45 protein-coding genes, 1 tRNA gene and 12 pseudogenes (1 of these 58 running past the window's edge) are annotated in these 57,671 nt (G+C 61.2%); 35 read left to right on the top strand and 23 right to left on the bottom strand.

The window, feature by feature from the left end; genetic code table 11:
- The 7 genes from IVA96_RS00460 to IVA96_RS00430 all read right to left on the bottom strand — a co-directional run.
- Positions 1-1,265, bottom strand: partial view of an ABC transporter substrate-binding protein gene (locus IVA96_RS00460; RefSeq protein ID WP_247278581.1) — the 5' portion only. It extends 46 nt beyond the left edge of the window; only the first 1,265 of its 1,311 coding nucleotides appear in the window; it begins with the start codon at positions 1,263-1,265; its stop codon lies off the left edge, out of view.
- 181 nt (positions 1,266-1,446) lie between these two features.
- On the bottom strand, positions 1,447-2,682 hold the full coding sequence (locus IVA96_RS00455; RefSeq protein WP_247278582.1) for an ABC transporter substrate-binding protein: 1,236 nt from the start codon (positions 2,680-2,682) through the stop codon (positions 1,447-1,449).
- 40 nt (positions 2,683-2,722) lie between these two features.
- Positions 2,723-4,204, bottom strand: a complete 1,482-nt coding sequence (locus IVA96_RS00450) for an ATP-binding cassette domain-containing protein (protein ID WP_247278583.1) — start codon at positions 4,202-4,204, stop codon at positions 2,723-2,725.
- Entirely contained in the window at positions 4,204-5,130 is a 927-nt protein-coding gene (locus IVA96_RS00445) for a branched-chain amino acid ABC transporter permease (protein ID WP_247278584.1), read from the bottom strand. The genes IVA96_RS00450 and IVA96_RS00445 overlap by 1 nt, the downstream gene beginning before the upstream one ends.
- A gap of 1 nt (position 5,131) precedes the next feature.
- A complete protein-coding gene (locus IVA96_RS00440) occupies positions 5,132-6,007 on the bottom strand; it encodes a branched-chain amino acid ABC transporter permease (RefSeq protein ID WP_247278585.1) in 876 nt (291 codons plus the stop codon).
- A gap of 432 nt (positions 6,008-6,439) precedes the next feature.
- Positions 6,440-7,540, bottom strand: coding sequence for an FAD-dependent oxidoreductase (locus tag IVA96_RS00435; RefSeq protein WP_247278586.1), 1,101 nt, complete (start codon positions 7,538-7,540; stop codon positions 6,440-6,442).
- 88 nt (positions 7,541-7,628) lie between these two features.
- Positions 7,629-8,879: an SMP-30/gluconolactonase/LRE family protein gene (locus tag IVA96_RS00430; RefSeq protein WP_247278587.1), complete on the bottom strand. Its 1,251-nt coding sequence runs from the start codon at positions 8,877-8,879 to the stop codon at positions 7,629-7,631.
- Positions 8,880-9,057: 178 nt separating this feature from the next.
- Between IVA96_RS00430 and IVA96_RS00425 the strand changes: the two genes are divergently transcribed.
- The 5 genes from IVA96_RS00425 to IVA96_RS00405 all read left to right on the top strand — a co-directional run bounded on the left by IVA96_RS00425 (position 9,058) and on the right by IVA96_RS00405 (position 13,641).
- On the top strand, positions 9,058-9,324 hold the full coding sequence (locus IVA96_RS00425) for a hypothetical protein (RefSeq protein WP_247278611.1): 267 nt from the start codon (positions 9,058-9,060) through the stop codon (positions 9,322-9,324).
- Between the two features lie 409 nt (positions 9,325-9,733).
- Positions 9,734-11,296: a 2-isopropylmalate synthase gene (locus IVA96_RS00420; protein WP_247278588.1), complete on the top strand. Its 1,563-nt coding sequence runs from the start codon at positions 9,734-9,736 to the stop codon at positions 11,294-11,296.
- Between the two features lie 311 nt (positions 11,297-11,607).
- The gene (locus tag IVA96_RS00415) at positions 11,608-12,609 is read left to right on the top strand and encodes a TRAP transporter substrate-binding protein (protein WP_247278589.1); all 1,002 of its coding nucleotides are present in this window, start codon (positions 11,608-11,610) and stop codon (positions 12,607-12,609) included.
- Between the two features lie 192 nt (positions 12,610-12,801).
- The gene (locus IVA96_RS00410) at positions 12,802-13,398 is read left to right on the top strand and encodes a Spy/CpxP family protein refolding chaperone (RefSeq protein ID WP_247278590.1); all 597 of its coding nucleotides are present in this window, start codon (positions 12,802-12,804) and stop codon (positions 13,396-13,398) included.
- 167 nt (positions 13,399-13,565) lie between these two features.
- A tRNA-Lys gene (locus tag IVA96_RS00405) sits at positions 13,566-13,641 on the top strand.
- Between the two features lie 62 nt (positions 13,642-13,703).
- On the opposite strand, the pseudogene IVA96_RS00400 reads toward IVA96_RS00405, so the two are convergent.
- A pseudogene (locus IVA96_RS00400) lies at positions 13,704-14,132 on the bottom strand (tyrosine-type recombinase/integrase); the annotation flags it as partial.
- Between the two features lie 128 nt (positions 14,133-14,260).
- On the opposite strand from IVA96_RS00400, the gene IVA96_RS00395 reads away from it, so the two are divergent.
- The 3 genes from IVA96_RS00395 (at position 14,261) to IVA96_RS00385 (ending at position 16,110) form a co-directional block, all read left to right on the top strand.
- Positions 14,261-15,061, top strand: coding sequence for a hypothetical protein (locus IVA96_RS00395; RefSeq protein WP_247414894.1), 801 nt, complete (start codon positions 14,261-14,263; stop codon positions 15,059-15,061).
- A 60-nt stretch (positions 15,062-15,121) separates the two neighbouring features.
- A complete protein-coding gene (locus IVA96_RS00390; RefSeq protein WP_247414892.1) occupies positions 15,122-15,544 on the top strand; it encodes a hypothetical protein in 423 nt (140 codons plus the stop codon).
- Positions 15,545-15,711: 167 nt separating this feature from the next.
- Positions 15,712-16,110 (top strand): GGDEF domain-containing protein, encoded by a 399-nt coding sequence (locus IVA96_RS00385; protein WP_247414890.1) that lies wholly within the window; start codon positions 15,712-15,714, stop codon positions 16,108-16,110.
- Positions 16,111-16,308: 198 nt separating this feature from the next.
- Here the strand turns inward: IVA96_RS00385 and IVA96_RS00380 are convergent.
- Positions 16,309-19,450: pseudogene (locus IVA96_RS00380) on the bottom strand (GAF domain-containing protein).
- Between the two features lie 119 nt (positions 19,451-19,569).
- On the opposite strand from IVA96_RS00380, the gene IVA96_RS00375 reads away from it, so the two are divergent.
- A complete protein-coding gene (locus tag IVA96_RS00375) occupies positions 19,570-20,646 on the top strand; it encodes an aminoglycoside phosphotransferase family protein (RefSeq protein ID WP_247414888.1) in 1,077 nt (358 codons plus the stop codon).
- Between the two features lie 82 nt (positions 20,647-20,728).
- On the opposite strand, the gene IVA96_RS00370 is transcribed toward IVA96_RS00375, so the two are convergent.
- Positions 20,729-22,474 (bottom strand): adenylate/guanylate cyclase domain-containing protein, encoded by a 1,746-nt coding sequence (locus IVA96_RS00370; protein WP_247414886.1) that lies wholly within the window; start codon positions 22,472-22,474, stop codon positions 20,729-20,731.
- A 204-nt stretch (positions 22,475-22,678) separates the two neighbouring features.
- Between IVA96_RS00370 and IVA96_RS00365 the strand changes: the two genes are divergently transcribed.
- Positions 22,679-23,731, top strand: coding sequence for an IS110 family transposase (locus tag IVA96_RS00365; RefSeq protein WP_247414884.1), 1,053 nt, complete (start codon positions 22,679-22,681; stop codon positions 23,729-23,731).
- Between the two features lie 424 nt (positions 23,732-24,155).
- Here IVA96_RS00365 and IVA96_RS00360 read toward each other — a convergent pair.
- A pseudogene (locus IVA96_RS00360) lies at positions 24,156-24,374 on the bottom strand (hypothetical protein); the annotation flags it as partial.
- A 738-nt stretch (positions 24,375-25,112) separates the two neighbouring features.
- Between IVA96_RS00360 and IVA96_RS00355 the strand changes: the two are divergent.
- The 3 genes from IVA96_RS00355 to IVA96_RS00345 all read left to right on the top strand — a co-directional run bounded on the left by IVA96_RS00355 (position 25,113) and on the right by IVA96_RS00345 (position 26,620).
- Positions 25,113-25,472 (top strand): PRC-barrel domain-containing protein, encoded by a 360-nt coding sequence (locus IVA96_RS00355; protein ID WP_247414882.1) that lies wholly within the window; start codon positions 25,113-25,115, stop codon positions 25,470-25,472.
- A 298-nt stretch (positions 25,473-25,770) separates the two neighbouring features.
- Complete coding sequence (locus tag IVA96_RS00350) at positions 25,771-26,118, top strand: DUF1236 domain-containing protein (protein WP_247414881.1); 348 nt, start codon at positions 25,771-25,773, stop codon at positions 26,116-26,118.
- 85 nt (positions 26,119-26,203) lie between these two features.
- Positions 26,204-26,620, top strand: a complete 417-nt coding sequence (locus tag IVA96_RS00345; protein WP_247414879.1) for a hypothetical protein — start codon at positions 26,204-26,206, stop codon at positions 26,618-26,620.
- Between the two features lie 77 nt (positions 26,621-26,697).
- Here the strand turns inward: IVA96_RS00345 and IVA96_RS00340 are convergent, their stop codons facing one another.
- Complete coding sequence (locus tag IVA96_RS00340; protein WP_247414902.1) at positions 26,698-27,093, bottom strand: hypothetical protein; 396 nt, start codon at positions 27,091-27,093, stop codon at positions 26,698-26,700.
- Between the two features lie 320 nt (positions 27,094-27,413).
- Between IVA96_RS00340 and IVA96_RS00335 the strand changes: the two genes are divergently transcribed.
- The 6 genes from IVA96_RS00335 to IVA96_RS00310 all read left to right on the top strand — a co-directional run bounded on the left by IVA96_RS00335 (position 27,414) and on the right by IVA96_RS00310 (position 30,464).
- Entirely contained in the window at positions 27,414-27,614 is a 201-nt protein-coding gene (locus IVA96_RS00335; protein ID WP_247414877.1) for a hypothetical protein, read from the top strand.
- A gap of 14 nt (positions 27,615-27,628) precedes the next feature.
- On the top strand, positions 27,629-28,033 hold the full coding sequence (locus IVA96_RS00330) for a hypothetical protein (protein ID WP_247414876.1): 405 nt from the start codon (positions 27,629-27,631) through the stop codon (positions 28,031-28,033).
- A 90-nt stretch (positions 28,034-28,123) separates the two neighbouring features.
- Positions 28,124-28,333: a hypothetical protein gene (locus IVA96_RS00325; RefSeq protein ID WP_247414874.1), complete on the top strand. Its 210-nt coding sequence runs from the start codon at positions 28,124-28,126 to the stop codon at positions 28,331-28,333.
- A 132-nt stretch (positions 28,334-28,465) separates the two neighbouring features.
- A complete protein-coding gene (locus tag IVA96_RS00320) occupies positions 28,466-29,506 on the top strand; it encodes a glycosyltransferase family 4 protein (RefSeq protein ID WP_247414872.1) in 1,041 nt (346 codons plus the stop codon).
- 108 nt (positions 29,507-29,614) lie between these two features.
- A complete protein-coding gene (locus tag IVA96_RS00315; RefSeq protein ID WP_247414870.1) occupies positions 29,615-29,833 on the top strand; it encodes a hypothetical protein in 219 nt (72 codons plus the stop codon).
- Between the two features lie 124 nt (positions 29,834-29,957).
- A complete protein-coding gene (locus IVA96_RS00310; RefSeq protein ID WP_247414868.1) occupies positions 29,958-30,464 on the top strand; it encodes a PRC-barrel domain-containing protein in 507 nt (168 codons plus the stop codon).
- Between the two features lie 293 nt (positions 30,465-30,757).
- Here IVA96_RS00310 and IVA96_RS00305 read toward each other — a convergent pair whose 3' ends face one another.
- Entirely contained in the window at positions 30,758-30,985 is a 228-nt protein-coding gene (locus IVA96_RS00305) for a hypothetical protein (protein WP_038383553.1), read from the bottom strand.
- A gap of 199 nt (positions 30,986-31,184) precedes the next feature.
- On the opposite strand from IVA96_RS00305, the gene IVA96_RS00300 reads away from it, so the two are divergent.
- Both IVA96_RS00300 and IVA96_RS00295 read left to right on the top strand, forming a co-directional pair.
- Positions 31,185-32,267, top strand: coding sequence for a DUF1236 domain-containing protein (locus IVA96_RS00300; protein WP_247414901.1), 1,083 nt, complete (start codon positions 31,185-31,187; stop codon positions 32,265-32,267).
- 24 nt (positions 32,268-32,291) lie between these two features.
- Positions 32,292-32,609 carry a hypothetical protein gene (locus IVA96_RS00295; protein WP_247414866.1) on the top strand — a complete coding sequence of 106 codons (318 nt, stop codon included), beginning with the start codon at positions 32,292-32,294 and terminating at the stop codon, positions 32,607-32,609.
- A gap of 879 nt (positions 32,610-33,488) precedes the next feature.
- On the opposite strand, the gene IVA96_RS35525 is transcribed toward IVA96_RS00295, so the two are convergent.
- From IVA96_RS35525 to IVA96_RS00275, 4 genes and pseudogenes are all read right to left on the bottom strand, one after another.
- Entirely contained in the window at positions 33,489-33,854 is a 366-nt protein-coding gene (locus IVA96_RS35525; protein WP_247414864.1) for a response regulator, read from the bottom strand.
- 604 nt (positions 33,855-34,458) lie between these two features.
- A pseudogene (locus IVA96_RS00285) lies at positions 34,459-34,719 on the bottom strand (NYN domain-containing protein); the annotation flags it as partial.
- A 97-nt stretch (positions 34,720-34,816) separates the two neighbouring features.
- Positions 34,817-35,905: a PAS domain-containing protein gene (locus tag IVA96_RS00280; RefSeq protein ID WP_247276753.1), complete on the bottom strand. Its 1,089-nt coding sequence runs from the start codon at positions 35,903-35,905 to the stop codon at positions 34,817-34,819.
- 1,053 nt (positions 35,906-36,958) lie between these two features.
- Entirely contained in the window at positions 36,959-37,591 is a 633-nt protein-coding gene (locus IVA96_RS00275; protein WP_247276771.1) for an NYN domain-containing protein, read from the bottom strand.
- A 645-nt stretch (positions 37,592-38,236) separates the two neighbouring features.
- On the opposite strand from IVA96_RS00275, the gene IVA96_RS00270 reads away from it, so the two are divergent.
- Positions 38,237-41,503, top strand: a complete 3,267-nt coding sequence (locus tag IVA96_RS00270) for an AMP-binding protein (RefSeq protein WP_256464564.1) — start codon at positions 38,237-38,239, stop codon at positions 41,501-41,503.
- A gap of 619 nt (positions 41,504-42,122) precedes the next feature.
- Positions 42,123-42,902 carry a class I SAM-dependent methyltransferase gene (locus IVA96_RS00265; protein WP_247414860.1) on the top strand — a complete coding sequence of 260 codons (780 nt, stop codon included), beginning with the start codon at positions 42,123-42,125 and terminating at the stop codon, positions 42,900-42,902.
- Between the two features lie 300 nt (positions 42,903-43,202).
- Here IVA96_RS00265 and IVA96_RS00260 read toward each other — a convergent pair whose 3' ends face one another.
- Positions 43,203-46,538 carry an adenylate/guanylate cyclase domain-containing protein gene (locus IVA96_RS00260; RefSeq protein ID WP_247414858.1) on the bottom strand — a complete coding sequence of 1,112 codons (3,336 nt, stop codon included), beginning with the start codon at positions 46,536-46,538 and terminating at the stop codon, positions 43,203-43,205.
- Between the two features lie 469 nt (positions 46,539-47,007).
- On the opposite strand from IVA96_RS00260, the gene IVA96_RS00255 reads away from it, so the two are divergent.
- The 6 genes and pseudogenes from IVA96_RS00255 (at position 47,008) to ligD (ending at position 50,323) form a co-directional block, all read left to right on the top strand.
- Positions 47,008-47,262 carry an alpha/beta hydrolase gene (locus IVA96_RS00255; protein ID WP_247276758.1) on the top strand — a complete coding sequence of 85 codons (255 nt, stop codon included), beginning with the start codon at positions 47,008-47,010 and terminating at the stop codon, positions 47,260-47,262.
- Between the two features lie 265 nt (positions 47,263-47,527).
- Positions 47,528-47,728 (top strand): hypothetical protein, encoded by a 201-nt coding sequence (locus IVA96_RS00250; RefSeq protein WP_247414855.1) that lies wholly within the window; start codon positions 47,528-47,530, stop codon positions 47,726-47,728.
- Positions 47,729-47,743: 15 nt separating this feature from the next.
- A pseudogene (locus tag IVA96_RS00245) lies at positions 47,744-48,148 on the top strand (hypothetical protein); the annotation flags it as partial.
- Positions 48,149-48,193: 45 nt separating this feature from the next.
- A complete protein-coding gene (locus tag IVA96_RS00240; protein WP_346015504.1) occupies positions 48,194-48,799 on the top strand; it encodes a hypothetical protein in 606 nt (201 codons plus the stop codon).
- Positions 48,799-49,362, top strand: a complete 564-nt coding sequence (locus tag IVA96_RS00235) for an MOSC domain-containing protein (RefSeq protein ID WP_247414853.1) — start codon at positions 48,799-48,801, stop codon at positions 49,360-49,362. Before IVA96_RS00240 ends, IVA96_RS00235 begins: the two co-directional genes overlap by 1 nt.
- A gap of 12 nt (positions 49,363-49,374) precedes the next feature.
- Positions 49,375-50,323, top strand: a pseudogene (gene ligD, locus IVA96_RS00230) (non-homologous end-joining DNA ligase).
- Between the two features lie 21 nt (positions 50,324-50,344).
- On the opposite strand, the pseudogene IVA96_RS00225 reads toward ligD, so the two are convergent.
- The 3 genes and pseudogenes from IVA96_RS00225 to IVA96_RS00215 all read right to left on the bottom strand — a co-directional run.
- Positions 50,345-50,536 (bottom strand): annotated as a pseudogene (locus IVA96_RS00225) (ribonuclease HII); the annotation flags it as partial.
- Positions 50,537-50,539: 3 nt separating this feature from the next.
- Positions 50,540-50,887 (bottom strand): annotated as a pseudogene (locus IVA96_RS00220) (DNA polymerase/3'-5' exonuclease PolX); the annotation flags it as partial.
- Between the two features lie 902 nt (positions 50,888-51,789).
- Positions 51,790-51,966 carry a hypothetical protein gene (locus tag IVA96_RS00215; protein WP_247276764.1) on the bottom strand — a complete coding sequence of 59 codons (177 nt, stop codon included), beginning with the start codon at positions 51,964-51,966 and terminating at the stop codon, positions 51,790-51,792.
- An 87-nt stretch (positions 51,967-52,053) separates the two neighbouring features.
- Here IVA96_RS00215 and IVA96_RS00210 point away from each other — a divergent pair, with 87 nt between their 5' ends.
- Both IVA96_RS00210 and IVA96_RS35720 read left to right on the top strand, forming a co-directional pair.
- Positions 52,054-52,224, top strand: a complete 171-nt coding sequence (locus IVA96_RS00210; protein ID WP_247276765.1) for a hypothetical protein — start codon at positions 52,054-52,056, stop codon at positions 52,222-52,224.
- Between the two features lie 286 nt (positions 52,225-52,510).
- Positions 52,511-52,696: pseudogene (locus IVA96_RS35720) on the top strand (ATP-dependent DNA ligase); the annotation flags it as partial.
- A 107-nt stretch (positions 52,697-52,803) separates the two neighbouring features.
- Here the strand turns inward: IVA96_RS35720 and IVA96_RS00200 are convergent.
- Together IVA96_RS00200 and IVA96_RS00195 are read right to left on the bottom strand one after the other, a co-directional pair.
- Positions 52,804-52,929, bottom strand: a pseudogene (locus IVA96_RS00200) (cold-shock protein); the annotation flags it as partial.
- Positions 52,930-53,071: 142 nt separating this feature from the next.
- Positions 53,072-53,503 carry a hypothetical protein gene (locus IVA96_RS00195; RefSeq protein WP_247276769.1) on the bottom strand — a complete coding sequence of 144 codons (432 nt, stop codon included), beginning with the start codon at positions 53,501-53,503 and terminating at the stop codon, positions 53,072-53,074.
- A gap of 796 nt (positions 53,504-54,299) precedes the next feature.
- On the opposite strand from IVA96_RS00195, the pseudogene IVA96_RS00190 reads away from it, so the two are divergent.
- From IVA96_RS00190 to IVA96_RS00175, 4 genes and pseudogenes are all read left to right on the top strand, one after another.
- Positions 54,300-54,721, top strand: a pseudogene (locus tag IVA96_RS00190) (hypothetical protein); the annotation flags it as partial.
- A 252-nt stretch (positions 54,722-54,973) separates the two neighbouring features.
- Positions 54,974-55,331, top strand: a pseudogene (locus IVA96_RS00185) (hypothetical protein).
- 1,111 nt (positions 55,332-56,442) lie between these two features.
- Positions 56,443-56,937 carry a DNA ligase gene (locus IVA96_RS00180; protein WP_247414851.1) on the top strand — a complete coding sequence of 165 codons (495 nt, stop codon included), beginning with the start codon at positions 56,443-56,445 and terminating at the stop codon, positions 56,935-56,937.
- Between the two features lie 515 nt (positions 56,938-57,452).
- Positions 57,453-57,644 (top strand): hypothetical protein, encoded by a 192-nt coding sequence (locus IVA96_RS00175; RefSeq protein ID WP_247414849.1) that lies wholly within the window; start codon positions 57,453-57,455, stop codon positions 57,642-57,644.
- The last annotated feature ends 27 nt before the right edge of the window (positions 57,645-57,671 follow it).

Here is a 57,671-nt window from a genome sequence, read left to right as displayed (position 1 = left end):
CGCGTGCGGATGTTCGTCGGCCACACCACCGAGATGTGCTCGCCGGCGTTCTGCATCACGACCGGGGTCGAGCGCTCGTTCTGGCCGGACAGCGGCGTGCCCGGCCGGAAGAATTTAACGCCATAGCCCTGGATGGTGCCGCCAGCGGGGATGTCGACGTCGAGCGCTGCCTTGCGGATGGCCTCCGGGTCGAAGCTGCCGTATTTCTCTTTGGCGACCGGCAGCACGTTGTTGAGCAGCACCCAGGTCTGGTTGAAACCCATCGAGCAGTGCGGCGGCACGTCGGTCGCGCCGGTCTTGGCCTGGTAGCGCGAAACCATGGTCTTGATCAGGTCGCCCATGCCCGGCGCGAGCTTGGCGGGATCGAGCAACTGCGCCGGCACTGGATCGATGTTGCAGAAATTGTCGATGTCGGCACCGAAAGTCGCGCGCAGCTTGTCGAGCTGGCTGTAGCCGGCGCCGGCGCCGAACAGCATCTTGAAGCGCAAACCACTCTCGCGGGCCTGGCGCAGGAACAGGGTGATGTCGGGGTTGTAGCCGGCATGCGAGATCACGTCGGCCTTGGCGCGCTTGATTTTTGTCACCAGCACCGAAAGATCGGGCGCGGAGGCCGAATACCCTTCGCGCAGCACGACCTGAATGCCGGCCTCCTTGGCATAGGCCTCGTCGGCGGAGGCAACGCCGACGCCATAGGGGCCGTCCTCGTGGATTAACGCGACCTTGACCTCCTTCGGATCGATGCCGAGCTTGGCTTTCGCATGCTCGGTGATGAAGCTTGCAAAGGCCTGGCCGTACTGGTCGGAATGGATCTGGGCGCGAAACACGTATTGCAGGTTCTTGTCCTTGAACACGGCGGTCGAGACCGCGGTCGTGATCCAGAGGATCTTCTTCTGCTGCTCCACCTTCGCCGCCATCGGCACCGCGTGCGCGCTGGAATAGACGCCGTTGATGATGTCGATCTTTTCCTGGCTGATCAGCCGCTCGGCCTCGTTGATCGCGACGTCCGCCTTGCTCTGGGAGTCGGCGGCGACCGGCACGATCCTGGTCTTGCCGCCGATGCCGCCCTTCTCGTTGACGAGGTCGATGGCGATCTGCGCGCCGACCGAGGAGGCGACCGAGCCGCCGGCGGCAAAGGGGCCGGTGAGGTCGTAAATCAAGCCGATGCGCAAATTCTCGGCTTGCGCCTGGGCCCGTGTCCAATCGAGGCTGAGTGCGGCGGCGGCAGCCGCCGATGTCTTCAGCAGCTGCCTGCGTGAAGTCGGCATCCTATCCTCCCTCAAAACCGTCTTATGTTTGGTTTTTTTCGAAGTATTGGGAGCAGGATGGCGAAAGTCAACATCGTCCAAGGTCGATAGGCGTCGGCCGCGACACAACGCACCTGCGAAAGATAAAGGAAAAGCCCACCGCTCCGCGCAGGAGCGATGGGCTTGCATGGGCGCGGATCAATTACTGCGACAGCTTCACGAAGCTCGGAAACTTCATCTTGCCTTCCGCGATCTTCTCGGGCCAGACCACGACCTGCTTGGAGTCCTGCCACTGGAAGACGAGGCCGGTGACAGTGCCGGGGCCTGACTTGATACCGTGGGTGAACTCGTCGTTCTTGCCGTAGAACTGGATGCGGCCGATCGTGCCCTCGTAGTCGGTCTTCTCGAGCTCGGCGACCATCTTGTCGGGATCGGTCGAGCCGGCGCGCTTGATGGCTTCCGTGATGAAGTAGACCTCGTCATAGGCGGTGTAGCCTGTATAGGCCGGCGGTGCGCCGAACTTGGCCTTGAAGGCAGCCGCGAACGGCTTCGTCTTGGGGGTGACGGCGACGTCGGGTGTCGCAACCGCCAGCGACGGTATGCCGTCGGCCGCGCCATTGGTGTCCTTCCAGAAGGTCGGGCTCAGCGCCTGCGCGCTGATGCCGAACATCGGGATCGGCACCTGCTGGTTCTTCCACTGCACCGTCGGCTGCACGCCGACATGGGAGATGCCGGTGACGATCACGTCGGGCTTCTTGCTCTCGATGTTGTTGAAGATCGGCGTGAAGTCGGTGGTGTCAGGCGAGAAGCGGACGTGCTCGACGACCTTCAGGCCAGCCTTCGGCAGGCAGGCCTCGTAGCCGACGTCGAGCGGCTTGGTCCAGGCGGCGTCCTCGCTCATGATCGCTACGGTCTTGAACTTGAGCTTGTCGACGAGCAGGTCCTTGGCTGCGTCGCAGACGAGCTGGGCCTGCGCGGCCGAGGTCAGATAGCCGTGGAAGGTGTACTTGTTCTTCTCGTAATCGTTGTGGATCGCCTTGGTGATCTCGTTCGAGGCCGCGCCTGGCGTGATCAGCGGCATCTTCAGCCGCGCCGCCCAGGGCTCGAGCGCCAGCACGACCTCGCTGATATAGCTCGCGATGACGGCGGAGACCTTGTCCTCGCTGACGGCGCGCTGGAAAGCGCGAACGGAATCCGCCGACGAGCTCTTGTTGTCGTAGGTCACGATCTCGATCTTGCGGCCGAGCACGCCGCCCTTGGCGTTGATCTCGTCGGCGGCAATCTGCGCGCCGCCTGGCGTTGCCGCGCCCGCGATCGACTGCACTTCGGCGATGACGCCGATCTTGATCGGATCGGTCGACTGCGCGTAGGCCGGAGCGGCAAGGCACAAGGCCAATGCGGAGGCGAGAAGGCTGCTGCCGAGAACTAATGGTCGCATGGTCGTTTCCCTTTCTATGTTTTTGTTGATGTTGACAGACTTAAAGAAAATCGGCCCCGGCCTCGCTCGCGAAGCGGCCGGGATCGCCTTCCCACACGATCCTTGCATGCTCCAGCACATAGACGCGGTCGGCATGTGGCAGCGCGAAGGTCACGTTCTGCTCGCCGAGCAACACCGTGATCGATGTGGTTTGCCGCAGCTTGGTCAGCGCCTTGGAGAGTTGCTCGAGGATGACGGGGGCAAGGCCCAGCGTCGGCTCGTCCAGGATCAGGATCTGTGGCTGCATCATCAGGGCGCGGCCGATCGCGAGCATCTGCTGCTCGCCGCCGGAGAGCGTCTGTGCCATCTGACTCTGGCGTTCCTTCAGGATCGGGAACAGCTCGAACAGCCAGGCGAGCTGTGCGGCGCGCTTCTCGTCGGAAAGATGCTGGCCGCCGAGATCGAGATTTTCGCGCACGCTCATCTCGCCGAACAGTTCGCGTGATTCCGGGCATTGCACGAGACCGCTGCGTGCGATCTTCGCCGGACTGGTGCCGCGGAGTTTCTCGCCGCCGCGCACGATCTCGCCGCTGTAGGGCAGAAAGCCGGAGATGGTGTTGAACAATGTGGTCTTGCCGGCGCCGTTGAGGCCGACGATCGAGACGAACTCGCCCTCGTGGACATGGATCGAGACGTTCTCCAGCGCCTGCGCCTTGCCGTAGAACACGCTGACATTCTCGACCTGGAGCAGCGGCACCTTATCCTTGAAGCTGGTCTCGGGCCGCGCATGGGTCTCGATCGCGCCGCCGAGATAGACCCGGCGCACGGTCTCGTTCCTCATGACCTCGTCGGCCTTGCCGGTGACGATCTCCTCGCCGAGATACATCGCGAGCACGCGATCGACGAGGGCTGCGACGCTCTTGACGTTGTGGTCGACCAGCATCACCGCACGGCCTTCGTCGCGAAAGCTGCGGATCAGGTCGGAGAACATCTCGACCTCGGCGCGCGTCAGCCCGGCGAAGGGCTCGTCGACCAGCACGACCTTTGGGTCACGTGCGATGGCCTTGGCGAGTTCGAGCCGGCGCAGATCGGCAAACGGCAGGGTCGGCGGGCGGCGGTTCATCACATTTCCGAGCCCAACGCGCTCGGCGATCCATTTGGCGCGCTCGATCAGCGCCTTGTCGGGGAACAGCATGAACAGGCTGTCCGGCAGCAGCGCGACCAGGATGTTCTCCAGCACGGTTTGCCGGTTCAGCGGCCGCGAGTGCTGGAACACCATGCCAAATCCCTTGCGCGCGATCTTGTGCGCGGGCAGGCCGGCGACGTTCTCGCCCTCGAAGATCACTTCGCCGGACGTCGGGCGCTCGATGCCCATCACGGTCTTCATCGCGGTCGACTTGCCCGAGCCGTTCGGCCCGATCAGGCCAAAAATCTCGCCGCCATTGACCTCGAAGCCGAGGCTCTTGACTGCGGTCAATCCGCCGAAGCGCTTAGTCAGGCCGCGGACTTCGAGCACGGCCCTGTTTGGAAGCCTCATATCCATCACGAGCGCGCCTCGCGCGAGAGGGCCGCTCCGAGGAAGCCGCCAGGGAAGAACAGCACGACGAGGAGCGCCACCGCCGAGACGATGAAGGTCGCGAGCTCACCGGTCGGCCGCAAGAACTCGCCGGCGACGATCAGGAAGATCGCGCCCAGCGCAGCGCCCAGCACGGTGCGCCGGCCGCCGAGCACGGCGGAGACGATCACGTTGACGCCGACCGCGACGTCGACGACGGTGCCGACCGAGGCGGTGCCGAAGTAGAATACCAGCAGCGCGCCTGACAGCCCCGAGAAGAACGCGCTGACGATGAAGGCGGCGAGCTTGTGCTTGACGATGTTGAAGCCGAGCGCGCCGGCCTGCACCGGGTCCTGGCCGCTGGCCTGGAGCACGAGGCCGATCGGCGATTGCGACAGGCCGTAGAGGATTGCGGCCGAGATCGTCATGAAGCCGAGCGCGATCCAGTAATTCACGCCGGCGTTGATAGAGATGACGTCGGGAATGGTCAGCCCGATCTCGCCGCCGGTGAGGTCGGCGAACACCACCACGAAATTCTGCAGCATCAACACCGCGACCAACGTGGTCAGGCCGAAATAGGGCCCGCGCACGCGCAGGGCCGGCAACGCCAGCACGAGACCGGCGATGACGGAGGCGAATGCGCCGAGCACGATGCAGAGATAAACCGACCACCCAAACTGGGCATTGAGGATGCCGGCGGTGTAGGCGCCGACGCCGATCAGGAAGGTCGGCCCGAAATTGACCTCGCCGGCAAAGCCGAACAAGAGGTCCCAGGCCATCGCGAACACACCGAAATAGAATGCGACGGTGAGCAGGCCCAGCACATAGCCAGAGACGTAGAGCGGCAGCGTTGCCGCGATGACGACGAGCGCGAGCGAGACGAAGAAGAGGCGAGAGGTGAAGAAGGTGGCCATCTCAGCGCCTCCCCAGAAGGCCCTGTGGCCGGATGTACATCACAAACACGAGCAGCAGCAGCGCCGGGATGGTGCGATAGGCCGGCGAGATCAGATAGGCGGTCAGGGTCTCGAGATAGCCGACCACGAAGGCCGCGATCAGCGAGCCGGAGACGCTGCCGAGGCCGCCGAGCACGACGATGGAGAACGCGCTCGCGGTCAGCGGACCGACGCTGTAGGAGCTGACGCCCAGAAACATGCCCAGCAGCACGCCGGCGATGCCGGCGAGGATACCGTAGATCGCCCACACCACGATGTAGATGTTGGTGAGCTCGAGGCCGAGCAGCGTGACGCCGCGCGGGTTCATCGAGGCGGCCAGCACGGCCTTGCCGGTGCGGGTGCGGTTCACCAGGAGCCACAACAGAGCGATGACCAGGCAGCAGACGATCGCCGTGAAAATCTCGTTGCGCGGCGTGCGGACGCCGAGGATCTCGACCACGCCCTCGACGATCGGCAGCACGGTCTTGGCGTTGTTGGTGAAGAAATAGGCGATCAGCTCCTGGATCATGATGCCCCACAGCAGCGTTCCCGTGAGGACGAAGATCTCCTTCTCCTCGTTCGGAATGCGGCGCGAATCCTGGATCGGCTTCACCACCGCGAAATAGGTGGCAAATGCCGTGATGAGGGCGACGCCGACGCCGATCAGCGCGCCGGCATAGGTGCCGACGCTGAGAATGCTGGCGGCGGCCCAGGCCGCCACCGCTGCCGCCACCATGATAGCGCCGTGGGAGAGGTTGAGCACGCCGGAGACGCCGAATATCAGCGTGAAGCCGGTGGCACCGAGAGCGTAGAGAGCGCTGATGGCAAAGCCATCGATCAAAATCTGGAATGCTCGCATTGATGATTGGCCGGGCAACCTGGCTGCCACTTGAGAAAAAGGTGCTGCGTGCACCGCATGCGGAAGGCTCTCCGGCCAAGGCCCGGATGCCGTTCCGATCAATTCGCGGTGGACTTGATGGAGCTCGGGAGACTGACGTCACTCCTGACGGCGTCGTCCGGCGCGCCGATCACGGCGGCGTCGAGCGAACTCGCAACGCAACAGAGAGTCTATTCTTCATGTTGTTTTTCTCCCTTGAACAGCCTCTTGTGAGCTATTGGGGCGCGACTATACCGGCGAGGGCATTCTCGGCAAGTGAAACTGCATTCAGGATTGTGGGAGGCGGGTTAAAGTCCATTGCTGCGTAAATAGAGTGCAGCGCGACTCGGGCACGTCAGGCATGCAGATTCGGTCGAGGCCCATGCATGTACGCCGCCAGCATGCCCCATCCGTTCAACGTGCGTGCAGCAGCGACGGATCGAGCGGGCCGAGGCGGGCGGGATCGAATGGCGAAAGGTCGATCTGCGTCGTGCCCTCGGCGATCAGCTGCGCCAACGCCTCGCCGGTCGCGGGTGCATTGAGGATGCCCCAGACATTATGTCCAGTCGCAACGTAGAGACCCTCGCTCTGCGGCACCTTGCCAATCAGCGGCAGACCATCCTGCGTCACCGGGCGGAAGCAGGCCTGCCGCGCGATGATCTTCTCGGGCCGGAACAGCGGCGAGAGCCGCTCGCTCATCGCCTGCAGGCGCGCGATCGCGTCCTGGTCGGGCGTCACGGCGGCGGGATCGAGCGGCAACGGCGCGATGTCGGAAAGCGCCGTGATATGCGTGCTGCCGTCGGCACGGGGGAAAACCTCGATGGACACGGCGACGCCATTGTCCTCATGCTCAAGAAACAGCGCATCGGCTGGCACATCCCCGCCGGTGTCGTACACGATGCTCGGGCTGCGCTGGCCATAGATGGCGGGCAGGTTCATCCATTGCGCCGCGAGCAGCGACCACGGCCCCATCGCGATGACGACGGCGTCCGCCTCGATGACGCTGCCCTCGACCTGGACGCCGCTCGCTGTGATGCCATCCGCATCGCGCACGATGCCGCTGATCCGGCCGCGACGAAGTTGCACGCCCTGCGTGAGCGCCGCATCCATGAGGAACGAGGTGAATTTGCGAGGGTGAACGATCGCGGTCGTCGCGGTCGTGCCGATGGTTTGCGCGATGGCGACGCCGTTGGCGAGCCAGCCAAGTGCCGAGGGCAGATTTCGCCGGGCGTCACCATCGGGGACAACGAGGCCGCTATAGGCGGTCATGGGGCGGTAGCCCCAATCGCCCGCGATCTCCCCGGGCAGTTGCGCATGAAGTGCGAAGCTGCGCCGCGCCAGTGCGTCGAGCGGCGTGCCGGTGCACCAGTCGCGTGCGAGGAAGCCGCCGGCCTTGCCGGACGCTGCGGCCGCGATCTCTGTCCGTTCCACCACAATGACGTCGATGCCGCGGCGACGAAGAAACCAGGCGGTGCAGGCGCCGATCACGCCACCGCCGCAGATCACAACACGCATGGTTTTTTTCCTCGCGCGCCGAAGGATTATCAAAAGAATTGGCGCCGGCGAGGAACGCCGGCGCAGCGTCGCATTGAGCTTGTGTCGCTCAGCCTGGTCCTGCGCCCTGCGTTGCCGTGTAGACCGCGTAGAGCGACTGGCTCGCCGCCATGAACAGCCGGTTGCGCTTTGGGCCGCCGAAGCAGACGTTGCCGCACACCTCCGGCAGGCGGATGCGGCCGAGCAGCTTGCCCTCCGGCGACCACACCGTCACGCCGCTATAGCCGACGGCGCGCCCGGCATTGCTGGAGGCCCAGACATTGCCGTTGACATCGCAGCGCAGGCCATCCGGCCCGCACTTCACGCCGTCGATCACGCAATCGCTGAACTTTCTAGGGTTGGAGAGCTTGTTGTCGCTGCCGACGTCGAACACGAAGATCTCGCCCTTGCCGCCCGGTCCGGTGTCGCCCGGTCCCTTGCCGGTCGAGGCGATGTAGAGCTTCTTGTAGTCTGGTGAGAAGCACAGGCCGTTCGGATCTGGCACCTGGTCTTCGGTGACGACGAGATCGATGCGGCCCGACGGGTCGATGCGATAGCAGTTGGTCGGGAGCTCGCGCTTGCCCGGCACGAAGCCGGCGGGCTGTCCGATCCGCGGATTGAGCTTGCCGCCGGCATTGCTCGGGCCGCCCGCGACGTCGGGCTCGCCTTCGTAGAGCTGGCCGCCATAGGGCGGATCGGTGAACCAATAGCTGCCGTCGGGGTGTGCGACGATGTCGTTCGGCGAATTCAGCTTCTTGCCCTGATAGGAGTCCGCGAGCACCGTGGCGGTGCCGTCATGCTCGTAACGCGTCACCCGGCGCGTCAGGTGCTCGCAGGAGAGCTGGCGGCCCTGAAAGTCGAACGAGTTGCCGTTGGAATTGTTTGAGGGCGTGCGGAACACGCTGACGCGGCCGTCATCCTCGCTCCAGCGCATCTGCCGGTTATTGGGAATGTCGCTCCACAAGAGATACCGTCCCTGCGCGCTCCAGGCCGGGCCTTCGGCCCACAGCACGCCAGTATAGAGACGCTTGATCGCGGTGTTGGGCTGCGCGAGATCGTTGAAGGAGGGATCGACGGCGATGATGTCGGGGTCCCAGAAATATGTGGTCGGCGCGCCCTGGGGACCGAAATCGCGCGGCGGGGTGGTGATCGTCGTCGGCGGTGCGGCGGGGCCGGTCTGGGCCAGGGCGCAGCCGGCTCCGGCCATTGTGGCGGCGGCGCCGAGCGCAAGCCCTTGTACAACTCCTTGGACGAGTGTTCGTCGTGAAAGCGCAGCATCCTGGTCACGCTGCCCTTCGTCACGAGCCTCTTGGCGTGTCATCGCGTCCTCCCGATCATGTTCGCTGACCGGTTGATCCGGCCGAGCGGGCGGAGGTTAGTGCGGTCCGCTGCCGGTTGCGAGGGGTGGAATCGAAACCGCTGCGCGATGGCGGGTCGCAATTTCGTCACCTTCAAATGCGTTTGGATTGCAGGCGCTAACGGGGATAAAGCCGGAGTTCATTGTGCAAGTTGTCGTCCTGGTCATCCTGCTCGCGATCGCATTTGCGGCCGGCTACTTCACGCGGGACTACGTCTCCCGCAAAAGGCGGGCGGAGGCGCGCCGCTGGCGTGAGTATACCGAGCCGGACTGGCTTCCTGCCAACGCGCCGGCGAACACCAACGAGATCACGAATGCCGGCACCGCTGTGGTCGCGACCGGCGAACTCGGTCAGATGCTGAACCGCTGGGAGAACAGGGCCCGCGCCCGCCGCACCGGCACGGGATAGTCGGCGCGCCTTGCGCTCGTCGCGGGCTGCAATCTCTCCTATTTAGGTCAGTTCCACTGACTATCTTTTAGGCGTTGCAGTTGCAGGCGTTTCTCGTTTAGAAACGGGCGGATCGAGCCCCTCCCGGCAATCAACCATCAACGGTTTTGACCGAGTATTGAGGGCTCAAAGGGTCTGGCAATGCTGATTCGCGGCCAAATCGATGGGATTTCGGGGGAGGTGGCCGTGGCCGCCGCCACGATCCCGGCCGCGCTGCTGCCCACCCTCCTTCTTGGCGGGCTTCTTCTTAGCTGCCCCTGAGGGCCGGCTGGGCGCCACGCGCCTGGGCGCTCAGGGGTTGTACGAGATCACCGGACACCTCAAGCGCCCAGACCACTGAACGGCGCAAAAGCTCAAAAGGAAATCTAGAATGGCCACCGTGAACAAGTCCGACAAGGACCGCGTCATCATTTTCGACACCACGCTGCGCGACGGCGAGCAATGTCCCGGCGCCACCATGACCTTCGAGGAGAAGCTCGAAGTCGCCGAACTGCTGGACGATATGGGCGTGGACGTCATCGAGGCCGGCTTTCCGATCACCTCCGAAGGCGACTTCCAGGCCGTCAGCGAGATCGCCCGCCGCTCCAAGAATTCGGTCATCGCCGGCCTGTCACGCGCCCACCCGGCCGACATCGACCGCTGCGCCGAGGCGGTGAAATTTGCCAAGCGCGGCCGCGTCCACACCGTGATCGCGACCTCGCCGCTGCACATGCGGGTGAAGCTGAACAAGACCCCGGAGCAAGTAATCGAGACCTCGGTCGCGATGGTCGCGCGCGCCCGCAACCAGATCGACGACGTCGAATGGTCGGCCGAGGACGGCACCCGCAGCGAGATGGACTTTCTGTGCCGCATCGTCGAGGCCGTGATCAAGGCCGGCGCCACCACGGTGAACATCCCCGATACCGTCGGCTACACGGTGCCGGAGGAATACACCCACTTCATGAAGACGCTGATCGAGCGTGTGCCGAATTCAGATAAGGCTGTGTTCTCCGTGCACTGCCACAACGACCTCGGCATGGCGGTCGCCAACTCGCTGGCCGGCATCGTCGGCGGCGCGCGTCAGGTCGAGTGCACCATCAACGGTATCGGCGAGCGCGCCGGCAACGCCGCGCTGGAAGAGATTGTGATGGCGATCAACGTGCGCAACGACAAATTCCCGTACTGGAACAAGATCGACACGACGCAGCTCACCCGCGCCTCGAAGGTGGTGTCGGCGGCGACCTCGTTCCCGGTGCAGTACAACAAGGCTATCGTCGGCCGGAATGCGTTCGCGCATGAGAGCGGCATCCATCAGGACGGCGTGCTGAAGGACGCGTCCACCTACGAGATCATGCGGCCGGAGATGGTCGGCCTCAAGCAGTCCTCCCTGGTGCTCGGCAAGCATTCCGGCCGCCACGCCTTCGTGCACAAGCTGGAGGAGATGGGCTACAAGCTCGGCCCCAATCAGCTGGAAGATGCTTTCACGCGGATGAAGGCGCTGGCCGACCGCAAGAAGGACATCTACGACGAGGACATCGAGGCGTTGGTTGACGAGGAGATGGCAGCCTCGCACGACCGCATCAAGCTGACCTCGCTGACCGTGATCGCCGGCACCCACGGTCCGCAGCGCGCCACCATGAAGCTCGACGTCGACGGCCAGATCAAGATCGAGGAAGCCGAGGGCAACGGTCCGGTCGACGCAGTGTTCAACTGCATCAAGCGCCTGGTGCCGCACGAGGCCAAGCTCGAACTGTACCAGGTTCACGCGGTGACCGAAGGCACCGACGCGCAAGCTGAAGTCTCGGTGCGGCTGTCGCAGGACGGCCGCTCGATGACGGCGCGCGCTGCGGATCCGGATACGCTGGTCGCCTCCGCAAAGGCCTATCTCGGCGCGCTGAACAAGATCGTCATGAAGCGCCAGCGTGACACGGTGACGACGGCAGCGGCGAGCTGACAAGCGAAGCCTTGTCATTGGCGAGCGATGCGCGTGGGCTTCACCTCTCCCGCTCGCGCTTGCGGGAGAGGTCGGCGCGTAGCGTCCGGTGAGGGTTCTCTTCCTCTGGGGAGCCTCTACGTGGAAGCACCCTCTGCCAACTGTCTCCCGCAAGTGGGAAAAGGGCGCGCAGCGGTGCTCGTGGCATTCACCACGAATACCTGCCCTGCTAACGGCCAATAGCCGCATGGCGCGCCGCCCTGTATTGATGCAGCCGGCATGAGGACGGTCGCCCGCGCGCCGGGCGGCCCAAATAACATCAGGGAGAGATTATGCGCACCTTCGCGATCGCGGCCTCCGTCGCGGCATTGGCCTTAGGCCTTGTCGGCCCCGCCAGCGCCGACCCGATCATCATCAAATTCAGCCACGTCGTCGCCACCGACACGCCGAAGGGCAAAGGGGCGGAGAAATTCAAGGAGCTCGCCGAGAAGTACACCGGCGGCAAGGTCAAGGTCGAAGTCTATCCGAACTCGACGCTCTACAAGGACAAGGAAGAGCTCGAGGCGCTCCAGCTCGGCAGCGTGCAGATGCTGGCGCCGTCCAACTCGAAATTCGGCCCGCTCGGCATCCGTGAATTCGAGGTATTCGATCTGCCTTACATCCTTCCCGATCTGAAGACGCTGCGGAAGGTGACGGAGGGCCCGCTCGGCGCGAAGTTGCTCAAGCTCCTGGACGCCAAGGGCATCACCGGACTTGCCTATTGGGATAATGGCTTCAAGCAGATGAGCGCCAACAAGAAGCTGGTCTCGCCTGCCGACTATCAGGGCGTGAAATTCCGCATCCAGTCCTCGCGCGTGCTCCAGGCCCAGTTCAAGGCGCTCGGCTCGCTGCCGCAGGTGATGGCGTTCTCGGAAGTCTACCAGGCACTCCAGACCGGCGTCGTCGACGGCCAGGAGAACACCTGGTCGAACATCTATACCCAGAAGATGCACGAGGTCCAGAAGTACATCACTGAGACCAATCACGGTTACATCGGTTACGTCGTGATCGTGAACAAGAAGTTCTGGGACGATTTGCCGGCCGACATCCGCGACCAGCTTTCCAAGGCAATGAAGGAAGCGACCGCCTTCAGCAACGCGCAGTCGCAGAAGGAGAACGACGACGCGCTCGCCGAGATCAAGAAGAGCGGCAAGAGCGAGATCATCAAGCTCACGCCCGAGCAGGACGAGGCGATGCGCAAGGCGATGGAGCCGGTCTACAAGGACGCCGCAGGCCGCGTCGGCCAGGCGCTGATCGACGAGTTCCAGAAGGAAGCCAAGAGCACGACGAACTGATCTCGATGCACGATGAACGGGGCTTCCGTGCCAGCTGCACGGAAGCCTTTTTGTTGCAAACGATTTCCGATCGTGGCTGGCGGTAAATCAGCCGTTACGTAGTCCTAAGAACACCGCTTCCTGTCCAAGTTGTAAGTTGCGCGTCGGCGGCGCCGCCCTCATCCTCAGGGCATCCTTCCAGAGGAGGTCCGTATGAGGAAATTCACCATCGCTGCCATCGCCGTGCTCAGCGTCGCCGGCTCGGGCGCGGTCTATGCTCAATATCATCGCCCGTGGATGGAGCGCTTCCATCACATGCGCATGAACCCCGAGGACCGCGCCGCCTTCATCGACGCACGGATCGCCGCCGTCCACGCCGGCCTGAAGCTCAATGCCGATCAGGAGAAGCTGTGGCCGCCGGTCGAGGCCGCGGTGCGCGATTTCGCCAAGCTGCGCATCGACCGCGCCAATGCGCGGATGAATGCCGGCCCCGGCGATACCGACAGGCCGGAGGATCCGATCGCCCGCCTGCGCCAGCGCGCCGAGGACATGGGCGCCAGCTCCGCGGCCCTGAAGAAGATCGCCGATGCCGCCGATCCGCTCTACAAGACGCTGGACGAGGGCCAGAAGCGCCGCCTCGCGGTGCTGACCCGCCACCGCGGCCCATTCGGCGGCGGCGAAGACGGCCTGCCCCGTCACTTCATGGAACACCGCATGGACCGCATGATGGAGCGTGGCATGGGGCACTTCCACCGTGACCGTTTCGACCGCGACGGCGGTCCGGACGGGGACCGCGAGGGGCGGCTCTGAGCAGGGCCGGATTGTCCCGCGATTAACCCTGGCGAAGCCGCTGGAATCCAGCGGCTTTTCGCTATTTTGGACTTGTGGACGAAGCCTTGGAAAACTTGCGGCCGATCGCTTGCCATACCCGGATCGCTTTGCTAAACGACCGGCCTCGCAAGGCCTTACCGCCTTTCGGGCGCATAGCTCAGTTGGTAGAGCAGCTGACTCTTAATCAGCGGGTCCCAGGTTCGAGCCCTGGTGCGCCCACCATATAAAACAAGCACTTAGCAGCAGACGTGACGCGGTAAGGTGGCTTCATTTTACAGGTCATTTTACAGTTTTGTTCTCGCTTCGAGCTTCAGCACCGCAGCTTCGGCGAGCTGAATATCGCGACCCAAGTAATGCGCGTCGAGAATGGCTTCGACGTCCTTCAACGAGTGGCCCGTGACTGCAGCGATCTGCGGCACGCTGGCGCCAGCAATCGCCAACCGAACCACGGCCGTGCCGCGCAGGTCATGAAAGGTGAGACCACTAATGCCGGCGCGCTCGCAGGCCTTTGACCACGAGGTGCGAAATCCGTCGGACGTCCAGGGCCGGCCCAGCGTGTTCGTCAGGATGAGCGGCCCCCGACGGTCGGTAGCATCAAGCAGGGCTCGCAGCGGGGTGCCGGCCGGCATGGCGACGCGCCGGCCCCCTTTCGATTGACGCAGCCGAATGTAGGGGCTCTCGTACGCTGACCAGGGCAGGCGCAACAGGTCGCCCTGCCGTTGACCTCAGATTGTGGGTCACTAATAGGTAGTCGCAACGGACCTGATATTGCACTGATAAACATCAACTGGAATTTAAAGTTTGGGGCTTCAGCATCAGTGCCACGGGCATCTTCGCCATTATGGCCACGGTGCTCATCATCGCGCTTATCGTGGTTCTTCCGCGGGCTCTGCAGGTCGTCATGGCCAAACCGAAATGGGGTAAGCACACCCACTGCTACCTATGCAGCAAGCTGCTCAAGGAGCCGGTGACGCCTGACCACGTTCCGCCCAAGCTCTTCTTTCCGGCCGAGCTGCGGAAGAAGTACGGGATGACCGATCTGCTCACCATCCCCGTGCACCATGCCTGCAACCAGATGTGGCGGATGGATGAGGAGTACTTCGTTCACACGCTGTTGCCGCTGGCCAGAGGCTCAGAAGCGGGTGATGCAGCCCATGCCCAGACCTTCAAGAAATACCAGGGGGGACGCAACGTCCCGCTGGTCAACATGGTCATGGACGAATTCAAGCATGTCGTGAAAGGTATCCATCTGCCAGCGAACCGCGTCGCGAAGATGATCGACGCCGATCGCTTCCATGACGCGCTCTACAAGATCATCCGTGGGCTTCACTACCATCACAGCGGTGAGATACTGCCGTCGATCTGGAGCATTACGTACACAGTGACGCCGCCCTACGAAGATCCGCCGGAGGAGTTCAAGACGTTCGCCCAGGGCAGGGCGTCGATGGGCAAATACCCGGGTATCTTCGCCTCCGCATTCCATAAATTTACAGAGGTGAACAACCTGCACTTTTGGGCGTTCTTGTTGTGGGACGGCGTTATTTTAACAGCCGCCTTCCACGACCCCGCTTTTGAGTGCGACCATTGCCAGTTCGTAGGACCGCGACTTCCCGAGAGCATGCCGGGCACGATCCGGGTCTGAGTCCCATCTGATAAAGACCTAATAATTTCGCGCTGTCTCCACCAACCGGAGACAACTCCCGTGAACTCAATTCCTGAACTCGAAATCTCTTCTTCCCAGCTCAAGATCGCCGCCAGGGGCCGTCTTGCCATCTCGGTCGCCTTCCTGACCGTCCTCGTCTTCGCCGTACCGACCTACTTAATTCATTGCTCGCGTTTCGTTCTTATGGCTCAGTCTGAGGATGCGGCCATGGGACTTGACGGAATCCGTCACGAAATCAGCTATATGCGGCGCCAAATCACCCGCCAGCAGAAGGAAATCCTGACCCTCCAGCGGGCCGGGATATCGACCGCGTCGGCCGAAGCCCTCCTGTCCCGGATGCAGGCCAAGGTCGATGGCCTTTGCGAGCAACGCGACCGGCTCGTCGGCGAGGAAAAACTGAAGCGGCCGTCTTATCCCTCGGGCAAGCAGCTCAAGGGTACCCGGGCTGATCGACGGTTGTGATGGACAACCTTCGGCGGTTTCCGGCCCCGTGGACCATGCTCGCAGCTGCTCGCGGAGAATCGCATGGCCCGCCTTGCGCTTACAGAAGCGCTAACGGGTCTGGCAAACCGATCCGCATTCGACACCGCTCTGGCAGAGCGTTTGGTATCAGGCGCCGCGATCGTTGCATGATTGATCTTGACCGATTCAAACCGGTCAACGACACATACGGTCACGACGTCGGCGACGAGTTACTAAAATCAGTAGCTACTCGTATCGACGCCGAACTTCATGGTGGACATCTTGTGGCAAGACTTGGCGGCGACGAGTTCGGCGTATTGTTCGACGCGGAACTCAACATCGCCGACGCGACACGCGCAGCGGAGCGTATCGTGCGCACACTCGAAACACCGTTCGCAATCGCGGCCGATAGCATCGGGATAGGCGCGAGCATCGGATTAGCCGCGGCAGTTAACGGTGACGATGCACGCACGCTCAAGCGTCGCGCGGATGACCGTCTCTACAGCGTTAAACGCAGCGGGCGTGGACACGTTTTGTCGGATACCCCAGCTGCTGTAGCCGCATAGTTTGGTTTTCTTTTCTGGTACTAGGGACAACTCGTTCGATGTCCGGCTTGGGCGACAACCGGCGGTCGGCAAGCGCCGCGGCGTGTCCGCTCTAACTCAGACAGCTGACGTGCTGGCAACGGACCGCTGTTCGGCTCAGGGGCCATTAGGCGACATGGCAACCGCGACGGCGGAGGTCCGCGAAGGGGCCCTAAGCGGTCATTCGGACTTAGGGCCGGTGGCAATTCCGTTGTCGCGCGGCAGTGTAATGATGAACTCGGCAAAGACACCAGGCTCAGTCTCGACGTCGATCCGGCCTCCGTGTTGCTTGACGATGATGTCATGGGTCATTGAGAGTCCGAGCCCCGTTCCTTCCCCTGTCGGCTTTGTAGTGAAGAAAGGATTGAACATCTTTTCGCGTACTTCAGACAGGATGCCTGTGCCGTTGTCGCGAATACGGATTTCGACTGTCTTGCCGAGGTTCCTCGTGGAAGCGCTGAGGACTGGTTCAAAGCTCTCGTCGCCCGTTTCGAGCTTGCGCCTAGTCGCGGCATAGAAGCCGTTGGAAATCAGGTTGAGCAGCGCCCGTGTGATCTCCTGCGGATACAGCTCGACCGCACCAGCGCGCGGGTCCAGGTTCCGCCGCAACGTGATGGTGAAGCCCGACTTCTCTGGTCGCGCGCCGTGATAGGCGAGGTTAAGGCTGTCCTCGACGATGGCATTGATGTCGACTCGCCGATGCTCGCCGGAGCCTTCGCGCGAATGCAACAGCATGTTTTTGACGATGGAATCGGCACGCTTGCCATGCTGGACGACCTTTTGCAAATTGTCCTTCAGAAGGCCGGTGAGCTCATCGACTTCGCCGCGAATTCCTTCGGCGAGCGTGGTCGAGGCGAGGATGTCGTTCAACTCGTCCGTCAACTCGGCCGACAGCGCGGCAAAATTGTTGACGAAGTTGAGCGGGTTCTTGATCTCGTGCGCGATGCCGGCGGTAAGCTGACCGAGCGAAGCGAGCTTTTCGGTCTGGATCAGGCGATCTTGCGCCGCGCGGAGTTCATCGAGCGAAGCGGCAAGTTCCTTGGTGCGGGACTGCACTTCGTCGAATAGGCGCACATTCTCGATCGCGATGACGGCCTGGTCGGCGAAGCTGGTCACGAGCTCGACCTGCTTTTCGCTGAACGGCCGGACGGCGCGACGTGCGAGGACAATGGCGCCGATCGGGCTGCCTTCGCGCAGCAAGGGCACACCAAGGAAGCTGCGCGGATTGCCGCTGAGCTCCTGGCCTTCAAAGGAGTAGTCCGGGTCTTCGAGCACATCGGTGACATGGACCACCTTGTCGCCGAGCAAAGTCCGGCCCGTGATCGTGCGCTTGTCCGGCCGGACCGGGAGATCTTTCACATATTCGGCGAATTTGGTGGGGAAGCCGTAGGAGCCCGCCCGGAAGTAAATATTGCCAGTCTTGCGGGTGATCGCCGCCATATCGGCTTCGCATAGTCGTGCCGCCGATTCGACCAGCGTATCGAGCACGGCCTGCAGGTCGAACGCGGAGCGGCTGATTACCTTGAGCACGTCGGCGGTCGCCGTCTGCTGTTGCAGCGCCTCGGTCAAATCCTCGGTGCGATGGCGCAATTCGCCGAGCAGCCGCGCGTTCGATGGCGATCACGGCCTGCGCCGCAAACTGCTTCAGCAAGGTGATCTGCTTCTCGGAGAACGGCCGGTTCTCCTGCCTGAAGATCATGACGTTGCCGACCACGCGCTCGTCCTTGAGCAACGGCACCGCAAGCAGGCAGCGCGCACCGCCGAGATCGACCAGCGCGCGACGGTTCGGCTCTCCGCTGCGATAGGCCTCGGACTCAGCAAGGTCGGTGATTTCGACGAATGGCTCTCCCTTCAACAGCCGTGCAGGCGCGGGGGCCGGACCATAATCGAGCGGCTGTTTGCGCCGGAACGCATCGTAAGCGGGGGGCAGGCCGTAAGTGGCCGCCGTGTGGAATTGCGCTCCATCGTAGGTGTTGAGCACGCCGAAATTGGCGCCGCAGAGCTGCATTGCCTTGCTCAGCATCGCGTCGAATACCGGCGCGAGATCGCCGGCCGATCGGCTGATGACGCTCAGCACCTCAGATGTCGCGGTCTGCTGCTCCAGCGATTCGGTCAGCTCATGCGTCCGCGCCTGAACTTCCTCGAACAGCCGAACGTTGCCGATCGCAATCACCGCCTGGTCGGCGAAGGTCTGGAGCAGTGCGATCTGCTTGTCGCTGAACGGGTGCACCTCCTTGCGGCGGAGCACAATGGCGCCGATGCTCTCCTTTTCCCGCAGTAGCGGCACGCTCAAAATGCTGCGGTGGCCCATCCGGATCGACAGCTCGCGCCCGTCGGAGAAATCCGCGTGCTTCTCGTCGCGAAGATCCTCGATATGCACGGTCTTCTGGTCGATGAAGGCGCGGCCCGCGGTCCAGCGGCGGTTGATCGGCCATTTCTCCAGCCCGATCGGGATCGGGCCATGATGGGCGCTGAAGCGGAGATCGTCGCCATCTCTCAGCACCACGGCCGCATCATAGGCATCGCACAGTTCGCAGGCGCATTCGACAATGGCTTTGAGAGCCGGGGCGACCTCGGTCGGCGACGATGCGATCACCTTCAGGATGTTGGAGCTGCCGGTCTGGTAGGTCAGGGCCTCCGTGAGATCGCGCGTCTTGGCCTGCACCTCGTGGAGCAGCCGCGTGTTCTCGATGGCGATCACCGCTTGTGCCGCAAAATTTTCCAGCAACTCGACCTGCTTGTCGCTGAACTCTTGCACGTCCTTGCGGTAGACGGCAAAGGCGCCGACAAGCTCGCTCTCCTTGAGCATCGGCACAATCAGAACGGTGCGGGCTGCGGCGACCTTGTAGATCAGATCGTCGGGATGCTCGGTGGCAATATCGGCAATGTGAACCAGCGCCTTGGTCTCGACGAGGCGCCCCAGCGAAGGCGCCCCATCAAACGGCGCGATGAAGTGTGGCGGCGTTTCCTGGTCGGGCGCATACGATTGCGGCACGTTTTGAGCGGCCATTCGCGCCACCCGCCGCAACCTGTCGCCTTTGTATAGGAGCAGCGTCCCAAAACTGGCGCGGCAGATGCCCACGGCCTTTTCCAGCATGGCCTCGAACACCGGCCCAAGCTCGCCAGGCGAACTGGATATGACTTGCAGCACCTCCACCGTCGCGGTCTGCCGCTCGTTTGCATGTTTCAGCTCGTGGGTGAGAGTGCGAACTTGCTTTCGCAGGTCGGCAATGGATGGGGCCTTAGTCGATGCTTTGCGAACCTTGGGCCTATTCGCGCGCCGACCCTTGATCGGACGTTCGCTTCCACTGCGTCGCCACATTTCGCTCGCCCCGAGGGGGTCAGAACAGGACAGGGCCCAACCCTATACAAATCCCGGGTTTCGCACCATGGGCCGAAGTCAGCTCCGGGTCACAGCCGGCCTTGGGACCATTTAGCGGAGTGGACGAAGGTCTCTTCAGGTTGAAAGGCAATCATGATGCCCGGCGGCCCCGCGACGGAAGGGGTTCCTTTTTGCTCGCCGCTGGTGTTTCCTCTGCACCGCGGAGAACGGGCATGCAGGGATCGCTGGGGGAAAAGATCGGTGAAGGCGCCTTCTCCGAAGCCTACGCCTGGGCGCCCGGTCAGGTCGTGAAGCTGTTCAAGGCCGGCGTCTCTCATCTGCTCGGCCGGCACGAGCTGCGCATGATCCGCGCCGTGCGCGCCGCCGGCCTCCCGGTGCCGGAGGTGTTCGGCGAGGTGACACTGGACGGGCGCTTCGGCATCGTGCTGGAGCGCCTCGACGGACCGACCCTGTGGCATCTCTCGCGAACCGGCGCGGTGACGTTCGAACAGGCGGGCGCGATCATCGCGGCTCTTGCCATGTCCGTTCACAAGACGCCACCGTCGGCGGAGCTCCTCTCCATGCGCTACTATATGGAAAACGAGTTGCGACGCGACGATGGGAAGATTCCGAAGCACATCGCTACCAATGTCCTCGCGCTGGTCGATCGCCTGCCGCCCGGCGACGGGCTTTGCCATTGTGACCTCAGCCCCGGCAACGTGATCATGACGGCGGAAGGCCCAAAACTCGTCGACTGGTCCTTCGCGATGCGCGGGCCGGCCGCCCTCGACCTCGGGTTCTTGCATGTCATCCTGTCCGAACTCGCGCCGGAAATCGCCGACAATCCGGAGCGTCCGCGCGCGACCAATGCGGCGGCGCAATGCGAATATGCGCGGCTGGCGGGCATGTCTCTCGCGGAGCTGACGGCGGCAATGGAGCCGTATCTGCCCATCGTCCGCACCTTCGTCGTCCTTGGCAAACGTGGTGCCTTCCTTGCGGGAGCGGCTGATCCAGCGCATCGAAGCGGGGCTGCGCTCGGGAGACTGAACCGTCTTGGTCGCGCGCGCGAGCCGACGTGGCCTGTCGAAGCGAGGCGTCAGGTGTCTCCTTTGGGTCAGCCGGATTGGTTTGTCGCTCTGCCGGCCACTTCCGGTTTACCAAAAAATCCGGACGTGCCGCTACATCGCGTCAAGTGAAGCGATGGGCCAATTCCGGACTCATGCATCGCAACAAAATTGCGGCGTGTTCGATCAGTTCGTCGGGTACAAGCCGCGCGGCCTATTCCGGCAACCCCGCTTTGCGAAGACCCTCAATCAACAGCTTCGCGTTTGATTGTCCGCCGCGAGCGATAAAAGCGGATATTGTGAAAGCGGGGTCAACCTCAAGCAGACGCGTCGCGGCCTCATGCGCATCAGCGTCGCGTCCGAGATGAGCGAAAGCGGACGCGAGACATCGGCAAGCTGGCGAAAGGAACGGGTTCTGTCGAATGCCCTTCCTCCCTGCGACGATGGCCTCTTCAAAGCGACGAAGTTCAATCAACGCCATCCCCATCCCACCAAACATCAGGTGTAGAAGCGGGTCTACCGGGCTCAGGCGCATGGCATGTTCAAAGCTCCGGATCGCTTCCTCTGGTAGCCCGGAAGTTTTGTAGACCCAGCCTCTGGCGTACCATGCGTGAAATGAATTGGGGTTGAGCGCGACAGCCCGGTCTGCCATTTCGACGGCACCTTCACCATCGCCGACCATGTACGCCGAAATCAGGGAAGCCCACGCGAATTTGTCTGGATCACCGTCGTCAATGCTCAACGCCAAGCGAAGTAGCCGCACGGCTTCCTCGCGGTCGAATTGAGGATCGATAGCGTATCCCCAAAGGATGTTGTTCATGTGCCAGACACCTGCCAGAGCAGCGACTACGCCGAACTGCGGGTCCAGCTCCAAAGCGCGATGAGCCAGCCTTATCGCCTCGGCCGACCCTTCGCGGCTCGTTAGGTAGGCCAGCGGCATAGCACGGAGATAAAAATCATAGGCAGTGAGGTTCTCCGGTCGCCGCCGGGTGGCTATTGCAATTTCTGTTTGAAGCAATCTTGGCTGAATGACTGAGACAACGGCGGCCGTTACTTCGTCCTGCAGGGCGAAAACGTCAGTCAAATCACGCTCGAACCTGTCCGCCCAAATATGCGTGCCCGTCACGGCATCAATCAACTGCCCCGTGATGCGAACTTTCCCCGATGCCTTGCGCACAGACCCCTCAAGGGCATAGCGCACGCCAAGTCTCCGTCCGACCTCCTTGATAACGACGGCTTTGCCTTTGAACGCAAAGCTCGAATTGCGAGCAATTACGAACAACGATTTGAAACGCGAGAGGGCGGTGATGATCTCCTCAACCATTCCGTCCGCGAAGTATTCCTGTTCGGGGTCGCCGCTCATGTTCTCGAACGGCAGCACGACGATGGAGGGCTTGTCTGGGAGTGGAGGGGCAGCACTTAGGCTCTCGGTCAGCGCGCTATATGTTCCCGCGAGCACAGCGTAAGCGCGGATCGGCTTGGAGATGTTTTTGAGCTTCTGCTCACCGCGATGCTCGAAGCGAATATCCAGCTTGCCTTCAACTTCGCTGTAGACCTTTTCGGAAATCAGGACGCCGCCTGGGTCGGCGGCCCCCTCCAGCCGGACAGCAATGTTGATCCCGTCGCCGTAGAGTTCACCGTCCTGCCCAACGATAACGTCACCAAGATTGAGCCCCATGCGTAACCTTAGGGGACTACTGCCTGAGGCGAGATGATCCTGTATCTCGACCGCGCACCTCATGGCGGCTAAGGGACTCGCGAACTCGACGAGCGCGCCATCACCCGTTGTCTTGATAAGTCGTCCTTCGTGGCGGGAGAGGCTAGGCTCGATCAGTTCTCGCTTGAGCCGCTCGAACTCGGCGTATGTTGCTTCCTCAGCGCGTTGCATCAATGCTGAGTAACCGACGACATCGGCGGCCAAGATCGCCGCTAGTCGCCTTTGAACTCGCTGCTCGGTCACAGCGCCCTCCGAACGACCAGACTAACCATGCCGCCGCGACAAGGACGAGCCTAGCACTTTGTTGCGAACCTGTGAGCGGAAATTGCAGGGAAGCCCAAATTGCAGCATGCGTCAACCGGGAGGTCCGAGAATGGGATGGACCGGCCGTGCTCCCGCCCAACCAGCGAGCATGCTTGTGGGGCAGTCAGGAGAAGGAGCCACGCCATGCCGCGCAAGTTTGACACCGCAGTCGTTACCATTGGTATCGATCCGGGCAAGAACATACTGCACCTAGTTGGCCTCGATGCCCGAGGAGAAATCGTGCTGCGCGAGAAGGTAGCGCGCGCCAAAATTGTGTCGCGGCTGGCGAATATGCCGCCATGCTTGGTCGGGATAGAGGCAGGCATGGGAACGCACTATGTGACCCGCGATCTGCTCGCCCTCGACCACGACGTGAGGCAAGTGCCGCCGGTCTACGCCAAGCCTTTCCGGCAAACCCACAAGAATGATTTTCGAGATGCGCATGCGGTCGCTGAAGCCGTGCAACGCCCCACGACGCGGTGCGTACCGCCGAAAACCGATGAGCAGCTCGATCTGCAGGCGTTGCATCGCGTGCGCTATCGCCTGGTAGGACAACGAACCGCGATCATCAATCAGATCCGCTGCTTTCTCCTAGAGCACGGCATCACGGTGAGGCAACGGGTCCACTGGTTGCGCCACGCATTGCCGGACATCCTTGCCGAACGCACAGATGTCCTGTCACCGCGGATGGTTCGCATCCTAGAGGATCTGGCTCAAGACTGGCGCCGCCTCGACGATCGCATCGAGGCTGTGACTGACGAAATTGATGTGCTCTCCAAGAACACGGAACCCTGTCGGCACTTGATGACAATACCGGGCATAGGCCCGATCATCTCGAGCGCCATCGTCGCTGCGATCGCTGATGGAGCTGCCTACACACGCGGCCGAGATTTTGCTGCTTGGCTGGGTTTAGTCCCCAAGCAGATCTCCACAGGTGATCGAACGATTCTCGGACGCATCACCAAACGCGGCAATCGCTACCTTCGCATGCTGTTCCTGCAGGCCGCCCGCGTCGTTCTGCTTCGGCCAAGGAATTGGATGCAGCACAGCTTTGGACCTTGGCTTGCCCCCGCGGCTCAACGGTTGCACCATAACGTGCTGGCTACAGCTCTAGCTAACAAGCTGGCCCGCATCGCATGGAGCGTGCTTGTAGAACATCGTGTGTACGACACGCGTCTCGGCGCGGCAGCGGTATGATATGAGCGCTATAAGCTTGCTCTGGTTCACCAAAGGGATGACCGCCACTCTTCTCCGCCACCGTCGCTCGCCGATTAAGGCGAGCGAGCGACGGTGGCTCCGAAGGGATGACTTCAGTTAATCGTTGAGCCGCTTGGTAGTACCCGCCGAGGTCTGCGAGTTAAATTTGAGGAAGATGGAGGAACGGTCTCGCCGTCGGTTCGTGATCTGGTGACCCAACTGGCCTTTGAGGGCCTATCCGAGAATGAGATCGGACGCGCGCGGATATCCATGATGGCCAGGAGCAATCTGCTCCACGCGAGGGCCGGATACAGAAGCGCAAGACCAGTCACCGCCACTCTGCAGATTTAGCTTGCAACGCACGGCCGGTCCATACATCACCAGCAGAAGTGCCCTGTTCCATCAGAGCATGTCAGCTTCATGGTCAGAAGCCGACGTAGCTTGGTTCAGGCCAGGCGACCGGTGCGGGATCTCCCTTTACGCCGCGTTCGACAATTTGGAGCGCGCCGTCCTGAAGCGGCCGCTGCAGCTTAAGCACCTCGTCCACAGGCGCGGTCATCCAGGTCTCGACCTCATCAGGCGGCGTCAGGATAACTGCCATCGTCCTCGGGTGAATAGTACTGACCTCGGCGTTGGGCTCCGTCGCGGGAATACGCGCGTTTCACGAGGTCTTTAGCTCAAGCCAATCCGATTCAGCCGCAGCGCGCAGCTTGGCGAGTCCGAGCCTTCGCCGGGGATCTCCTGGCATGGCTTGCTGTCCTGGGGCCTAGCGGTCGCCGTCCGGACCGACTCGGATATCCTCGGCAACATCGGAATTCCATGAGAGATCTGATGCTGATCGCCGGCTGCTTCAAGTTCGCGCTGATGCGCGGGACCCGGTTTCGGCACCGGAGCGCCAAGCTGAACAGCTTTCAGCTAGAGACGAAGCCGTCCTCGGGATGGCGCCGAGGATGGACTCGGATTCCGAGAGAGGCCGCCGCCTTTGGCTATCCTCGCGAGCGCTAGTTCTGAATAGCGGGTCGTGAGACCTTTGGCTATCCGCGACAGGCGCCGTGGTTCAACGGCGGGCGACGGTCTCTCAAGGGTCAATGGGGTACGCCTAGTATCGTTCCCTACCTTCCGGCTAATCTCCGAAACTGAGCTCGGTCGAGCGCCGAACTACACGATCCGCAAGCTTGAGAGGGTCGGGCCCGTCCGCAATCCGCATCGCGCAGGATCTCAAGCCTGGGGCAGCGGTCGCGGCAGCCTCATCCGGTCTGGCTGGCCGCCGACGACGGCGACAACGCCGCCGCCATGGCTTCGGCCAGGAACGGAGCTACAAGCCAGGAACGGAGCCTTCGTCGTCCGGTTGATTTCTGAAGACAACACCCAGGAGGTCAACATGGCCATGGAAGATCGCGAGACCCTCAGTCTCATCGGAAGCGACAAGGTCGAAGGCACGAACGTGTACGGGGCCGACGGCGATAAGGTCGGCTACATCGAGCGCGTCATGATCGACAAGGTCAGCGGCAAGGTATCGTATGCGGTGCTCAGCTTCGGCGGCCTGCTTGGCATCGGCGACGATCACTATCCGCTGCCCTGGCAGGCGCTGAAATACGATACCAACCTCGGCGGCTACGTCACCGGCATCACGCAGGAACAGCTTCGCGGCGCCCCCAAATACGCCGACGAGAGCAGCTGGAATTGGGACGCGGGAACGACACGCGCGGTCAACGACTACTACGGCGTGCCGGTCGCCTAGCGCCAAGTCGTTGCGCCGTCGGCGCTCTGCTGACTAAGATCGGCCCCGATGGTCGGGGCCGATGGCGTCCAGCTTGTCAGGGGCGTGATGCGCAGCGGAGTCTCGAGACCGAGCGCCGCGGTTACAGCGCTGAGGGCAGGCGTTCAGCACGCTTTCAGATACGCCCGTTCAGCGCTGCCCCAAGCCGTTCCTTCCCACTATCGAGCCGGGAAAAAGAGGCAATCATCCTGCTGTGCTCTGGAACCTTGCCATTATTCGCGGGTTCACGCAGGCCGCATCAGGCGGCCAGGAGATTCTCATGAAGAAGCTGATTCTGACGTGCGCGGCCGCCGCACTGATCTCGACGGGCGCGATGGCGCAGTCCACCGTCGTCACCACGACCACGGGCACCGGTCATGCCGCCGCGGTGCAAATCGAGCCGGAATACCGCACCCAGATCCGCACATACGTGACCGAACACAAGGTCCGTCCGGTGCAGACCCGTGAGAAGATCGTGGTCGGTCAGCCGGTGCCGCGCGAAGTCGAACTCGAGGCCGTGCCGGCCGATTGGGGCCCGTCGCTCACCAAGTACCGCTATGTCTACTCCGGCGAACGCGTGATGCTGGTCGACCCGTCGACGCGCACCGTGGTCCAAGAGGTGGACTAGCTCTCCTGAGGCGGGAGGCTGATTCAGCGGCCCGCCTCATACCTGTCTAGCCTAGAATCTGTCTTCTCATCGCGAATGGCGGTCCATGCCGATCATCCGGTACTTCGTCGTCGTCGGCGGCTTGCTGCTGGCGCTGCTCTTCGCTGCGGGCCGGTACCTGCCGGCTCCCATCGAGCATGCGGGCGCGACCGACCCCGACAGGACGACCATCCGGATCAGCTCGGCGAGGAGCCTTCCGGAGAAGATCGTATTCGACACGCGTCCGCGCACCGACGAGCCGAAGATCGCGCAGGCCGAGCCGATCCCTGAACCGCAGGAGCAAGTGCGCGAAGCCATGGTCGCCATTCCCGCAGCACCTCCCGCGCAGATCAGACGAGAACCGCCCGCCCGCACCGCCACCGTTCCGCATCCGAAGCGGTCGGCGAAGCTGTCCAAAAGGGTGCCGCCCGACCGACATCTCGCCTTCGAGCGGCACGACCCATTCTCCGGCGGATGGTGGTGAACGGGATATCTTCAGACGATGCCAAGGAAAAGGCCGCGCCATGCTCGAGCGCGGCCTTGCGGTCGGATTGGTCGGCCTCACCAGTGGTGATGATGCCAGCGGTGCCGCACGACCGGATAGGCTCCGCGGTAGTCGGCGTAGGCAGGCCGCACAACACGTCGGTACCGATAGCCGTAGGAGACGGGCGCCGTGTAGTAGGTGGTGGTGTAGCCGCCGCCCCAACGATACGGCTCGTCGTACCCGTAGTCGACGGCGTAGGGCCCGCCGTAATAGCCTGCTCCATAGTAGGCCGGGCCGCCGTAGTAGCCATAGCCGGGTCCCGCAGCGTATGCGGAGGAGGCAAGCCCGCCGATCACGGCACCCGCAACCAGGCCGCCGGCTATGCCCGGGCCCCAACCGCCCCAGCCACCTCGCCAGTGAGCCTCGGCAGGAGACGTCGTGGCCACCGAGGCCAGACCAAGAGCGCCCACCATCAGCGCCGACATTGCGATCTTCTTCATCGAGTATCCTTTCATATTGCTCGCGCCCTGCCGGACAACGGGAAAAAGCGGCAAATGTTTCTGCTGCACCCGGCGGCGAGCGGGCAATGGATGCTCGGCGCCGGGGCAGCGTCGCTCGAAACTTCGAGCCTGAAACAAGGCATCGGCGCAGGACCGGTTCGGCCCGATGCTGCGTCGCGACAATCTCCGGGAGTTTACCCCCCGCGTTGACGCGATGGAGCTCCGTTAACAATGTTGAATCGCCGTAGCTGTTTTTTGCGGTAAGCTACACCTCTTGCCTTTGGGGGGTTCCCATGTTCGATCCGGCCACGACGGCGCTTTTGCGCGCCGTACTCGACGAGGTCTGTGAAGACGTTTCGCGTTTCGAAACCGGCGCTCGCACCTACGTCGCTTCAAGGATTCTGGAAGCCGCCGCCAAGGGCGACATCGCGCCGGAAAGCCTGAAGCAGATCGGTCGCGAGGCGCTTCACGACGCGCCGACAATCTCGGGATAAACGGGAGCGGGGGCGTGAACTTCCAGGTCACCGTGCTCAAGATCCTGGTGAGTTATCCCGATGGATTCGCCGTCATGGCGGACCTCAAGCGCGACATGGCGATCCTGGCGACGAGCGGTCGCGACTGGGCCGAGCGGACCAAACGGCTCGCCGCACGCGTGCCGGATCTCAACATCTTCTCGCAGGCGCTGGTCGAGCGTCTGAACGGCGGATGGCGGATCACAGAGAAGGGCCGGACGGTACTCGACTTCATGGAGAACAGGTCTTCCGGGCCGCAGACGGAACGGGATGCTCCGGTCGAACAACTCTCAACCGCAGAGCCCGCGTCCAGACTTCTCGCCTCCACAAGAGCTGGCCGAAGTCAACGCCTGCAGCGCCGTCGGGCGGCGCGTGCGCGAGCGCGCGCGAAAGCGTCCTGACCTCCTCTCTTCGTCTACAGTCGGGAAAACCGGAAACTTTCCGGAGTGCCTTGAGTTGGCCGCGACTGGACCGGTCTCCGGAGAGTGAGCATGGTTGACGAAGCCGTCTTGAAGAACGCCACGGAGACCGCCTGGACGGTGTATCGGGCGCGGCATCCCGAAGTCGACGCTCATGACAGCCGACGCTGCCTGCTGCAGCGCCATCTGCACAGGAGATGGGAAGAGCGCGAGAGCAATACCGAAGAGCTCGCCAGCTTCGGGATCGCCTACCTGCAACGGCTTCCCCGAGACGAATGTTGAGGAGCATGAAAATGCTCGTCGCACGCGTAGCCCGCGGAAGCACAAGACCAAGCTGGACGTTGCTCGCGATCTCGTTCCTCATCTCCGCGGTCATCGTGATCGGCTTGCGGATCGTTCTGGGGGACTAGCTCGATGCGGATCGCCCAGCTTGCGCCGTTGGCCGAGAGTGTTCCTCCCAAGCTTTACGGCGGCACTGAGCGGGTGATCGCCTGGCTGGTGGACGAGCTGGTCGATCTCGGACACGACGTCACGCTGTTCGCCAGCGGGGACTCAAAGACGAAGGGAAAGCTCCACGCGGTGTGGCCGCGCGCGCTGCGCCTGGGGCGGAGGGGGGCTGATCCGAATGCCGCCTGCGCGCTGCAGATCGAGGCCATCGCCGAGCGCGCGAGCGAATTCGACGTGATCCACTCCCATATCGACTGGCTGCCCCTGCCGGTCCTGAGCCGGACCGGAGTGCCGTTTCTGACGACCACGCATGGCCGACTCGACCTTCCGGGTCTATCCGACGTGATCGGGGGGTTTCCGGAAGCTTCTTTCGTCTCCATCTCCGACAGCCAGCGCCGTCCGCTTCCGGACGCAAACTGGATCGCGACGATTCCGCACGGGCTGCCCAGGCATCTGCTTCAGCCCTCCTACGAACCCGGTTCGTACTTGGCCTTTCTCGGCCGGTTGACGGCGGAGAAGGGGCCGGAAGAGGCCATACGCATCGCACGCGCTGCGCGGATGCCGCTACGGATCGCCGCCAAGATCCCTCGCGCGGAGACGGCCTACTTCAAGAAGAAGCTCGAGCCCGAGATCGATGGTGAGAACATCCAGCTGGTCGGCGAGGTGGACGAAGTCCGCAAGCAGCCGTTCCTCGCCGGCGCCGCCGCTCTGCTGTTTCCGATCGATTGGCCTGAGCCTTTCGGGTTGGTCGTGATCGAGGCGATGGCGTGCGGGACGCCCGTGATCGCGTACCGCTCGGGATCGGTGCCGGAAGTTGTGGAGGACGGCGTCACCGGCTTCATTGTGGACGACGAGGAGCAGGCGATCGAAGCGATCAAGGAAGTCGTCCGGCTCGACAGAAGAGAGGTCCGAGCCCGGTTCGAAGAGCGTTTCGCCGCGAGCCGGATGGCGCGGGAGTATGAAGACCGGTATCGCGAGTTGATCGCTCGCGGAGGGCTCCACACGTGAGGGACTTTCCAGAACTCCGACCACACTAAGGACTCGCGAGGGGAGCGCTTCGACGACGGCCGGAACGTCTGCAGACGGTGCCCGTTGTCGCCGATCAGGAGAACGCCCATGAAGATCCTTTCCGCGACAGCAGCTTTAGTCCTTCAGGCGACGTCGGCTCTCGCGGACGAAGCACCTCCTTCGCAGCCGAAGATCCAGCAAGTCCGCGACTCGGTGACGGACACGGCAGACTGTTCGAAGCAGGTGTGGCCACATTTCTCTGATGCCTGCCTGCGCTCCCAAGGTAAGGGCGTTTCCGTCCGGCTCGTGACGACCGAACGTCGATAGGGGACGGGATCTAGTGGGATCGAATCCTACCGTCAGCCCCGTGTTCCGAAATCAGGAACAAGTGGCAATTCCAGGCGTTGGGGCCGGCACCTAACGGGTGCGGCTCACGTTGGAGGAGATATCGATGAAAAGCTTTCTTGCCGTTGCTCTGCTCGGCACTGCGGTGATCGGCGGCGCTGCGTTCGCCCAATCCGCTCAGCCCGATCGCGCCGCCCCGGCGGCAACCGCCCAACCGGCCGATGCAAAGATGGCGCTGAAGGGCAATTGGCGCGCCTCGAAGCTAATGGGGCTGAACGTCTACAACGAAGCCAACGAGAAGCTCGGTGACATCAACGAACTGCTCGTTGACAAGAGCGGCAAGATCAACGCGGTGGTGATCGGCATCGGTGGCTTTCTCGGCATGGGCGAACACGACATCGCCGTCTCGATGGACAAGCTGAAGTTCGTTGAAGAGCCTGTCCGGACGAGCTCGACCAGCACCTCGACCAGCTCGCGCGACACCACCACGACCGGCGCGGCTTCGACCAACACCACGAACCGCAACGACTGGGTCCCAGACCACGCCGTCATGAGCGGCAACAAGGAGCAGCTCAAGGCGCTCCCGCAGTTCAAGTATTCGGATTACAACTGACGGACAGAACGTTCTTCGAGATTGGGGGTCTCCATCCGGAGGCCCTTTTTCTTCACAGCACCGGTTTTCTTTCACAGCACCCGGTGAAACTGGCCGAAAAGAAAAGGCCCGCCCCGTTTGCGGGCGAGCCATTCATGCGAGCTTACGTTCGCTCAGTGCATGTGAACTAACCAATAGCCGACGCCGCCAACAACGAGCACGGCAGGTACGGCCCACAAAATCAATACAGGCATCTGCTCCTCCATTTGCTGTCCGAACGTTCTCGCCAGCCCGGCTGGGCTTGGCGATACCGTTTACTGTTCGGTGCAGACCTTGGTGGTCTTCACGGCGGACTCGGCTTCCGTCTTGGTCTTGTAGACGCCGTCGCCCACGACCGTCGTGGTGGTCGTCGTCGGTTTGGTGTCAACGACCGTACATTTCTTAGTGGTCGCGTCTCGAACGATGTAGAACTCGGCGGCGCTGGCGGCCTGCGTGCCGAGGGCGAAGGCGGCGAGCGCGCCGCACACGATCAGCTTCTTCATGTGTCCTCCTCAATGCCTCGTAAGTAGTCATTGCCAACGAGCCCGCGCTTCTGAAGTTCCGGTTGTGCCTGCCGGCAGCCCTGCGCCATTTCGGGACAGCAGCAATACGGAAGCGCCCGGCGAAAGTTACCAAGTTTTCCCGGGAAGGAACTGCGTGTCTCAGCCGACGTTGTTAGACGTCGCATTTAGGAGGTTTTGGATGAACAAGCGTTTATTCTTGGCTACGACCGCTGCAGTCGCGATCGCGACTTCGGCCTTCGCTCAATCCTCGTCGAGCTCAAATCCGTCGGCGACGCAGCGCCAGCAGGATTCCACCTCGACGGCGCCATCGTCCTCGACGTCGACCCCGTCTTCGAATTCGTCTTCGGGATCCGCGCAGACCAGTCCTGCGACGAATTCAGCCCAGACCCAGTCTGCGCCGTCGTCCAATTCCGGTACCGGGACCAACACCACGCAGGCGCCGGCCGCGAAGAATTCGGCGAACCAGGCCCAGACCAATCAGCCGTCCAACCAGACCACGGCGCCTTCCAACCAGGCGCAGACCAATCCGCCTTCGAACAACATGAACAACCAGACGCAGAGCGCCAACCCGCCGTCCTCAAGCAGCAATCAGGCGCAGTCGCCGATGGGTAGCGGTTCGATCAACACCGCCCAGCAGCCCACCAATCAGCAGAACACGGCAGATCGTTCGTCGAACACCAACGCGAACACGTCGGTGAACATCAACGACCAGCAGCGGACCCGCATCAGCGCGTCGATCTCGCACCTGAACGTGCAGCCGCTGACCAACGTGAACTTCTCTCTGTCGGTGGGCACGGTCGTTCCGCGCGACGTCCGCCTGCAGCCGCTGCCGGCCGAGGTCGTCGAGATCGTGCCGCAGTACCGCGGTTACCACTTCGTGCTGGTGAAGGACGAGATCGTGATCGTCGAGCCGTCGACCTACAAGATCGTCGCGACCCTGCCGTACTCCGGTCGCTCGACGGCGGCCGCGCCGGCGCGCACGGAGCAGCGCAAAGCGACGTTCAGCGATCGTGATCGCGAAGTCATCCGCAAGCACGCCAAGGCGCGTCCCGTCGAGCGCGAGCGGCAAACGACCGGCAGCACGGTCCGGACCGAGATCCGTCGAGGTGAGCGCGTGCCGGAAGGCGTGGAGATCGAAGCGTTTCCGGAAGAGGTCTATCGGGACGCGCCGACCCTGCGCGAGTACCGGTACATCAACCGCGACAGCCACACGTACATCGTCGAACCCCATGAGCGTCGAGTCATCGAAGAGATCGATTGATCTCGCAGCCAAAGGAGAACACCCATGAAGACCATGATTCTAGGAGCGCTCGCGGCGACCATTATGGCGTCGTCCGCAGGTGCCGCCCCTCTTGCGCCCGCTGCTGTCGCGTCGACGGAGATGGCCAACGTCGACCAGGTTCGCCTGGTCTGCAACGAGTACGGCCGCTGCTATCGCACCCGCGGTCCACGCTATGTCCAGCGCTACTACGGCGGGGACGACGGCTATGTGGTCCGCCGGAGCTACGGCTCCTATGGCGGGCCCGGCTACTATGATCACGGCTACGGCTACTACGGCGGTGGCCCGAGCATCGGGTTCAGCTTCGGCACCCGGAGCTGGTGAACCAGGAAAGGGCCGCTCTCCGAGCGGCCCTTTCGAATTCGGTTCGTTCCTTGGTGATGAGACGTCCGCTGTTGCGAAGCTCCATGACCAGAAGGAAGCGCTGAGGGCGCGGCTACAAGCCGACCTAGTCCGAACGAGCGCGCCGAAATCCAAGCGCTATGGCCAAGATCGAGACCGCGCTGAAGCTGCTCGGCGGCGAGAGTTCGGCCCTGTCGGCGCAGACGAATAGCCCTTTCTGAGCAAGGTGAGAAGTGCGGGGGTTCACGGAAGCCACCGTCTCGCGGCAGTCGCCAGCCGAAGGCCCCAGCCCTGGGGGGCTAGGGGGCTATGAGCTGGGGCCAGTACGGGGTTCGCCCCTTGGGGCAGGGGCGTCGGGAAAACCTTGCACTCGGGCTATCGTTCCTCCGCGCCTCTAAGAATCGTGTCTCCCTGAAAGTCCGTTGCGGCCCGTCGCGCGTGCTCTCTTTCCTTCGGCACCCTGCGGAGACCAAAATTGGCTACTAAGGCACAATTCTCTGTCAGCAGATCGGTGCTACGCTGGGTCCAGCGGGGGACACCAAGTGGCCATCTCCCGGATACTTCAAAACTCGCCTCTCGGACCTGAAGAGATTGCGCGGCTTTCGAGGGCCTACGAACAGGCTCTGCGCATGATTGGCGTACAGGATCGCAACGACCCTCTCACCGAACTGATTGCCAAGAAGGTAATCGAAATCGGTCAGACCGGCCTCAAAGACCCCGCTGAGATCTGCGCTCGGGCCGTCGAGGAATTGGCCCACCGAAAGGATAATTCCGCAAGAAGGTCGTGGTGCGCCGAAGCAACGACCCGACGTCGGTCCAGCTACGGCTGGCGCGGGTAAGGCTCGGTCGCGAGTAGACCGGCTAACCCGGCGACGGCCCCTTTTCGTCGCCGAGCTCCCTGATCATCCTGACGATCTCTCCCGGATGGAAGGGCTTCCTCACGATGCGGCTGCCCGGGACGGGGCGTGGTGTGGCGGGCGAGAAGCCTGTCGCGTAGATGACCGGCAGTTCCGGATCCTGCTCTCGGCAGCGCTCCGCGATCTGCCACCCATCGACTTGTCCGGGCAGCCTAACGTCTGTGACCAGCACGTCGGCGACGTGCCGCTTGCACCAGGCCAGCGCCTCCTCACCAGTGCTCGCGTGGATCACGTGATATCCTGCCTCCCGCAGTGCTTCGACCACGAATTCGCGGATCAGAGGATCGTCCTCGACGAGAAGTACACTCACTGGTGGCTCATAAGGGATGGCATCCGGTACGCAGTCGAACGGCCCAACGGGTCGGTCGTTCCCGAAGGGGAGGGAAGAGAGCCCGGAATGATTGGAGTCCGTGCCGGAGGGGAACCGGGACGACAAGCGCGCCTGCTTTCGTGCAGCGGCACCGACTGGACGATAGCGCTCCTCTTGGAGGCTGAAGCAGCGCTGAAGAACCGCCAGAACCAGTGAAGGAGTAGAAAAGTGGCGGAGACTGTGTGGCTATCTCTTTTTGCAACCTTTAAGTTGCCGCACTGGCTGATGATCGTAGGAGCGCTGCTAGTAGCGATCGGCTGCATTGGCGCCCTCGTCAAGGAGGAAAATAGAGGAAGTGATTCCTCTCCAGACCAGCCGATCGATACTCCGCGCCCGCAGGTGCCGCCCCCACCAAATCGCCTTAGTTTGGGAGAAGAGAAGCAGGTGCGAAGGCCGCCAGCGTGAACCGGCGGGCCGTCACAATCCTTGGCACGGTCATTGCTAGGCTAAGTGCAACTGGGATTTCATTGATAATGAAACGCTGCCGGCGGTGCCGTTGCTCGATATGCGTCCGCTCCGGTTTTTGTCAGGCGCGTTGCAGTTCCCGGGGGAGCGGCCGTTCGGACGGATCGCGGCCGAGCTTGGATTGAAGCTCGACGAGGTCGGTGAAGACGTCGCCCTGGCGGCGCAGTTCGTCAGCGATCATGGGGTTCTGGCTGGCAATGGTGGAGATCGCCGTGCCGCGCGCGCCGCGGCGCCGCACCGCCGCGACCATGGAACGGAAGTCGCTGTCACCGGAGAACAGGACTATCTCGTCGATGTGCTCGGCGAGCTCCATTGCGTTCACCGCGAGCTCGATGTCCATCTTGCGACTCGCCTTTGGTGTAGAACTACTGGGTTCTGAATCGCGCTACTGTAAAGGTCGAATTAGCGGCATCGCACATTCATGAGGGATCGCGTCGTCACTTCTTCGGAACGAGGTTCGACAACATCATCACCAACTCAGCTTGGCGATTTGTCCCTGTCTTCATAAAAACATACTTTAATTGATTGCGCAGGGTCTGCTTAGAAAGTCCTCGCTCTGCCGCAAAACTGTCCAAGTTCTTGCCGCTCCCAAGAGCTACTGCCAGCCGCGATTCTGCGTCCGTTAGCTCGAAGACCTCGCGCAGAGTCTTCATACCCGCTGACTGCTGCAGGTCAGTGTCGGAGATAACTAATACTGCGTGGAAGAGAGAAAGGGGAGAGTCAGTTAGACCAGAAAGCCTCATTGGGTAGATGACGAGTCGGCCACCTGAAACTTTTTGCAGAACTATGGGTGCGCTAGTGAAGGCTTCAAGGCTCCAGAACATAGCTCTGATGGCGTTATGTAGGAGTTCATTTGATTTCGGGTCCTGGCAGCGAATGCGCCCTGCTGAAATCTGCAGATCCATTCCGATTAATCGCTCCGCAGCTGAATTGACCCGAACCACCTGGCCCGATCGGTCCAGCAGCAGTGCCGCGCGATCAGAGAAATCGAAGGCGTTTAGCGCGGATTCGCCTTTTGCCATGCCTAGCGCTGCGGATGTCTGAACGACCGAATCCAAGCTGTTGGCCAGATTGGAAAGAGCTCGTAGTTCACTTGCGGAGTAGGTGTCTTGGTCCGGAGTCCTTTGCAGACTCAAATTCCATACCAGATCCCCCCGGCCAATCCTGACGCCTGCCCAACCGCTGAGATTACAGGCCCGAAGGAATTCCTGATAGAATGGCGAACGCTTGCGTTCGTCTAATGGCATGCAGTCGTCGTCCGTTGCCACCCCATTCGCCAGGAACGTGGCCTTCCCGCGGTAGCGCTCATCGCGGGTTTGCCATCCATCCTTGACGTAAACATTTGCGCTACGTTCCATTGAAGGAGTTGCAGCAACGATTGGCAATGCTCCGACGACTGGTAACAGTACCGCACCATACGAGCCGGTGCATTCCGCCGCTGTCTCCAATGCGTATGTCCAGAGAGAGGGATCGATCGCGGCGGCGGCCAAAACGCCGCTTAGTCGGTGCAGATCAATCGGTTCCATCTACCATTCCGACGTTCCTGGAATGTGCCGCAGCACCTCGAAAAGCATAGCCCAATTGGGCCATGCTGCCTCAGGAGTTTTGCATTATCAAGGGGTTGGCCGCCGTGTGGTCCCCACTTTCGCAAGGTAGCAAAATGACCATCATGGAAGTTGGCCAGCCTCCTACAGGCCATGTCGCGATTGCACCTCTAGGCATTGTGGCAATGCGGGCTGGTCCGCTGTTCACGGCGTCCGTAAGAAAAAAGACTTCCGCCTTTCATTGAGCGCGTATCGTGAACAATTACGTACACAACTCCTGTCGACCAAGTGTTCTGCCAACCTTTGATATCGACGTTCAACGCAAGGGACGACGCTGGGGATGGTTTATTCGGACAAGCGCAGGGGAGTGCTTACTCAATGGCCGAGAGCGCAGTCGTGCCGAGGCGAGATATAAGGCTGCGCGAGCGCTGTTTCAGCTGTTGGCTTCTCTACCGTACCAGAAAAGCACTCAAAGAACCCTCACGCGCCCAGAGACCAAATAAGCGCTCTTTTGCAAAAGACACGAGAAAAGCAACGTCGAAGAAGAAATGCAAATACAACCTAGGTGCGTTGCGGAGCGTATACCGGGCCGGCAGCGTCTGCCCATCAGGTGCATTGCGGGCCCACCACGGAGACGGGGCTAGCTTTCAAATCCAGCTATTTTCCACGTATGGACCGAACAGGAGTAGATTCGTGGCGCTGGCAATCCATGATTGGGAGGGCATTCATGCCTAACCTCGGCCTACGGATCAGTCCACCCACTGTTGCAACTATTAGCGATTGCCCCCAACGCAAGATGGAGTCGATCCGCACGACCATGTGGCGACTTCGTGCGAACTTCAGAATGTTCCAGTCGGCCCACGCTTCGCCGAGAACGAGGCGGCGAGTCGGACGGCAAGTTGGTCGGCGTACTGCTGATCATGCTCGGCATGCTCTCGATATTAAGCTCGAGCCGCTCGCTTCGGCGCGCGGTCATTTTGCGCTTCAGAAGACCAGGGCCACGGTCATAGCAGCCTCGGGATCACACGAGCAGTCTCAGTCCTCGAGCACACTATCATTTCCCTTGAGGCCTGGGGTGGTCTCACGCTCTAGGACCGCGTGCGGGCGATAGCGCGACTCGCGCTCACGGAGTGCGGGCCTTTCAGACGGATTCCGACCAACCTTACCTTTGAGTTCCGTAAGATCGGTGAACACGTCGGCCTGACGGCGCAGCTCGTCGGCGATCATTGTCGGCTGACCCGCGATGGTGGACACCACGGTAACGCGGACTCCGCGCCGCTGCACTGCTGCAACCAGTGAGCGGAAGTCTCCATCACCCGAGAACAGCACCATCTCGTCCATGTGCCCTGCGAGCTCCATGGCATCAACTGCAAGCTCGATGTCCATGTTGCCCTTGACCTTGCGGCGGCCAGAAGCGTCGATGAACTCCTTGGTGGCCTTGGTGACGACGCTATAGCCGTTGTAGTCCAGCCAGTCGATCAGCGGGCGGATCGACGAGAATTCCTGATCCTCGATAACGGCCGTGTAGTAAAACGCTTTCAGCAGCGTCCCGCGACTTTGAAACTCACTCAGCAGCCGCTTGTAATCGATATCGAAGTTGAGCGACTTGGCAGTGGCGTAGAGATTGGCTCCATCGATGAAGAGCGCAATCTTGCTAGGAGATGACATGACGGATGGTCTCTGGGCCAAGTGCCATGCTGCGGGCTCGTTCATGTGATCCCGCCAACCAGACGACACTTCAAATTTTCATCGAAGCTTGATCTCACAAGACTATACCGTATTCCTTTAACCTTCAAACAGATTTGTCAGACGCTGGATTAATTCGCAAGCATCGTCCGAAGGTGCAAGCCGCAGGTATTGGTGAAGCATGTGCGCCCGGGCGATTTGGTCAGCGCTATCGACTGTCCTCGTCCGCGAGTTCTTTTCGCAGTGCAATCGTGAGCACGACCAACTCTTGCGCTTCCGTAGGGGACTAGCACGCGCCCGAGATATCATTCGCGGCCTCTCACGTATGGACTACGGCCGCTGCGATTCCTCGCTGTCAACTCTTGGCGAGTTCGGATGAACTGGCTGTGCCAGAGGTCGAGGGGCAAAACGGCACCCAACTATGGGGTGTCTTTGGGCCATGAATGATATATCCTCTGTCATCCAGAGGCGGAGTCGGAGTGGAAATTGGTGGCTTGAGCGACTGTATTGCGCATCGCGCCGTTTCGAAGGACTTTTACTCTGCGGCCGATTTCAAAATGCCGCTTTAGTTCGAGCAGTGATTCGAGATCCAGGTATTCATAGACACGAACTAGTCGTCCATCTGAAATGGAGGCGGGTTTGTCGAAGTTCATTGAGAAGGTAAAGGATATAGCTTCGCGGGAGAGCGTAACTACGACGACGTTTGCTTGTCTCTACGACCTCCTCTTACATCACGGACGACAGGCGCCCGACCGATACGCAATATTGGCTCCCGGGTGCCTCCCAATGACATATGGTGCATTGTCGTTGCTGACCCATGATGTCGTGCGCGGGTTGCGCAGTGCGGGAGTGAGCCGAACCGACAGGGTCGCGGTGGTCTTGCCAAACGGACCCGAAGCTGCCGTGGCGATGGTGACGCTTGCCGTAGGTGCCGTATGTGTGCCACTCAGCCCAGACTTCACCTATGATGAATACAAGCGTTACTTCGCTGATCTGGACGTGGCAGCGCTATTGGCCCACGCTGATCCGACCTCGGCCTGCCGTCGCGCCGCGAGTTCGTTGGGTATACGCATCATCGACGTTGTGACTCGTCCGGGCGAGGGGGCTGGCGCATTCCATATTGTTAGTCAGAGAGAACCGCCTAATGATCAGTTAGCGTCCTCTTCCGACGATGCGTTCATTCTTTTGACGTCCGGCAGCACGTCGCGGCCGAAGATGGTGCCTCTGACCCACGCAAGCGTCTGTCTCTCAGCCCGCAACGTCGGTGTGAATCTAGAACTTGGACCGCGAGACCGCCTTCTGAGCGTATTACCTCTCTTCCACGGGCACGGTTTGATCTCGGGTGTTCTGGCCGGCTTGACGGCCGGCTCCAGCGTGGTTTGCACGCCCGGCTTTGATCCAACAGCGTTCTTTGGCTGGCTTCGAAAGTTTCGACCAACCTGGTACACGGCCGTACCCGCAGTCCATCAGGCGATTTTGCGCGAGGCAATTCTGCACAAACAAGCCGCGCGCCGATCCTCCCTGAGGCTCATTCGCTCGGCCTCAACATCTCTTGCGCGCGACGCGCTTAGCGAATTGGAGGCCTTATTTGGCGTCCCGGTAATCGATACCTACGGCATGACCGAGGCCGCAACTCAAATTACGGCAAATCCATTACACCGGCGAAAGCTGGGTTCAGTCGGTCGGCCGGCAGGACCTGAGATCGCGATTGTCGATAGTGAGGGGCGACGATTGCCGGCGGGCAAACGTGGAGAAATCGAGCTGCAGGGTCCCACGATAACCAGACGGTACCACAACGATGCCGCAGCAACCGCGTCCGCATTTCGCAAAAACTGGTTTCGAACTGGCGACATCGGGTACTTTGACGAAGAGGGCTATCTCTTCATCGTCGGTCGGATCAAAGAGATTATCCACAAGGGAGGACAGAAAGTGGCGCCCGCCGAAGTGGAGGAGGCGTTGCTGAGCCATCCAGATGTGATCGACGCCGCCGTTTTCCCGGTACCTCATGAGAGGCTTGGGGCCGAGGTGGCTGCCGCCGTAGTCTTAAGTCGCGACGCCGAGGTTAGTGCGCAGAAGCTGCGAGACTTCGCCCGCAAACTTCTGAGTGGATTCAAGGTTCCGGGCGTCATCCATATCGTCTCGGAAATACCTAAGGGCGCGGGGGGAAAGATAAATCGAGGTCAACTTGCGGCCGCGTTATCGGCAATTCAGCCGAGTACCGACCAGCGTGGAGCAGACATGGTCGCCCCACGTTCGGAATTGGAGTGTCAACTCGCGGGAATCTGGGCAGAAATCCTGGGTAGCGACCAGGTCGAAATAGACCAAGATATCTTTGCCCTAGGCATCGATTCACTTGCCATGGCGCAAATGATCCTGCGTCTGGAAGAGCGTTTCGGGGTTCAAGTGTCCTTCGAGGATATCTTCAGCGCGCCGACCGTTACTGCGCTGGCGAACCGCGTTGAGACATTACGAAAGGGTTCAGGGGAGACGATCCGGCGCATTCCCACTATAGAAGCGGCGGATTGCGCAAAAGCAGATGGCCCACAACCCGTGTCGATTGTGCAAGAGCGTATGTTGCGAGTCGAACGCAAACTCCCCGGACTGCCGCAGTTTAATCTGCCTTTCGCCTATCGGCTGCAAGGAGCACTTGATGTTCCCGCGCTAAGGCAGAGCCTTGGCAGCATGGTGCGCCGGCATGCTTGCCTGCGCACGGCATTTCATTGGCGGAATGAGGCGCCCACCGCCGTCGTGGCGCCGGACGTCGATGTCGAATGGATCTTGAGCATGAAGAACTTGGCAATGCGATCGGGTCCCCGAAGTGCTCGAGCAAAGGAACTCCAGCTCACAAGAGCGAAGCTGGAAGTTCAGCAAGCCACCTTGGAACCGATCGACATGACGCGAGCGCCATTATTTCGCGCGCACCTCTTTAGGCTCGACACGAACGACCATATCCTGCTTTTTGTCGTGCATGACATCATCGTCGACGGGTGGTCGATGGTGGTCTTTATGGAGGAGCTTTCCGAACTCTATTCCGCCTCGGTGAGTGGCAGGAAATCGAAGCTGCCCGAGCCTGAGCTTCAGTTTTCCGAGTTTGCGCGTTGGCAACGTCAGTGGTGCACTGGCATTGCGGCAGATAAACAGTACGCATATTGGAAGGAGCGTCTGAACAAAGTCTCACTCCTATTTAACCCCCCCAAGATCAACGTTGTTGGCGAACTGACGGCGCGCATTATCGAAAGACCATTTCAGCTGTCCGATGAGTTGGTTGTACGCCTGCGAGACTTCTGCCGTAGCCAAGGTGTAACCCTGTTCATGACCTTGCTGGCGGTATTCAAGACGCTCTTGGTGCTGCGAAGCGGATGCAGCGATATCTGCGTGGCTACGCTGATGGCAAATCGCGGGCAGCTCGCGAGGGAAAGCGTAATCGGACCGTTTGCAAACACCACGCTGCTACGGACGCAAATTGACGCGAGTCTAACCTTTGTCGACGCGGTCCATCGCGTACGCGAGACGGTAGTTGCAGCGCACGCAATGCAGGAGCTCCCCTTTGATGTCATTGCCGCACGATTAGCGAAGGAAACGGACCTGAGACCGGCAACACTCGTGCGAATCTATTTCGTTCTTCAGGTTGCGTTTCGCCGGTCACCCAAGTTGCGGGATTTGACGGCGCAACCGTTCACTTTTCAAAAAGCGCGTACTGCAATGCCGATCGATTGCGCCTGGCTTTCGATGGCTCTCCAAGAGAGCCCGACGGGTATCAAAGGAATTTGCGCGCTTAAAAAGGATTTGTTCGCCCCAAACGCCGACCGGGACTGGATTGCGGATTACCTGGCTGTCGTAGCCAAAGCAGTAGCAAACCCTGACAGGGAGCTTGGCAGACTGTGTGATTTTTGAATGCGCGCTGCCGTTCTGGCCGTCGCGATTGGCACTCCTGGCCAACTTCGATGCCGGTAGTAAAGAGCTCGGGCGGCTCAGGCTTGATTATCCACTGGAGAGCGTCGACACTCAGTCGTGGGAGGTTGAGTGTGCTAGTTGATTGAACTTGATAGAGAGAGGCGAAGCAATGTGTGCTTTTCTTATAGATTTGGTCGATCTGGACAATCTAACCGAAGCCAAACGGAAGGCTCTGGTGAAAGGTCTGCAGCGAGAAAGAAAAGCTCTCCAATCGCAACTAGAAGAAGCGAGTCGAGCGCTTAAGGAACTCGATCGCTCGATCAAAGTCGCCGAGCGAAAATCGAAACGTCGCTGAACAGGCTGCCTTTTCGTACTTCGAGTGTTTCATCGCCTCCAGCATGGCACGACGGGCTACCGTTAGCCGCCGTGGTGGTCGGGACGAAACGAGCGACTTTCCAATTCGTCGGATAGATCACCTTCTGGCGGCCGCGAAAAGCCGGGTGGTCATGTACGTCATTTTCAATATTGGCGAGCGTTACTCGTGACAACCGCGCCATATCGGCTCGATATCAGAAACTCGACGTTCCCACCTTCGAGCGGCGAACGGTACGAGTTGCAAATGGGGCGCCACAGCCGGATGCTCGCCCCCTTCTTCATAGCATTCGCAGCGTCTTCTGCGAAAGGAAGAGTGCTTGACGTGGGCTGCGGAACTGGCCACCTCGCCGTGGAGCTTGCAAGGAACCCCGGGTTCACGTCCATCGAGGCGCTCGATCTTTCGGATTCCTATATTGCCTACGCCAAGGCAAGGGAAGCAGACCCCCGCATTAATTTCCAGACGGCAGATGCGTGCAACATTCCGTTTGCCGATAACACCTTTGATCTCACACTATCGATGCTGGTGCTAGCGTTCATCCCGGAGCCGCAACGCGCGATACGCGAAATGGTGCGCGTGACGAGACCCGGCGGAACGGTTTCAGCCTGCATGTGGGACTTGCGCGGTGGTCTCGTCTTCGGCCGCATGTTTTGGGACACGGCAGCCGTCCTCGATGCGAAAGCGGCATATTTGCGCGCCAAGGCCTTGTCTCGGCCCATTACTCGTCAAGGAGGTATCGCAGGTGAATTGAAGCACGCAGGGCTCCAAAATGTGCAGGAAACCGCGCTCACAATCACGATGAACTTTGTCAACTTTGATGATTTTTGGACTCCCTTAGACGGTGGCGACGGTATGTTCGCGACTTATGTGGCGGCGTTCGACGTGAGTAAAAGACAATTCAAGAAGGCGCTGCGTCTTGCCTATCTCGACGGATCTCCCGATGGTCCTCGCACTTATTTCGCAAGTGCTTGGGCTGCGCGCGGTACGTGCCCGCGGTACGCCGAAGATTGCGCGGAAGTGGTTTAACGCTCTGAGGTCGCGTCGGCAAGCCGCCGACGAGCGATGATCGAGGCGGCATGAAGCGCGCCCACCCCAACCGTGATGACACGATCGCAATGGCCGCGGGCATGATGCCGAGCGCACCCGCGGTCGGCGCCAGCCCGCAGGCGACCGAGCTCGCAACCTGCACCCCGCCGCAGAGCAAAAGCGCGGGCTGGATTCCTTCGGCGCAGAACGTCTGCGATGCCAGCGATCCCGGCGGCCTGATAGGCTGGAGATGGCACCATGTGAGCTATGGTGCGATCCAACCTCAAAGACGGCTTTCGATCACGCAGGCGGCACGTCCAGCATGCGTTGTACCTGCTCAAATTCAGGTACTTCGTGGCCGATTCTTTGGCTGGACAGTGCAAGAAGCAGCTCGCGCGCAGCGCGATCTCGGTCTGTTGCTCGATAGAGCCGTGCCAGCGAGATCGTGGCGAGAAGCTCAAAAGTTCTTGTTTTTTGAATCCGGGCAATTTCAATTGCTTTTATGAGAGCTCTTTCTGCCTCAGCATTGTGGGACCCTCCACCACGTAACAAAAACTTGGCCCGGATTCGATGCATCTCTGAATCAAACCAGCGCTCGCCGCTCCGGTGAGTCTCTGCGAGTTGCTCGTCGAGGAGCTTGAGCCCGATGTCCGTCCGACCAGATTGCGTCTCTAACTCTGAGAGCAATGTCTGAATCAATGGCTCGAGCAGACGATACTGCAACCTCCTCAACATCGACAGGCCATCACGGACTCCGGCCTCACCATCGGGATCACCTCCGTGCCAGCGGGACCAGCCGAAGAAGAATGTGCTGTCTGCTATGCGTACGGGAACACTATGTTCGCGGGCGAGGTCCAGAATGGTCTTGGCATGCGACCTGACGTCGATCTCATTGCGCCGCATACTCGCGAGGATGCACGCAACGTGATGCGACACCATAACGCTCGGAACGTGCCCAATCTCTTTAGAAAGGGTAAGGGCCTGCTGCATGATGCGCTCAGCCTGACGGACCTCCCCCATCGGCCAAAGCACCGTGGCGAGGCGCGACATGGCGATTACGCCGGGATCGTAACCAAACACCTCGGCAAGAGCAGAGTCTCTATTGCGATCGTACACGTCTACGGCTCTCTCGAGATGCATGCGTGCGGCGGGGTAATCGCCCCGGAACCATTGCGTCACTCCGAACACGCAGTGCGCCACGCCGACTTCGCCAGGCGTCGAAACACTTTGCACGTCGGATAAAAATGCCTCGGCAACCTCCTCCATGGGTGCAAGATCCGCGCGCGAAAAGCTTCCCGCCCACATGCCAAAGTAAGCGGGGAATCTTGCGGAAATTTCTTCGACTGAAGCCGCTAGTGCTCGTGCTTCGGCAAAAACCGTGACTGTCTCGGTTAGACCGGTCCCTCGACCATGAAACAGGGCGTAAGCGTAGGCGGTATGGACCCGCAGTCGCCGCAATCGAAGCTCCGGGCTGTCATGCAACGCCGCGTACAACTTCAATGATTTTCTGTAGTGATCGATTGCTTCGCTATAAGCTGAGCGGCGCGTCGCGAATTCTCCCGCTTTTCCCCACCATTCAGCGGCAACTTCATTGAGCCCTGCGTTTGAAAAATGGTGGGCTATGACCTCCGGTTGGGTGTCGATGGCCGTTGGGAAATGATCGCGCAAGGCTTCGGCAATGTTCTGGTGGATAGTTTGCCGCCGCCCCTTGAGCAGGCTCTCATATGCAGCATCTTGGATGAGCGCGTGTTTGAAGATGTAGATCGCGTCCGGCATCTCGCCGCGGCGAAAGATAAGCTGTGCTTGCTCTAGCTGGAAGAGACCGTTTCTCAACGTCGCATCATCGTGCCTGGTCAAAGCGCGCAGTAACGAGTAAGAAAATTCGCGTCCGATCGCAGCACCCAGCTGGGCAATCTCCTTCACAGCTGCAAGGTGGTCGAGCCTTGCCATGAGCGAGTCGCGCAAAGTTGTTGGTATGGCCAATGGGGCGATACCCTTGCCACTTTCGGCCGGCATACCGCCCTCGAGTACTGCCTTAGTTAATTCTTCGATAAACAACGGATTCCCGTCAGTCTTGGCGACGATCTGATCAACGACCTCAGGCGCCAGTAGAGCTCCGGCAGATACCTGTGAGATGATTTCTTCCACGTGGGAGCGCTCTAGACGAGCGAGAGTCAAGGCCGTGACGTTCGATAGACCTTCCCACGGCGCATGAAATTCCGGCCTCGACGTGAGAACGGCAAGAATCTGCAGATGACGTAGACGATCTACAGCTAGGTCAATCAACTCCATTGAGCTGGCATCGGCCCATTGAGCGTCCTCAAAGATCCAAAGAAGAGGCGTCTTTTCCGATAGAAACTCCAGGTGATCTAAAAGCGCTGCGAAGGTCTGCCGTCGCTGCTGTTTTGGTGTCAACTTGAAGGCCGGATAGTGCCCGGTGGTGGGAATGGAAAGCAGCGCTGCGATTAGTGGAACTGCTCTTGTCGCCTTCGCGCTGGTCGCGAAGGCTTGGCCAATTTTGTCCAGTCGTTCAGAGATGGTATCGCGCGATTGGATCCCGGCGGCGCGCTCGATTTGAACGATGAAGGGACGAAGCGCGCTGTCGGTGTGCTGAGGCGAGCAAAAATGGCGCAGGGACGTGTGCGGCTCTCCTGCGAGCTCTTCCAGCAACGCTGCGGTGAGGCGTGATTTGCCGATTCCGGCTTCACCAGAAAGCAGCACCACCTGTCCTTCGCCGCTCTTGGCCCGTGTCCAGGATTGCAGGAGCTGTTGAAGCTCTTCCTGCCGTCCAACCAGGGAATTCAGGGTGCCCGGATGCATCGCCTCGAAGCGGCTCTCGACAGCACTTGCACACACGACCGCGAACGCCCGTACCGTCCCCGGGATACCCTTGAGTTCTCGTGACCCAAGATCCTGCAGCTCAAAGAGATTACCAAGAAGCCGACGGGTGCTTTCAGCGATGACCAGTGTGTTGGGCGCGGCGAGTGTTTGGAGGCGTGCCGCTAGGTTTGGCGTCTCGCCGATAATCTCGTGCCTCTGCTCTTGGCCTGACCCGACAATATCCCCGACTACTACCGTTCCAGTGGCGGCGCCAATCCGCACCAGCAAGCGCGCTGGTGCTGGTAGCAATGCAAGTGCATCAATCAATGCGAGGGCGGCCCGCACTGCACGCTCAGCGTCATCCTCATGAGCCTGCGGGTAGCCGAAATAGATCAATGCGCCATCACCCAGATATCTGGCGACAAACCCTCCAAAGCGGCGCACGTTCTCGGCGACGCAGCGCTGATAAGCCGAAATTATCTCCCGAAGGTCCTCAGGGTCCATGCGGGCGGAGAGCGCCGTCGAGTCCACGAGGTCCGAGAACATCACAGTGATCTGGCGGCGCTCGGCGGTATCTTGGGCCGCTTCTTTGGCTAGCCGAGGAGCGCCAGATAGCGGCGTTGGGATGCTCGCTTCACCGCGCAAGGCCGCGATCGCGTCGAGCAGCTTTCGGCGGTTTCCTACTGATCCGACACCGAGATCCTTCAAGTCCTCGGCCGTCAGACTCGGCAGGACCGTGTCGTCGATCTCATTCTGGCGGAATGTCGCCTCATATTGCTCGAGGCCGAGTCTCCGCAACCAACCTTTGACGTCCATGATGCGCCCAGGTCTGCCTCAAGCTGGATGATCTCTCAATGGAGACCACCTGTCTAGTATAGCTTGGCCCAGACCCGATAGGTCAGGAGAGATCCATCCAGCTCTGAGACCGTCCATTGAGGCTGTTGGAGCTCGGTTAGCCAGGATTCGGTGTCACAAGCAGCAGCTGGGCACTGCACACCGAAGTACGGCCGACAATTGGACGTCGAGGCGGTCATCTGATCAGGAATGCGCGGCCATAGTGCTGGGGGCCGTGGCCCCGCCTTACAGCTGAACGTGCGCAAACTGGCATCGACCACCGTCTCAGGGTACCACTCGTAAAAGGTCACGAAGGTGGCGCCGTAACACCGGTAATTGCAAGGCAACCGGCAGCGCCTCTCGTGCCAACCGGCGGACTCTTCTGAAGCACACCAACGAAGGCATCCTGGACGCCGCTTATGAAGAGGCCGGTCCGACCGATGGCCCACCGATGCTGGCGGCGCCCGGCTATCGCGTGCTGGTGCCCTATTTGCGTGGTTACGGCCCGACGCGCTTTCTTTCCAACGAGACTTTCCGGAACGGCCCAACCATCGGCGCTTGCGATCGACCTTACCGCCTTCATGATGCGCTGACGATCGACAAAGCGATTCTCGCCGGCTTCGATTGGGGCGCGCGTTCAGCCGACATCGTTGCGCCGTTTGGCCCGACCGCGTCAAAGCACTCGCCGCCGTTTGCAGGTACCTGATTTCCCGGAGAGCGGATCACGCGCCGCACGACGCGTTGTCGGCGAGCTTCACGGTCACTAGCGCCCGTCGACTGCAACAAGCGCGAAGTCTGCAGCTAGTGTGGAAGCCGACGTGCCACGCCAACCCCCAATCCTTGGAGTTGCCCGCGAGACGATCCTCCATCTCACACGCTCGCCGCCGCTTCCCTATTTCCTAGCGCTTAACATACATGAATCCCAAGTCGGCAATTCGGCTAAGATTGAATTTTCCCTTCAGGGGCATTTCATGTTCGACTCGGCAACCACCGCGCTTTTGCGCGCGGTCCTCGAGGGAGTCTGCGAAAGCGTCTCGCACTACGAGATTGAAGCACGGACTCACGTGGCTTCGAAGATCCTGGAAGCCGCGACCAAGGGAGAAGTCTCTCCGGAGGAGCTCAGGCAAGTTGGCCGCGACGTCCTCTCCCGCGCGCCCACGATGTGGCGCTGAGCGGTCGAGGCGGGCGTGAATGTCCAGGTGACCGTCCTCAAGATCCTGGTGAGCTATCCGGAGGCTTCGCCGTGATGGAGGACCTCAGTGCGACATGGCCATTTTGGCGACCAGCGGACGCGACTGGGCGGACCGGACCAGGCGGCTCGCGGCACGGTCCCGGATCTCGACATCTGGTCACAAGCGTTGGTCGAACGCATCAGCGGCGGCTGCTAGATCACGTCCAAGGGACGGACAGTGCTCGAATTCATGGAAGCCCGCTCCGCTGCGAACTTCCACGCGCTTTCAGTTGAGCAGACGATCGTGTCTTCGCCGACGCCCGTTCCTCCGCTGCGACAGCCCGCCGATCGGGCCAAGCGGCGCCGCGAACGACGTGAACGTCGTCGCGTGGCGCGCGAAAGGGCGAGGGCAATCGCCACAAAGTTCATCGACACGCTACTCTACAGTCAGTCTTCGAAGGCCGCGATGTTCCAGTATTCACTCGATCTGTTGCGTCAGCGCTATGTCGTCGAGAAAAGACCGCTCGAGGCCAGCGTCGAGCAGATCTTGCGGGCCGACACCCGCGCGGGAGCTCGCGCCATCCTGGCTGCAATCGATAAACGGCGCTTCGAAAACAGGTCCGAAGGGCAGCGGCTCCGCAAGATGCTCCGCTTCGAGACCTCTCTTTGGGAAAGTGGCCAACCTGCCGTGGCAGGCGTGGACGAGGCCGGAATGAGCCCTCTCGCCGGGCCCGTCTCCGCTGGCGCCGTGATCCTGAAGCCCGGCACGCGGATCGTCGGAATCGACGACTCGAAAAAACTCGACGCCGCGGCACGCGAAGAACTCGCGAAAGAGATCAAGGAAAAGGCAGAGTGTTGGTGTGTGGCGTTCGTCGAGGTCGAGGAGATCGACGCGATCAATATCTATTGGGCGGGTATCCATTCCATCCCCGAGCTCGACCACATGCACTGGGGCGTGCTGATGGCCCGCAAGGGCGGTGTCCCTCCCGAACGGGTCCTGAACGCGATGACGCTTCCGGAGATCACGCGCTACCTCCGCCAGAGGCGGCGCTCGCTCGCCCGGGCCGCCTGATGCCGCAGGGACACGATCTCTCGCTCGAGGGAAGGGTAGTGGCTGTCGCCGCCCACCGCGGGCACCACTTCAGCAAACCGACCCGGGACTGCATTGCGTTGGTGGAAGGCCATGGCGTGGAAGGAGACGCCCACGCCGGGGCGTTCGTCCGGCACCGCTTTCTCGCCCGCCGACGACCCCGCCTGCCCAATCTCAGGCAGGTCCACCTGATCCCCTCCGAGCTGTTCGCGTACCTCGGCAAAGCTGGCTTCTCAATCGCAGCGGGAGACCTCGGCGAGAACGTCACCACTGCCGGCCTGGATCTGGAGCGAATGCCGCTCGGCACTTTCATCGAACTGGGGCCCACGGCCATCGTCGAGTTGACCGGTCTCCGGACGCCCTGTGTCCTCATCGACCGCTTCCAAGCGGGCCTTAAACGGCACGTGCTCTCGTCGGCGGAAACGGGCCCTCCATTCAAATCCGGGGTGCTGGGCGTGGTTCGAGCCGGCGGACTGGTCGCGGCGGGCGATGCCGCGCAGGTTCGGCTTCCGTCCTGCTCGCTTCGGGCCTTGCCCGCTATGTAGAAGGACCCGGCCATGGCCCGAAAATCGACCCTGCCTTATCGCCTGCAGCCCATGCTGGCCACGCTGACCGATTCACCGTTCGACGATCCCAATTGGGTCTTCGAGGACAAATTCGATGGTTTCCGCATGGTCGCGGAAATCCGGCGTGGTCGGGTCGCGCTCTACAGCCGCAACGGGAAGATCATCAGCCGCTCCTACGTCGAGGTCGCGAAAGCACTTGAGGACGTGAAGGCGGACGCCGTGATCGATGGCGAGCTCGTCGCGATCGGGAAGGGACGGTGCATCCCATTTCCAGTTGCTTCAAAACGCCCTTCGCCACAAGGCCAAGCTTTTGTACTGCGCGTTCGACCTTATGTTCGCAGACGGCGAGGACCTGCGCGCGCTGCCGCTCCTCGAGCGCAAGCAGCGGCTTAAGGCCGTCCTGCCCCGCCACAAGCTGATCGCGTTCAGCAACCACCGCAAAGGCAAGGGAACGAAGTTCTTCGCAGAAGCCGAGCGGAGACATCTCGAAGGCATCATGGCCAAGCGCGCCGACAGCCCATACGCGTCCGGACGCCGGACCGCCGATTGGCTGAAGGTGAAGACCGCGCAGCGGCAGGAGGTCGTGATCGCCGGCTTCACGGCGCCGAGGCGAACCCGGCCCTTCTTCGGCGCCCTCGTGCTGGCGGTACGCGAAGATGAGGCATGGCGGTACATCGGCCACGTCGGCACCGGCTTCAGCCACCAGGTTCTTGAAGAGCTTCACGGCAAACTCATGAGGCTCAAAACAGCCAAGTCGCCCTTTCTTGCCAAGGTGAAGGATGAGCAAGTCACGACCTGGGTGCGCCCTTCGCTGGTTGCGGAAGTGAAGTTTGCGGAGTGGACCAGCAAAGGCGAGCTGCGCCAGCCGGTCTATCTCGGCCTGCGGTCCGACAAGAACGCCAAGGACGTCGTTCGCGAAAAGAAGTGGTCGCGAACATGACGCCGCGAGGGTACGCCCTGATCAGCCGGCGTCGCGCTCGGATGCCGAAGGCCACGGCGGCAGCGGCGGCAACCCGAGAGCCTTGCGTACAGGTCCGAACGATCTCCGGTGAGCTGCGCATGCGCCAAGCCTGGCGAGCGCCTCATAATGCGCCGGCACCGGGTAACCCTTGTGATCCGCGAATCCGTAGCCGGGGTGACGCACGTCGAGGGACGCGATGCCAAGACCTTGGTAGAGCCGCAGCACCTTCTCCGGACGAAGGCCGGGCACAGCGAGCATCTCGAGCACACCAGCGGGTATCTCCTTCCGCAGCTTTTCGAGGCTCGGATGGCTGCCCGTCTTGTGGAGCTTGGTGACGATGTCGGCGATCGCATCACCGACCCCGGGGATCTCCGTCAATCGGTCTTCGGCGACGAGCACGTCGAGAGGGACGGCAAGAGCCGCCAGGCTGTCGGCGGCTCTCGAATAGGCCTTCGACGGATAGGGGTTGCCGCCTCGCAGTGCGGTGCGCTGCGCGTACTCTCGCAGGAGACCTGCCACACCGCGAGCGTCGAGCGAAGGCATTCAACGAGCCTCCCGCTCCATGCCTTGCGGCGTCGCGGGAGCAAGGCGACCGCTTGGCCTGTCACTTGGCCGCCCATCGAGAGAGCTCTCGAGCTTCTGAGCTGTGCGGAAGTCCTCAAGGTGCTGGATATTTGGACCGTAGGCCGCTTCCTTCTTGAGGAGGTTGTAGATCCGGCCGACCACCAGCTGCAGATGCTTCGTCCTCCGCCTCGGCATTGATCTCGCCTTGCAAAGAGCTCGGACAGCGTAAGCCCGAAAGTAATCGAAAGCGTCTGACATTTGTCGATAACGTCTGGTCTCGCCTATAGTTCGGTTGCCGGCCATCACCCCCTGCTGGGGAGCCCGCCCCCCAAAAGTGTAGGGCGTATCCCTCCAGAACTGATGCTGCACCTTTGCACGACCGACTTGGCCCTTACTCGACGTCGGCCGACGGAAACGGCTCCACAAACGCCTAGGAACGAAACGCAGATGTGTGGCTTGGTCGCGAAAGGAGCCGCGCCATGAAACACTCCGGCATTGCAGTTGTCTTAGCTCTCGTCATCCCCTGCGCAGCGTTCGCTCAAGGTGGGGGCGGTGGAGGTGGCAGCGGTGGTGGCGGTGGCGGCGCGTCTGCCGGTGGAGGCGCTGGCGGTGCGTCGTCCTCTGCAGGTGCAGGTGGTTCGACTGCGGCATCTCCGTCCGCTACAGGAGCAGCGGGCGCTGCGAACTCAGGCGGGACCGTAAGCCCATCGGCTACTGCTCCAAATGCAAATACAAATCCAACCACCGGCACCACCAATGCGATAACCGGGATCTCCAACGGTCCGGCCGGCGCTCAATCCGGGGGCGATCAGGGGGCGGTCAACGGAAACAGCACCAACGCAGCAAGCCCTGGCACCAATGCTGCCGGAACCGCAACTTCATCAGGAACGCCTGCGACCAATACACAGGGAGCCGCCGCGGGCGGCATCGGTCGGCCGACGACCACCGATCAACACGATAGTGACGCCAAGATCGATCAGGAGAACAGCAAAGCCGACCAGACCGTCAAAAAGATATGCAAAAACTGCTGAACCAACGACGACAAAGGTGATGGACACAACCTTGAGATCGGGCGCGCCGATCGGAGGAACAGAGTGCAGCAGAGGAGCTTTCCCAATCTCCCGCCAGAATAGGATAAGAATAGAATGACCGAGAAATTTGATCCCGCCCCGCCGGACAAACACGCGCAAGATCCCAAGCGGAACATCCGCCGTGACAAGGCGAAGGATGACGAGTTGCAGAAGGGGTTGAAGGACAGTTTCCCGGCGTCTGACCCCGTCAGCAGCACTCAGGCATCCGAGGCGACCCCGGACTGACGCCGGGCTCGAATGCGATTGAAGGTCGACCTCGCGCCGTTGGGCCAACCCGGCGGTGGGCTTTTTGTGAGTTGCGTAGAGTGGCGAAGCGTACCAAGGCGCCTCGGTCTAAAGAGCCAGAGGCCCCTACCATGCCGGGGTTCATCGGACCCCAGTTGGCGACCCTGAAGATGAAGGCGCCTTCGGGATCTCGATGGATTAACGAAGTCAAATACGACGGCTACCGCATCCAGCTCCGGATCGACGGTGACGATCGCCAGGCTTACACCCGCAACGGCTACATTGGATCAGCAAGTTTTCGAGGATTGCCGCCGCCTTCGAAATCGACGGTCAGGCCATCGTCGACGGCGAACTCGTCGTCATCCACGAAGGCCGCACCAATTTTTCCGAACTGCAGGCAGACCTCGGCAGAGGCGATCAGGACCGCCTGATCTACTTCGCGTTCGATCTGCTGTGGCTCGACGGCAAGAATTTGCGCAAGGAGCCGCAGATCGAACGGAAGAAGCTTCTCAAAGATCTGATCGAGAACCACAGGCTCGAGGATCCCATTTTTTTAGCGAGCACCACGAAGGGGACGGGCAAGCTAGTGAAGCCAGCCTTCTCGACGGCAGAGATGTGCACGAATACGTCCTTACCGCCGTCCTCCGGCGCGATGAATCCATAGCCCTTGGTCGGGTTAAACCACTTCACGGTACCGATTGCCACGCTCGTGTCTCCACAAATGAACGGGTGCAATTTGCCAGAAATTGCTGAAAAAAAAGCCCCGCCAGCGAGCGGCTCTGGTGCTTGGTTGCGGTTGCGCTTCGTGTACGATCGGCGCCATCGGCGGCGGTTTTCCAGGTCGGCGCTACCGCTTGAAGGAAAGCCTTTGGTTAAGCCGATGTCGTTCATAGTGGCGGCCATAAGCAATATTTACATCGGGAGTATTGTTGTGGATTTGGACCTCCGACACGAGCTCGAAGACCTGATGGGCGACATTCAAAAACGCCAGCGGCACATTGAAGACCAAATGTTTCTGATCAGCATTCTGGACCGTGACGGTCATAACACCGTTGAGCAGCAAGCTGCGGTGAAGTTCGACGCAAGCAGCTCGCCTTGCAAATGGAACGGCAGACAAAGCTCCTTCAGAAGGCCACCCCGCGGTGAGTCGCCCGTCGTTCTCTGGCTGCGGAATGAGGAAAACCCGCCAGCCGATGCCAACGGCTTCCCGCCGCCAACGCGTGCTAAGCGAACGATCTGCGGAACGATTCCGCCTCGTCTCCGCCACGAGATCGACCAACACCGGCGAGCCAAAGGCTTGGCGCCAATCCTTCTCCTCATCCCGGTTGCGCCGATTAGAATGCTACCGCAGACGCACTGGCCCACATCTCGTCAATTAACCCGCCCATCCGCTCATCGCTTGAGACCCGACTCAAGGCAAAAACAATGAGTGCCGTATTCGAGCTGCTTTCTAGACTGCAGCTGCCACACTGGCTGATCGTCGCGGGAAGCATCTTGATTATCACGAGCGCGCTCGGTCTCCTCATAGCCCGTCGGAAATCATGAAACACGAAGTCCCGCTTGAGCAAGGAGTCGCAGTCAAACAGCTGCGGCGCGCAGCCAAACGTAGCCGTCTGAGCCAATCGACCTCAGTAGTGCTTCATGGGCGGGAGACAGACGCAAATCGCGAGTTTGCACCAGATCACGGCTCTGACGGTATCGTATGGTTTCTTATTGCCCTCAGCATGTTCATTGTCGCCCATGCAATCTGCGTGAGGATTGGCGCCATCTGAAGCGCCCCTGAAACAGGCTGCCCGGATCTCACGGCAGCAAAGGTGGTTCAGCCGCAGAGAAGGGGTGCGCAAGGTTGCTCCTTTGGGAGGCGCCCTCTTCAGCAGCCGGCGAGATTGTTTGGACCAAAACGGCGCCACTCCCATGAAGGCCCGCTGCGCCCTCTTCATCTGGCACAAAATGGAGGAAAGCTCCTGGTGAAGGCCTCACCCCCGCGGCATTGACCAAGGTGTGGCGCCTTCCCTCTCAAGGCCGGCAAGCTGTAGCGGCTTGCGCCTCTTGCATCCGCGCGGAATCAATCCACCATGGGCACCAAGTCGCGAGAGGTCATTTGGGGCGGCCGGATCATGGGCGCGAGTATCCGTGCCCAGGGAGCCCGAGAGCGCGCCCAGGAGGCCGTTCGCGAGGCTGACCGGGCGGAAGCTGAGGCGTGGTCCGTGCGCATGGAGGGCTACGGCGGTCCTGCCCAACCATCTCCGGCGATCGGCCAATGCCCCACGGCGGACTCGGCTGGCTGGAGGTCGAGTGCGCCCGCTGTAAGATGCGCGCCAGCCTGCCGCTTGACGCCATCCGCCGACCTCGAGATACGCCGCTCTGGAAACTCGAAGCGTCACTCAAGTGCCGGTCGTGCCGCACGCCTCGGTACGCGCCACCTGCCCGCATGATCAAACTTACCGAGACAAGGCAGGTCACGCCCTATAAGTGGGTTCATCCGACCGAAGAGCGATATAGCAGCATGACGAGATTTGCGACCGCGCATCAAGTTCGCGCTCAAGCGCGGCTGGCTCGCGGGCCGAAGTCCGGCCTGATTCGGACGGATCATGGGGCGCCGCACGCAGGAACGAGGAACAAAGCCCGCCGTATGAGCTTGTGAGTCTCGCCTGCTCGCCGCGGAGCTGGCGGAGTGGCCCCGGCCTACCCCCAAAAGCTCCCCCTGAGCCGGGGCCGCCTCTCCGGACTGAAGTATCGGAGTACGCGTATGCGTCTGTCGCCTTCGATCGTGCCGCTCGATCGTCTCGACCGCGAGATCTCGTCTTGGAGCACTTCGGCGCGCGGGCGGGGTGCGCTTGGCGGGAGACGGACGAGCAGGACACGGACGAGAAACGGTCCTGCGGGACCTGCTCTCAGGCCAATACGCCTATCCCCTCAAGATTGTGCTCTTCAATGCCATTGAGGGCTGGTCCAGGGACGCGACAGAGGACATTGCGAATGCGCTCGCCGACCGAGCCGCCCGCGAACGGCTGGACCTCTCACCCGCACTGGAGGCTTTCGTCCAATCGAACTCCTCGCGTCCTTTTGGCATGCAACTCGCATTGCCGCTGCGCGGCGTTGCTTAACTGCGCGCGTAGCTCAAGTGCCCTAGCCTAGGTACCTTCGTCATGAGGTTCTGCGCGCGTTGCGACAATATACGATGGGTGACCGCGCCTGCCCCTGTGGTGCTCCTGGGGAGCCCTGTCCGGTCTGCAACAGGACGGAGCGGGGCAATCCGGATGACGTGCCCGACATGCCGGATGGATACATCGTTGATACCAAGCGCCGCGCATAAACGGCCAGCCCAACATGAATAAGGAACCTTAGGCTTTTGCGGTTCCATTGCGCGAAATGATTCGCGCCGCCCGTCAATTTAAATTAAATGTGTTTCCACCGGGGCTGGCAGGATATTTCACTTAAATCGTTTTTACCCGGTTTATTTTGACCATGCGCTGGCCGCAGCGAGAACATCGCTGCGGCCTTCGTCTTTTCTAGACGACTTCACAGAGCGCTTGCCGCATGGGCTTGAAGGCATGATCTCCAAACATCGCGATCGGCCGCTCGCGGCGGGCGTCAGAAACATTGGGCGAAGGTGAAGAACCCGAGCCACCCCGCGATGGAACGCGAGCTATGAAAGCAAAAGACCCCAGCCCGGGGCTGGACCGGCTGAGGCCTTGCGAGGAGCGCACTCAGCACGGCGCCTCATTGTCATCTCAGCGTCGCAAGACAACGCGTCTTAATTTAGAGGAGCAGGTGTCCTGCGACCGCACCCCCAAACTGATATCGCTTATAATGCGGACCTTGCCGCTTTCAACGCGGATTCGAGCGAACCGCCCGGTCGAGTTCCAGATTTCTCAAGTGGCAGACCACCCCAATTTGCGATTCAGAATTGAGGCATTCCCCGCCCCGCTGCGTGAGCCTGCGCCATGATGGATTGTTGGACAGTAGCCCACAAAAGGGCGGCCTCAGCGCTGGGCGTAGCTGAGGCCGCTAGGGTCTGCTCCGGAGCTCTTGGGGGCACCGGAGCAGAGACCCCAATTTGCGAAATTGCCACTTGTTCCCGACTCGTAAAAAGCTCCGAAATTCCTTATCTTTCGCCCATGCGGATGACTTACGAGCTCTGCCTGGCGACCGCTGGCAAGCAGGTCCCCCTCAGGGCCGGACTGGTTCCACGAAGTAAAGCACGATGGCTACCGAATGCTGGTCATTCGGGAGGACAAGCGCGTTCGTCTACTCTCCCGCAACGGGACCGACTGGACCAAGCGCTATCCTTGGATTGCCGAGGCGGCGCTGAAGAACCGAGAGAAGCACTTCGTCGTCGATGGTGAAGCCATGATCCTCGGCATCGACGGCATCTCTGATTTCAATGCCCTGCACTCGCGCAAGCACAACCATGAAGTCCAGCTCTACGCTTTCGATGTGCTGGCTGTAGGTGGCGACGACCTACGCGATTTGCCGCTGCATTTGCGGAAGACAAAACTGGAGCGGCTACTGGCGCGACGACCGGACGGCATCACCGGGGCGCCTTTCGAGCGTGGCGAGATCGGACCTGACTTGTACCGCGCCGCGTGCCGTATGGGCCTTGAGGGGCTAGTCTCCAAGCACCGCGATCGGCCCTACCGTGGCGGTCGGCAGAAGCACTGGATCAAGGTGAAGAACAAGCAGCATCCAGCTATCGACCGGGAGCTATGAGCCGCCTAGAGCCGTCCGCGAACTTTCGCTGTTCTTCTGACTGATCCTCTCCGCCGTCGGTGCGCCGTGGCAATCCTTCGTTGCTCAGCTTCGAGCACGCGGTTGCGAAGGACTTCGAGTTCGGAAAGTTCACAAATGAGTGCGTCGAGATACTGGCGCAGGACATCGGCGCGAGCATAGTTACGCATGGAACGCCCCTGAAATAATCACACATAAAAACAAGGCCGCTAACACGGTAGAATGTGACCAGTACAGCGTTTGCATTTTATGGCGTCAAGATGCTTCTATCGGTTGCCGCGGGCGACTTTTCGCTCAAATGAAAGCCCGCCAGCGCGAACCGGCACGTCGCGATTCATTTTGCGATATTTTGGACCAAAGCAGAGTTAGCTCAACGGCTTAGGCCGCGATTCCGCGACGCTCAACGCGGGGGCGTGCCCACGCAGAGGCGGCCTTTATCGTGTGTTATGGTGCGCACTTAGAAACTGGTCGACGTTGTGAGCGTTCAGAGAACTCCCATGGACGATTCCAAACGACAGCCCCGGCAAGATGTGAAGGCCGCCATTCTCAAGACTAGGGCGGAAGTCGAACTGCTGAAGTCCACCATTGACTGTCATTCGGCGCACTGTTTGACCCCGCGTATTGCCGCATCAGCAAATGTTACCCTGATGGCACGGATGCGAAGTCGACTGGTCGGCCGCGCCATGTAGCTTTCCCGGCTTGCTCGACGAGAGGGG

The sequence above is a fragment of the Bradyrhizobium sp. 159 genome, from assembly GCF_023073795.1.
Lineage (GTDB): Bacteria > Pseudomonadota > Alphaproteobacteria > Rhizobiales > Xanthobacteraceae > Bradyrhizobium.
The sequence above is the reverse complement of the archived record's forward strand: the minus strand, read 5'-3'. Positions and strand labels throughout refer to the sequence as shown.

Bases quoted from the DNA above. Each gene is read 5' to 3' on its own strand.
- IVA96_RS00455 (WP_247278582.1), bottom strand. From the start codon at position 2,682: ATGCGACCATTAGTTCTCGGCAGCAGCCTTCTCGCCTCCGCATTGGCC.
- IVA96_RS00450 (WP_247278583.1), bottom strand. From the start codon at position 4,204: ATGGATATGAGGCTTCCAAACAGGGCCGTGCTCGAAGTCCGCGGCCTG.
- IVA96_RS00445 (WP_247278584.1), bottom strand. From the start codon at position 5,130: ATGGCCACCTTCTTCACCTCTCGCCTCTTCTTCGTCTCGCTCGCGCTC.
- IVA96_RS00440 (WP_247278585.1), bottom strand. From the start codon at position 6,007: ATGCGAGCATTCCAGATTTTGATCGATGGCTTTGCCATCAGCGCTCTC.
- IVA96_RS00435 (WP_247278586.1), bottom strand. From the start codon at position 7,540: ATGCGTGTTGTGATCTGCGGCGGTGGCGTGATCGGCGCCTGCACCGCC.
- IVA96_RS00430 (WP_247278587.1), bottom strand. From the start codon at position 8,879: ATGACACGCCAAGAGGCTCGTGACGAAGGGCAGCGTGACCAGGATGCT.
- IVA96_RS00420 (WP_247278588.1), top strand. From the start codon at position 9,734: ATGGCCACCGTGAACAAGTCCGACAAGGACCGCGTCATCATTTTCGAC.
- IVA96_RS00415 (WP_247278589.1), top strand. From the start codon at position 11,608: ATGCGCACCTTCGCGATCGCGGCCTCCGTCGCGGCATTGGCCTTAGGC.
- IVA96_RS00410 (WP_247278590.1), top strand. From the start codon at position 12,802: ATGAGGAAATTCACCATCGCTGCCATCGCCGTGCTCAGCGTCGCCGGC.
- IVA96_RS00395 (WP_247414894.1), top strand. From the start codon at position 14,261: ATGGCCACGGTGCTCATCATCGCGCTTATCGTGGTTCTTCCGCGGGCT.
- IVA96_RS00385 (WP_247414890.1), top strand. From the start codon at position 15,712: ATGATTGATCTTGACCGATTCAAACCGGTCAACGACACATACGGTCAC.
- IVA96_RS00365 (WP_247414884.1), top strand. From the start codon at position 22,679: ATGCCGCGCAAGTTTGACACCGCAGTCGTTACCATTGGTATCGATCCG.
- IVA96_RS00355 (WP_247414882.1), top strand. From the start codon at position 25,113: ATGGCCATGGAAGATCGCGAGACCCTCAGTCTCATCGGAAGCGACAAG.
- IVA96_RS00350 (WP_247414881.1), top strand. From the start codon at position 25,771: ATGAAGAAGCTGATTCTGACGTGCGCGGCCGCCGCACTGATCTCGACG.
- IVA96_RS00345 (WP_247414879.1), top strand. From the start codon at position 26,204: ATGCCGATCATCCGGTACTTCGTCGTCGTCGGCGGCTTGCTGCTGGCG.
- IVA96_RS00340 (WP_247414902.1), bottom strand. From the start codon at position 27,093: ATGGTGGGCGCTCTTGGTCTGGCCTCGGTGGCCACGACGTCTCCTGCC.
- IVA96_RS00335 (WP_247414877.1), top strand. From the start codon at position 27,414: ATGTTCGATCCGGCCACGACGGCGCTTTTGCGCGCCGTACTCGACGAG.
- IVA96_RS00325 (WP_247414874.1), top strand. From the start codon at position 28,124: ATGGTTGACGAAGCCGTCTTGAAGAACGCCACGGAGACCGCCTGGACG.
- IVA96_RS00320 (WP_247414872.1), top strand. From the start codon at position 28,466: ATGCGGATCGCCCAGCTTGCGCCGTTGGCCGAGAGTGTTCCTCCCAAG.
- IVA96_RS00315 (WP_247414870.1), top strand. From the start codon at position 29,615: ATGAAGATCCTTTCCGCGACAGCAGCTTTAGTCCTTCAGGCGACGTCG.
- IVA96_RS00310 (WP_247414868.1), top strand. From the start codon at position 29,958: ATGAAAAGCTTTCTTGCCGTTGCTCTGCTCGGCACTGCGGTGATCGGC.
- IVA96_RS00305 (WP_038383553.1), bottom strand. From the start codon at position 30,985: ATGAAGAAGCTGATCGTGTGCGGCGCGCTCGCCGCCTTCGCCCTCGGC.
- IVA96_RS00300 (WP_247414901.1), top strand. From the start codon at position 31,185: ATGAACAAGCGTTTATTCTTGGCTACGACCGCTGCAGTCGCGATCGCG.
- IVA96_RS00295 (WP_247414866.1), top strand. From the start codon at position 32,292: ATGAAGACCATGATTCTAGGAGCGCTCGCGGCGACCATTATGGCGTCG.
- IVA96_RS00280 (WP_247276753.1), bottom strand. From the start codon at position 35,905: ATGGAACCGATTGATCTGCACCGACTAAGCGGCGTTTTGGCCGCCGCC.
- IVA96_RS00275 (WP_247276771.1), bottom strand. From the start codon at position 37,591: ATGTCATCTCCTAGCAAGATTGCGCTCTTCATCGATGGAGCCAATCTC.
- IVA96_RS00270 (WP_256464564.1), top strand. From the start codon at position 38,237: ATGGAGGCGGGTTTGTCGAAGTTCATTGAGAAGGTAAAGGATATAGCT.
- IVA96_RS00265 (WP_247414860.1), top strand. From the start codon at position 42,123: ATGGGGCGCCACAGCCGGATGCTCGCCCCCTTCTTCATAGCATTCGCA.
- IVA96_RS00260 (WP_247414858.1), bottom strand. From the start codon at position 46,538: ATGGACGTCAAAGGTTGGTTGCGGAGACTCGGCCTCGAGCAATATGAG.
- IVA96_RS00255 (WP_247276758.1), top strand. From the start codon at position 47,008: ATGCTGGCGGCGCCCGGCTATCGCGTGCTGGTGCCCTATTTGCGTGGT.
- IVA96_RS00250 (WP_247414855.1), top strand. From the start codon at position 47,528: ATGTTCGACTCGGCAACCACCGCGCTTTTGCGCGCGGTCCTCGAGGGA.
- IVA96_RS00240 (WP_346015504.1), top strand. From the start codon at position 48,194: ATGTTCCAGTATTCACTCGATCTGTTGCGTCAGCGCTATGTCGTCGAG.
- IVA96_RS00235 (WP_247414853.1), top strand. From the start codon at position 48,799: ATGCCGCAGGGACACGATCTCTCGCTCGAGGGAAGGGTAGTGGCTGTC.
- IVA96_RS00210 (WP_247276765.1), top strand. From the start codon at position 52,054: ATGACCGAGAAATTTGATCCCGCCCCGCCGGACAAACACGCGCAAGAT.
- IVA96_RS00180 (WP_247414851.1), top strand. From the start codon at position 56,443: ATGCTGGTCATTCGGGAGGACAAGCGCGTTCGTCTACTCTCCCGCAAC.
- IVA96_RS00175 (WP_247414849.1), top strand. From the start codon at position 57,453: ATGGACGATTCCAAACGACAGCCCCGGCAAGATGTGAAGGCCGCCATT.